Annotated in this window: 51 protein-coding genes (1 of these 51 running past the window's edge); 15 read left to right on the forward strand and 36 right to left on the reverse strand. The window is 31.6% G+C overall.

Features of this window, described 5'->3' with window-relative positions; genetic code table 11:
- Window positions 1-121 precede the first annotated feature (121 nt).
- The 4 genes from rseP to mutY all read right to left on the reverse strand — a co-directional run bounded on the left by rseP (window position 122) and on the right by mutY (window position 3,638).
- Window positions 122-1,435 (reverse strand): RIP metalloprotease RseP, encoded by a 1,314-nt coding sequence (gene rseP / locus RSC72_RS00005; RefSeq protein WP_332543546.1) that lies wholly within the window; start codon window positions 1,433-1,435, stop codon window positions 122-124.
- A 75-nt stretch (window positions 1,436-1,510) separates the two neighbouring features.
- Window positions 1,511-2,119, reverse strand: coding sequence for a gliding motility lipoprotein GldD (gene gldD, locus RSC72_RS00010; protein WP_332543547.1), 609 nt, complete (start codon window positions 2,117-2,119; stop codon window positions 1,511-1,513).
- A gap of 14 nt (window positions 2,120-2,133) precedes the next feature.
- Window positions 2,134-2,583, reverse strand: a complete 450-nt coding sequence (locus RSC72_RS00015) for a single-stranded DNA-binding protein (protein ID WP_332543548.1) — start codon at window positions 2,581-2,583, stop codon at window positions 2,134-2,136.
- A gap of 35 nt (window positions 2,584-2,618) precedes the next feature.
- Complete coding sequence (gene mutY, locus RSC72_RS00020; RefSeq protein ID WP_332543549.1) at window positions 2,619-3,638, reverse strand: A/G-specific adenine glycosylase; 1,020 nt, start codon at window positions 3,636-3,638, stop codon at window positions 2,619-2,621.
- A gap of 104 nt (window positions 3,639-3,742) precedes the next feature.
- Between mutY and RSC72_RS00025 the strand changes: the two genes are divergently transcribed.
- On the forward strand, window positions 3,743-4,039 hold the full coding sequence (locus RSC72_RS00025) for an HU family DNA-binding protein (RefSeq protein ID WP_092909071.1): 297 nt from the start codon (window positions 3,743-3,745) through the stop codon (window positions 4,037-4,039).
- A gap of 212 nt (window positions 4,040-4,251) precedes the next feature.
- On the forward strand, window positions 4,252-5,823 hold the full coding sequence (locus tag RSC72_RS00030) for an Rne/Rng family ribonuclease (RefSeq protein WP_332543550.1): 1,572 nt from the start codon (window positions 4,252-4,254) through the stop codon (window positions 5,821-5,823).
- Between the two features lie 189 nt (window positions 5,824-6,012).
- Here the strand turns inward: RSC72_RS00030 and RSC72_RS00035 are convergent, their stop codons facing one another.
- Window positions 6,013-6,855 (reverse strand): siderophore-interacting protein, encoded by an 843-nt coding sequence (locus RSC72_RS00035; protein ID WP_332543551.1) that lies wholly within the window; start codon window positions 6,853-6,855, stop codon window positions 6,013-6,015.
- Window positions 6,856-7,023: 168 nt separating this feature from the next.
- On the opposite strand from RSC72_RS00035, the gene RSC72_RS00040 reads away from it, so the two are divergent.
- The gene (locus RSC72_RS00040; protein WP_332543552.1) at window positions 7,024-7,779 is read left to right on the forward strand and encodes a tyrosine-protein phosphatase; all 756 of its coding nucleotides are present in this window, start codon (window positions 7,024-7,026) and stop codon (window positions 7,777-7,779) included.
- 36 nt (window positions 7,780-7,815) lie between these two features.
- Here the strand turns inward: RSC72_RS00040 and RSC72_RS00045 are convergent, their stop codons facing one another.
- The 3 genes from RSC72_RS00045 to RSC72_RS00055 all read right to left on the reverse strand — a co-directional run bounded on the left by RSC72_RS00045 (window position 7,816) and on the right by RSC72_RS00055 (window position 13,142).
- Window positions 7,816-9,753, reverse strand: coding sequence for a heavy metal translocating P-type ATPase (locus RSC72_RS00045; protein WP_332543553.1), 1,938 nt, complete (start codon window positions 9,751-9,753; stop codon window positions 7,816-7,818).
- Between the two features lie 58 nt (window positions 9,754-9,811).
- Complete coding sequence (locus tag RSC72_RS00050; RefSeq protein WP_332543554.1) at window positions 9,812-10,228, reverse strand: Fur family transcriptional regulator; 417 nt, start codon at window positions 10,226-10,228, stop codon at window positions 9,812-9,814.
- A 115-nt stretch (window positions 10,229-10,343) separates the two neighbouring features.
- Complete coding sequence (locus RSC72_RS00055; RefSeq protein ID WP_332543555.1) at window positions 10,344-13,142, reverse strand: GH92 family glycosyl hydrolase; 2,799 nt, start codon at window positions 13,140-13,142, stop codon at window positions 10,344-10,346.
- 89 nt (window positions 13,143-13,231) lie between these two features.
- Here RSC72_RS00055 and RSC72_RS00060 point away from each other — a divergent pair, with 89 nt between their 5' ends.
- From RSC72_RS00060 to RSC72_RS00070, 3 genes are read left to right on the forward strand one after another with little or no spacing between them, the layout of a single operon-like run.
- On the forward strand, window positions 13,232-14,227 hold the full coding sequence (locus tag RSC72_RS00060; RefSeq protein ID WP_332543556.1) for an isoaspartyl peptidase/L-asparaginase family protein: 996 nt from the start codon (window positions 13,232-13,234) through the stop codon (window positions 14,225-14,227).
- Window positions 14,224-14,901, forward strand: a complete 678-nt coding sequence (locus RSC72_RS00065) for a copper homeostasis protein CutC (RefSeq protein ID WP_332543557.1) — start codon at window positions 14,224-14,226, stop codon at window positions 14,899-14,901. Before RSC72_RS00060 ends, RSC72_RS00065 begins: the two co-directional genes overlap by 4 nt.
- Before the next feature lie 18 nt (window positions 14,902-14,919).
- Entirely contained in the window at window positions 14,920-16,044 is a 1,125-nt protein-coding gene (locus tag RSC72_RS00070) for a DNA polymerase III subunit (RefSeq protein ID WP_332543558.1), read from the forward strand.
- A gap of 55 nt (window positions 16,045-16,099) precedes the next feature.
- On the opposite strand, the gene RSC72_RS00075 is transcribed toward RSC72_RS00070, so the two are convergent.
- On the reverse strand, window positions 16,100-16,345 hold the full coding sequence (locus tag RSC72_RS00075; protein ID WP_332566025.1) for a hypothetical protein: 246 nt from the start codon (window positions 16,343-16,345) through the stop codon (window positions 16,100-16,102).
- 332 nt (window positions 16,346-16,677) lie between these two features.
- Between RSC72_RS00075 and serS the strand changes: the two genes are divergently transcribed.
- Window positions 16,678-17,946 carry a serine--tRNA ligase gene (gene serS / locus RSC72_RS00080; protein ID WP_332543560.1) on the forward strand — a complete coding sequence of 423 codons (1,269 nt, stop codon included), beginning with the start codon at window positions 16,678-16,680 and terminating at the stop codon, window positions 17,944-17,946.
- A 71-nt stretch (window positions 17,947-18,017) separates the two neighbouring features.
- On the opposite strand, the gene rfbD is transcribed toward serS, so the two are convergent.
- From rfbD to RSC72_RS00120, 8 genes are all read right to left on the reverse strand, one after another.
- Complete coding sequence (gene rfbD, locus RSC72_RS00085) at window positions 18,018-18,872, reverse strand: dTDP-4-dehydrorhamnose reductase (RefSeq protein WP_332543561.1); 855 nt, start codon at window positions 18,870-18,872, stop codon at window positions 18,018-18,020.
- A gap of 56 nt (window positions 18,873-18,928) precedes the next feature.
- Window positions 18,929-19,444 (reverse strand): OmpH family outer membrane protein, encoded by a 516-nt coding sequence (locus tag RSC72_RS00090; protein WP_332543562.1) that lies wholly within the window; start codon window positions 19,442-19,444, stop codon window positions 18,929-18,931.
- Window positions 19,445-19,477: 33 nt separating this feature from the next.
- Window positions 19,478-20,068 (reverse strand): OmpH family outer membrane protein, encoded by a 591-nt coding sequence (locus RSC72_RS00095; protein ID WP_332543563.1) that lies wholly within the window; start codon window positions 20,066-20,068, stop codon window positions 19,478-19,480.
- Window positions 20,069-20,125: 57 nt separating this feature from the next.
- Window positions 20,126-22,648, reverse strand: a complete 2,523-nt coding sequence (gene bamA / locus RSC72_RS00100) for an outer membrane protein assembly factor BamA (protein ID WP_332543564.1) — start codon at window positions 22,646-22,648, stop codon at window positions 20,126-20,128.
- A 20-nt stretch (window positions 22,649-22,668) separates the two neighbouring features.
- Window positions 22,669-23,412, reverse strand: coding sequence for an isoprenyl transferase (locus RSC72_RS00105; RefSeq protein WP_332543610.1), 744 nt, complete (start codon window positions 23,410-23,412; stop codon window positions 22,669-22,671).
- A 10-nt stretch (window positions 23,413-23,422) separates the two neighbouring features.
- Complete coding sequence (porG, locus tag RSC72_RS00110) at window positions 23,423-24,196, reverse strand: type IX secretion system protein PorG (protein ID WP_332543565.1); 774 nt, start codon at window positions 24,194-24,196, stop codon at window positions 23,423-23,425.
- 118 nt (window positions 24,197-24,314) lie between these two features.
- Window positions 24,315-25,199, reverse strand: a complete 885-nt coding sequence (locus tag RSC72_RS00115) for an NAD kinase (protein ID WP_332543566.1) — start codon at window positions 25,197-25,199, stop codon at window positions 24,315-24,317.
- Complete coding sequence (locus tag RSC72_RS00120; protein WP_332543567.1) at window positions 25,199-25,855, reverse strand: CBS domain-containing protein; 657 nt, start codon at window positions 25,853-25,855, stop codon at window positions 25,199-25,201. Before RSC72_RS00120 ends, RSC72_RS00115 begins: the two co-directional genes overlap by 1 nt.
- A 264-nt stretch (window positions 25,856-26,119) precedes the next feature.
- Between RSC72_RS00120 and RSC72_RS00125 the strand changes: the two genes are divergently transcribed.
- The 3 genes from RSC72_RS00125 to RSC72_RS00135 are packed head-to-tail and all read left to right on the forward strand — an operon-like array spanning window position 26,120 to window position 29,026.
- Window positions 26,120-27,037 (forward strand): mevalonate kinase family protein, encoded by a 918-nt coding sequence (locus RSC72_RS00125; protein WP_332543568.1) that lies wholly within the window; start codon window positions 26,120-26,122, stop codon window positions 27,035-27,037.
- Between the two features lie 26 nt (window positions 27,038-27,063).
- Window positions 27,064-27,987 (forward strand): geranylgeranylglycerol-phosphate geranylgeranyltransferase, encoded by a 924-nt coding sequence (locus tag RSC72_RS00130; protein WP_332543569.1) that lies wholly within the window; start codon window positions 27,064-27,066, stop codon window positions 27,985-27,987.
- A 10-nt stretch (window positions 27,988-27,997) separates the two neighbouring features.
- A complete protein-coding gene (locus tag RSC72_RS00135) occupies window positions 27,998-29,026 on the forward strand; it encodes a pseudouridine synthase (RefSeq protein WP_332543570.1) in 1,029 nt (342 codons plus the stop codon).
- A gap of 61 nt (window positions 29,027-29,087) precedes the next feature.
- Here the strand turns inward: RSC72_RS00135 and RSC72_RS00140 are convergent, their stop codons facing one another.
- The 4 genes from RSC72_RS00140 to rluF form a co-directional block, all read right to left on the reverse strand.
- Window positions 29,088-29,810 carry a GLPGLI family protein gene (locus RSC72_RS00140; RefSeq protein ID WP_332566054.1) on the reverse strand — a complete coding sequence of 241 codons (723 nt, stop codon included), beginning with the start codon at window positions 29,808-29,810 and terminating at the stop codon, window positions 29,088-29,090.
- 71 nt (window positions 29,811-29,881) lie between these two features.
- Window positions 29,882-32,326 (reverse strand): alpha/beta hydrolase family protein, encoded by a 2,445-nt coding sequence (locus RSC72_RS00145; RefSeq protein WP_332543572.1) that lies wholly within the window; start codon window positions 32,324-32,326, stop codon window positions 29,882-29,884.
- A gap of 131 nt (window positions 32,327-32,457) precedes the next feature.
- Window positions 32,458-34,392, reverse strand: a complete 1,935-nt coding sequence (locus RSC72_RS00150; RefSeq protein WP_332543573.1) for a hypothetical protein — start codon at window positions 34,390-34,392, stop codon at window positions 32,458-32,460.
- A 107-nt stretch (window positions 34,393-34,499) separates the two neighbouring features.
- Entirely contained in the window at window positions 34,500-35,411 is a 912-nt protein-coding gene (gene rluF / locus RSC72_RS00155; protein WP_332543574.1) for a 23S rRNA pseudouridine(2604) synthase RluF, read from the reverse strand.
- A gap of 112 nt (window positions 35,412-35,523) precedes the next feature.
- Between rluF and RSC72_RS00160 the strand changes: the two genes are divergently transcribed.
- Together RSC72_RS00160 and RSC72_RS00165 are read left to right on the forward strand one after the other, a co-directional pair.
- A complete protein-coding gene (locus tag RSC72_RS00160; protein WP_332543575.1) occupies window positions 35,524-35,871 on the forward strand; it encodes an arsenate reductase family protein in 348 nt (115 codons plus the stop codon).
- Window positions 35,872-35,880: 9 nt separating this feature from the next.
- The gene (locus RSC72_RS00165; protein ID WP_332543576.1) at window positions 35,881-38,019 is read left to right on the forward strand and encodes a S9 family peptidase; all 2,139 of its coding nucleotides are present in this window, start codon (window positions 35,881-35,883) and stop codon (window positions 38,017-38,019) included.
- 41 nt (window positions 38,020-38,060) lie between these two features.
- Here the strand turns inward: RSC72_RS00165 and RSC72_RS00170 are convergent, their stop codons facing one another.
- From RSC72_RS00170 to RSC72_RS00210, 9 genes are all read right to left on the reverse strand, one after another.
- Window positions 38,061-38,702: a hypothetical protein gene (locus RSC72_RS00170; protein ID WP_332566055.1), complete on the reverse strand. Its 642-nt coding sequence runs from the start codon at window positions 38,700-38,702 to the stop codon at window positions 38,061-38,063.
- A gap of 26 nt (window positions 38,703-38,728) precedes the next feature.
- Entirely contained in the window at window positions 38,729-40,927 is a 2,199-nt protein-coding gene (locus RSC72_RS00175; RefSeq protein ID WP_332543578.1) for a M1 family metallopeptidase, read from the reverse strand.
- Between the two features lie 149 nt (window positions 40,928-41,076).
- Window positions 41,077-41,688, reverse strand: coding sequence for a DUF4254 domain-containing protein (locus RSC72_RS00180; RefSeq protein WP_332543579.1), 612 nt, complete (start codon window positions 41,686-41,688; stop codon window positions 41,077-41,079).
- 83 nt (window positions 41,689-41,771) lie between these two features.
- On the reverse strand, window positions 41,772-41,957 hold the full coding sequence (gene tatA / locus RSC72_RS00185) for a twin-arginine translocase TatA/TatE family subunit (protein WP_332543580.1): 186 nt from the start codon (window positions 41,955-41,957) through the stop codon (window positions 41,772-41,774).
- A 37-nt stretch (window positions 41,958-41,994) separates the two neighbouring features.
- Window positions 41,995-43,662, reverse strand: coding sequence for a murein hydrolase activator EnvC family protein (locus RSC72_RS00190; protein WP_332543581.1), 1,668 nt, complete (start codon window positions 43,660-43,662; stop codon window positions 41,995-41,997).
- Window positions 43,662-44,465, reverse strand: a complete 804-nt coding sequence (locus tag RSC72_RS00195; protein WP_332543582.1) for a DUF4292 domain-containing protein — start codon at window positions 44,463-44,465, stop codon at window positions 43,662-43,664. Before RSC72_RS00195 ends, RSC72_RS00190 begins: the two co-directional genes overlap by 1 nt.
- Window positions 44,466-44,469: 4 nt before the next feature.
- A complete protein-coding gene (locus tag RSC72_RS00200) occupies window positions 44,470-45,492 on the reverse strand; it encodes a sugar phosphate nucleotidyltransferase (RefSeq protein WP_332543583.1) in 1,023 nt (340 codons plus the stop codon).
- A gap of 77 nt (window positions 45,493-45,569) precedes the next feature.
- Window positions 45,570-46,001 carry a dUTP diphosphatase gene (gene dut, locus RSC72_RS00205; RefSeq protein WP_332543584.1) on the reverse strand — a complete coding sequence of 144 codons (432 nt, stop codon included), beginning with the start codon at window positions 45,999-46,001 and terminating at the stop codon, window positions 45,570-45,572.
- A gap of 4 nt (window positions 46,002-46,005) precedes the next feature.
- Window positions 46,006-47,424 carry a lipopolysaccharide biosynthesis protein gene (locus RSC72_RS00210; RefSeq protein WP_332543585.1) on the reverse strand — a complete coding sequence of 473 codons (1,419 nt, stop codon included), beginning with the start codon at window positions 47,422-47,424 and terminating at the stop codon, window positions 46,006-46,008.
- 94 nt (window positions 47,425-47,518) lie between these two features.
- Between RSC72_RS00210 and RSC72_RS00215 the strand changes: the two genes are divergently transcribed.
- On the forward strand, window positions 47,519-48,520 hold the full coding sequence (locus RSC72_RS00215; RefSeq protein ID WP_332543586.1) for an NAD(P)H-dependent glycerol-3-phosphate dehydrogenase: 1,002 nt from the start codon (window positions 47,519-47,521) through the stop codon (window positions 48,518-48,520).
- Between the two features lies 1 nt (window position 48,521).
- Complete coding sequence (locus tag RSC72_RS00220; RefSeq protein WP_332543587.1) at window positions 48,522-48,938, forward strand: hypothetical protein; 417 nt, start codon at window positions 48,522-48,524, stop codon at window positions 48,936-48,938.
- Between the two features lie 78 nt (window positions 48,939-49,016).
- On the opposite strand, the gene RSC72_RS00225 is transcribed toward RSC72_RS00220, so the two are convergent.
- Genes RSC72_RS00225 through RSC72_RS00245 form a run of 5 tightly spaced genes read right to left on the reverse strand, consistent with a single transcriptional unit; the run spans window position 49,017 to window position 54,705 of the window.
- Window positions 49,017-49,925: a hypothetical protein gene (locus RSC72_RS00225; RefSeq protein ID WP_332543588.1), complete on the reverse strand. Its 909-nt coding sequence runs from the start codon at window positions 49,923-49,925 to the stop codon at window positions 49,017-49,019.
- Between the two features lie 29 nt (window positions 49,926-49,954).
- Window positions 49,955-50,428, reverse strand: a complete 474-nt coding sequence (gene rnhA, locus RSC72_RS00230) for a ribonuclease HI (RefSeq protein WP_332543589.1) — start codon at window positions 50,426-50,428, stop codon at window positions 49,955-49,957.
- Between the two features lie 2 nt (window positions 50,429-50,430).
- The gene (locus RSC72_RS00235; protein ID WP_332543590.1) at window positions 50,431-52,281 is read right to left on the reverse strand and encodes a M1 family metallopeptidase; all 1,851 of its coding nucleotides are present in this window, start codon (window positions 52,279-52,281) and stop codon (window positions 50,431-50,433) included.
- Window positions 52,278-53,024 carry a lysophospholipid acyltransferase family protein gene (locus RSC72_RS00240; protein ID WP_332543591.1) on the reverse strand — a complete coding sequence of 249 codons (747 nt, stop codon included), beginning with the start codon at window positions 53,022-53,024 and terminating at the stop codon, window positions 52,278-52,280. The genes RSC72_RS00235 and RSC72_RS00240 overlap by 4 nt, the downstream gene beginning before the upstream one ends.
- Before the next feature lie 55 nt (window positions 53,025-53,079).
- On the reverse strand, window positions 53,080-54,705 hold the full coding sequence (locus tag RSC72_RS00245) for an alpha/beta fold hydrolase (RefSeq protein WP_332543592.1): 1,626 nt from the start codon (window positions 54,703-54,705) through the stop codon (window positions 53,080-53,082).
- A 165-nt stretch (window positions 54,706-54,870) separates the two neighbouring features.
- Here RSC72_RS00245 and pgi point away from each other — a divergent pair, with 165 nt between their 5' ends.
- Window positions 54,871-56,523 (forward strand): glucose-6-phosphate isomerase, encoded by a 1,653-nt coding sequence (pgi, locus tag RSC72_RS00250; protein WP_332543593.1) that lies wholly within the window; start codon window positions 54,871-54,873, stop codon window positions 56,521-56,523.
- Between the two features lie 70 nt (window positions 56,524-56,593).
- Here pgi and RSC72_RS00255 read toward each other — a convergent pair whose 3' ends face one another.
- Window positions 56,594-57,671 carry the 3' portion of a thiamine pyrophosphate-dependent enzyme gene (locus RSC72_RS00255; RefSeq protein ID WP_332566481.1) on the reverse strand. The gene runs 656 nt beyond the window's last position, so the window shows 1,078 of its 1,734 coding nt (coding positions 657-1,734); the start codon falls outside the window, past its right edge; it ends in the stop codon at window positions 56,594-56,596.

The raw sequence follows: 57,671 nt of genomic DNA on the forward strand, positions 1-57,671 counted from the left end.
CCAAGGACCCTCTGATTAACAGTCAGATGCTCTAACCAACTGAGCTAAGGAGGAATGTTGCTTAATTGTGGGTGCAAATATAAAAGTATTTTTTACACCCACAAAAAATATTTTAAAATTTTTATCCAAAAATCATATTAATGATATCATTTCCGAAGATAAACACCATCAAACCAAGTATTATCACAATACCTACCATTTGTGCTTTTTCTAAAACTTTATCACTTGGTTTCTTACCTGTAACCATTTCATAGATTGCAAAAACAGCATGTCCACCATCTAAACCTGGAATTGGTAATAAGTTAATAAATGCTAACCAAGCAGAAATCATTGCTGTAAATGACCAGAAAAACAACCAGTTCCATTCTGTTGGCATTTGTTTTACCATACCAATAGGTCCAGCAACTTGCTTACGTCCATCTTTTACTTTGAATAATGTTCCGATTCCACGAACTTGCGTTACAATTGCATCAAATGGTTTTGTGATTCCCATTGCAACACTTTCTCCTATTGTATAATCTTTGTGCTCAACTAATGTATTCAAATAAGCAGATCTATCACTTATAAAACCTAATGTACCGTCTTTACTTACAGTTGCCATTAACTCTACAGGTTCTCCATTTCTGATAACACTTAATGATGTGCTTTTACCTTTATATTCTTTAATTTTATTTGTATAATTTGAAAATAATGGTGTTGTAAAACCGTCTACAGCTACTATTTTATCTCCTTTTAATAATCCAGCTTTTTGAGCTGGGCTATTTTCTACAATAGAGTCAACTACAAATGTTGCTTGAGGTTTGAAAAAACCTGATTTATAAGCTAATATTTGTGTTCTGAAATTCTCGTTAATTGGTAAAGAAACTTCTTTTCCATCACGTTTCACTTCTAAAGAGTTTCCTCCTAACAAAGCTTCTTTATTAATTTCTTGTAACGATTTATATTTAATTCCGTTAACACCAACAGGAATATCTCCATTTTTTAAACCCAAAGAAGTTTGAGTAGAATCAACTTCGATACCATATTGCATTTTATCAACATTAACATAAGTTTCGCCTTGTGAAGCAAAAATAGCCGTATAAATAATCATTGCTAAAACGATATTAACAATAATACCTCCTAACATGATGATTAATCGTTGCCAAGCTGGCTTAGTTCTAAATTCCCATGGTTTTGGTTCTTGTTTCATTTGATCAAGATCCATACTTTCGTCAATCATTCCCGAAAGTTTCACATAACCACCAAGTGGCAACCATCCTATTCCATAAACAGTATCTCCGATTTGTTTTTTCCAAATCGCAAATTTCACGTCAAAGAAACAAAAGAAACGCTCTACACGAACGCCAAACCATCTTGCTGTAACATAATGTCCAAGCTCGTGCAACATAACTAATAGCATCAAACTAAGCATTAATGTACCTATTTGTATCAACATATTATTTTAAATTTAATTGATGTTTTTATTTTTTAAACGATTACAAAATTAATTGTTTTTATTTATCAGCCACTTTTATTTTTTCCATTCTAATGTTTCAAGCAGTTTTTTCACATCCTTTTTGATATAATCTACTGCTGGCGCAAGCGAATCTGGCTTTGGTTGAGTTTTAAAATAAACTGAACCTGTAATAAAATTTTTGCTACTATCTGTCGCATGAAACTGCATATTAATGGCAGACTCTCCTCCTAATTCATACAATGTTCCAAAAACACGTTTCTTCGGAAATGAAAATTCTTGAGGCGAAATAAAACTTGCCTTAACGGTCTGGTCCTGAACAAAACGTTCACTTTCTTTGATTTTGATAATCAAATCTTGTGGTGAATTAATAGGAAAATATGTCAAATAAATTGTAGCTTTCATCTTGGGATAAGAAACAACATACCAATTTGGCTGTTTACCTTTTACTATTTTCCCAAAATTAGAATACTGAAAAGTATAAGGTGCATTTTCTGTAAACTGCACGTAGGTTTGTGTTGGATATTCTAATCTAATTTCCCCCAAAGGCTTTGCAACGTCTTCATTCTTGTTGCAAGACACAAAAAAAATAGCACTACTACATAATGCTATTATAGTTTTAAAATTAATTGTATAACGTAAAACGTTAAGTTTTGTAAAAATCATTTATTTTTTTATTTCTAAAAAGGCAAATCGTCTTCTCCATCTTCTAAAAATGGCGGTTCAACAACTGCTGTATTCTGAGATTGATTCGTCTTATTCTGATCATTTTGCGTGTTTTGACGATGTTCATTCTCAACTTTTGGTGTTAAAAATTCAATAGAATTAGCTACAATTTCTGTTGTGTAACGCGTTTGTCCATTATCATCCCATTTTCTTGTTTTGATACGACCTTCTATAAAAACTTTATCTCCTTTTTTTAAATAACGATCACATAATTCCGCTAATTTATTTCGCGTCACAATGTTATGCCATTCCGTTTCTGTAATTCGTTCTCCTGTCCTCGAAATATACGATTCGGTTGTTGCGATAGGAAATCGTCCAATACTATTTTGTTCGTCAAAGTGATGCAATTTCACATCATCACCCAAATTACCAATTAAAAGTACTTTATTCGTTGTTCCATTCATAGTTTAGGTTGTTTAGTGGCTTGTAAGATACAAAGTTAATCCAAATAATATTTATTTATAAATTTTTCTATTGGTTTTGGAAGTGGATATTGATCAAGATCATTTAAAGCAATCATTTCAAAATCTACATCCTGTATAAAATGGTTTATATCTTTTAAAGATACATTTAATTTCCAATATTTTATAAATAAATTTTGATGTGAAAGAATGTGTTTTTCTTCAGAAATAAAACTTAATTTATTTTCTAAACCTTCTTCTAAAACCCAACCTTTATCTAACAAATCTGTTTCGGTTTCTATTTTCGGAAAAGTGTACAAATTTTTCCAAACATCATTTCCTATTCGCTTAGACAAAGCTATTTTATCATCATTTTCAATAACAATAAAATGCAAAAAACGATTTGAAACTTTTGTCTTTTTCAATTTAACAGGCAGCTCAAGTACTTTATTCAATCTCAATGCTTCACATGATTCATTTAACGGACAAATATCACACTTTGGTAACTTTGGTGTACAAATTGTTGCGCCCAAATCCATCACTGCTTGATTAAAATCTCCAGGTCTTTTCTGATCAATAATTTCTAATCCTAAATCCCAAAAAATCTTCTTTGTTTTAGGCGAACTTATATCATCTTCAATATTAAAATAACGCGCAAAAACACGAAACATATTTCCGTCTACTGCTGGTACAGCTTCTTTATATACAATTGATGCAATTGCTGCTGCTGTATAATCACCAACTCCTTTTAGTTTTTTTAGCTCGATAAAATTAGATGGAAAAACACCATTTAACTCTGTAGCAATGTATTGCGCAGTGAAATGTAAATTTCTAGCACGAGAATAGTATCCTAGTCCTTGCCAGAGTTTTAGCACTTTTTGTTCATTAGCTTTTGCTAAATCGAAAATAGTATCAAATTCTTGTATGAAATTATTGTAAAATTTCATACCTTGGTCAACCCTTGTTTGTTGGAGTATTATTTCTGACAACCAAATTCGAAATGGGTCATTTGTATCACGCCAAGGTAAATCTCTTTTATTCTTGTCAAAATATGACAAAATCAGATAGTTGAAGTTCATAAAAACTGAAAAAATCTTTTTTTTGTTAAGATACAATCGTATATTTGCACCCGCTTTCAAATTTAAGAATAATAAGAGGAATTATGACAAAGGCAGAAATAGTAAATAACATTTCAAGTAAATTAGGACTTGAAAAGAGCGATACTCAAAGAGTGGTAGAATCGTTTATGGAGGAGGTGATTAAATCATTAGTAGAGGGAGAAAATGTATACTTAAGAGGATTTGGATCTTTTACTATTAAAACCAGAGCAGAGAAAACTGGTAGAAATATTACAAAAGGAACTTCTATCATCATTCCAGCTCATAACGTTCCAACATTCAAACCAGCTAAGACTTTCATCGAAGATGTAAAGACTAGCGAAGCTAACGTAATCAAATAACAATAAAATAATTGTATCATGCCAAGCGGAAAAAAACGTAAAAGACATAAGGTAGCGACGCACAAACGTAAAAAACGTCGTCGTCTTAACAGACACAAAAAGAAAAAATAATTAATAGCTCAGCTATTAATAGTTTAATCTTTTTACAAGATAGCACTTTTCAAAACTTTTTTGGAAAGTGCTTTTATCATTTTTAAAAACATAATTTTTTGATGAGTAAAGAATTAGTAATTTCAGCCTTAGCTGATCAAGTACGCATCGCAGTTTTAGATGAAGGACGCCTGATGGAATTTCATCAAGATACTGCAAATGATGGCTTTGCAGTTGGTGACATTTACTTGGGAAAAATCAAAAAATTAGCTCCTAGTTTGAATGCAACCTTTGTTGACATTGGTTATTCTAAAGATGCATTTTTACATTATCATGACTTAGGTCCACAAATACGTTCTTCTAATGCTTACAACAAAATTGTAGGAAATGGAACGTATAAAACCGAAAAATTGAAAAACTTCCGTATGGAAGCACCAATTGATAAAGATGGTCAAATTAACGAAATCTTTGCGCCTGGTGATTCTGTATTAGTTCAAATAACAAAAGAACCAATCCATACGAAAGGACCAAGAATTACATCAGAAATTTCTATTGCTGGTCGTTATTTAGTTTTAGTTCCGTTCTCGGAACGTGTTTCGATTTCACAAAAAATCAAACAAAAACCTGAACGCGATCGTCTAATTAAAATTTTAGATGGATTAACGCCAGAAGGCTTTGGAGTAATCATCAGAACTGTAGCAGAAGACAAAAATGCTGAAGAATTACAAGCAGATTTATCGTATTTATTGAATAAATGGGTACAAATCTTCAAAAATCTTCAGAAAAAGAAAGCGCCAGCTAAAATTCTTAGCGAAATGGACAGAGCTTCTTCTATTTTGAGAGATACTTTTAACGACGATTTTGTTAAAATATCTGTTGATGATAACGAATTAGCAGACGAAATGCGCGAATATTTGGAAGTTATTGCACCAGATAAAATTAATTTGGTAAAAGAATATGACGATCCATTTGTTCCTATTTTCGAGAAGTTTAATGTCGAGAGACAGATAAAACAGGCTTTTGGTAAAACGGTGACTATTCCACAATCTAAAGGTGCTTACCTTGTGATTGAACATACTGAAGCGTTACATGTAATTGATGTAAATTCGGGAAATATTTCTCGAAATTCTAAAAATCAAGAAGATTCAGCTTTTGCCGTAAACAAAATTGCTGCTTCTGAGATTGCACGTCAGTTACGTTTACGTGATATGGGAGGAATTGTTGTGGTCGATTTTATAGACATGACAGATGCAGAACATAAGAAAGAATTGTTTGAACATCTGCGAGCTGAAATGGCGAAAGACAAAGCAAAACACAAGATTTTGCCTCCAAGTAAATTTGGATTAATTCAGATTACAAGACAACGAGTTCGCCCTGAGGTGAATTTTATTACGACTGAAGAAAATCCGAACCAAGAATCGAATGAAGTTGAAGCACCTATCGTTACAATTGATAAAATTGAACAAGTGCTCTTGAATATCCTTGAAAGAAAAGATAAAGACTTGAAAAAAATGTCTTTACATGTCCATCCTTTTATCGCTTCGTATTTGAAGTATGGATTGCCAAGCATTCAGATGAAATGGTTTATTAAACATAAAAAGTGGATCAAAATTGTACCAAGAGATGCGTATAAATTTTTACAATTTAATTTCTTAGACAAAGATCATAACACACTTTACAACGAATCAAATTAACAAAAAACCTGCTTTTATAAAGCAGGTTTTTTGTATTATATACGTGTATTTTAATTAAAAACTCGTCAATTCGAGTAATTTTTAGAAACAGAGTAAATAAAAATTATCAAAATACACAAGGGATTAAAGACAATAAAAAAGCTTCACCAAAATGATGAAGCCTTTGCTATATATTCTATAAATATTTGATTAAAAAACTCTAACCAATAATTCTTGTTCTATTTTATCGTGACAATTTTCTAATGCATTTTTCTCTGCTTTACCAGCTTTCCAATGCGATGTACAATAAAATTCGTCTTTTTTCCATTCTAAATCATCTTTAAAAAATGATTTTATTTCTTTTACAGATTTAGATTCTCCCGCAATGTATGCAAAGCGTTTTCCTTCTTTTCGTTTTGGTAAATTTTGCTTTTTAACTAATGTATGCAAAGCTGTTCCGTTACCAACTTCAGGATTTATAATCCATTTAAATTCCAAATTTGCTTTGGTTTCTATCGTATGAATATCGTTTTCTGTTGGGACTTCTAAACAAACAATTCCTTTTGTATTGGCTGATAAAGACTCAATAATTGTAGAAATCGCAGGTAAACCTGTCAAATCTGCTGCTAATAAAATAAAATCTGTTTTGGGTGCTAAATCTTTCTTTTTTGATTTCATCGAAACGCCAATTCTATCGCCAATTTTAGCTTCATTTGCCCAACGCGAACCAGGACCATTCAATCCATGATTTGCAATATCTATAACAACTTGATTGTTTGCTACATCAATATTTCGCAACGTATAAGTACGAGAAACTGGCTTGAATTTATCTGATGGTGAAACCCATTTTTTATTCATCTCGTCATATTCAGCATAGTGTATATCACGAATTCCAAGTGGTGGAAACAATAATTTACATGTTCCTCCTAAGGTTGTATCCTCAAAAAAAGAAACATCATTATTTTCCAGATAAACGCGTATAAGATGTGGTGTTACAAATTCTTTCTTTCTCAAGATAAATTTTTCTTTCGCGATTTTAACTTTTTCTCCCATCGGATTTATTTAGATTTATTCTAATTCTATGCGAAGATAAATTAAATTTAGATTGAATTAAAATAATGTTATGTTAAAGTGAAAACTTATACTTTTTTTAACACCATAATACCGAATATAACTTGTAACTTTTAGGTGTTGAAATTATCAACCTAAAAATGACGAGAAATGGAAAATACTTTAAACGCAATCGCTCTAAATGAAAGAACTCTTTCTCTCGACGGCGGATTTAATTTTAGAGATTTAGGCGGAATAATTAACAAAGAAGAACAAGTTTTAGGAAAAGGATTGTTAATCAGATCAGATGATTTGGCAAATTTGACTGATAATGATTTAGAACTTTTGAATGATTATCCGATACGAACAATTATAGATTTGAGAACAACTTACGAGCGTTCTAAAAATCCAGATCATATTCCGAATAGTTGTAATCATGAGGTTCATTTGGATATTTCTTCTGGACATTTTGAGAATTTGGTAAAACAATTCAGACAAGGAATCTCGAATCCGAGAGAGTTTATGTGCAATATTTACGAGGATTTTGTTTTAGATAAAACGTGTCAAACACAATACAAGAAATTTTTTGATATTATACAACACAAAAACAGAACACCAATTTTATTTCATTGTACAGCAGGAAAAGATAGAACTGGTTTTGCTACAGCTATGATTTTAGCTGCATTGAAAGTAGATTTTGAACAAATTTTGGAAGATTATTTAGCTTCTAATATTTATTTGGAACAAAAATATGCTCATATCCTGAAAATTAATCCTGATTATAAATACTTAATCGAGGTTTATCCAGAATATTTAGAAAAGTCTTTTGATACAATCGAAAAGAATTTCGGAACAATAGAATACTATTTATCAAATATATTAGGCGTTGATCTCCAATTAATGGAGGATTTATATTTAGAAAAATAAAAGTGACCAATTGGTCACTTTTGTTTTATAATAAGGTTAGAATTTCATTCGTTGAATTCTTATTGCATTAAGTATCGCCAACATTGCCACACCAACATCTGCAAAAACGGCTTCCCACATATTTGCAATTCCTTCTGCACCAAGTAATAATACAATTGCTTTGACTGACATTGCTAAAATAATGTTCTGAATGACAATTTTCTTTGTTTCGCGACCAATTTTTATCGCAGTTGCAATTTTAGACGGTTGATCTGTTTGTATCACAACATCTGCAGTTTCTATCGCAGCATCACTTCCCAAACCTCCCATTGCAATTCCGACATCAGAAAGAGCTAAAACAGGTGCGTCATTAATTCCATCTCCAACGAAAGCAATAATTTGATTTGTATTTTGTTTCAGAAATTCTACTTTTTCTACTTTTCCTTCTGGTAATAATTCTCCGAAAGCTTCATCAACATTGACTTCTTTTGCTACTTTTTGAGTGATTGTATTTTTATCTCCACTCAACATTATCGTTTTTGTAACACCTAAAGCTTTCATATTTTGTATGGCAACTTTTGCATCTTCTTTTATTTTATCTGCAATTGTAATGTATCCAGCATATTTATTATCAACAGAAACTACCACAATACTTTCTACAATATCACGGATTTCTTGTGGATATTGAATAGAAAAATGATCCAATAACTTTGTGTTTCCAGCTAAAACAGTCTTTCCATCAACGTTACCTTTCAATCCTTTTCCAGAAATTTCTACGACATCAATCGCTTTAAAATCTGAAGAATGATAAGCCACAATTGCTTTCGCAATAGGATGTGTAGATGGTTTTTCCAAAGCTGAAACCAGATTAAGAAATTCATTTTGATTGAGATTCGTTTCAATTTTTTGCACTTCAAAAACACCTTCTGTCATTGTTCCTGTTTTGTCCATAACAACTGTATTTACTTTAGCCAATAAGTCTAAAAAGTTAGATCCTTTCACTAAAATTCCGTTGCGAGAAGCTGCTCCAATTCCACCAAAATAACCCAATGGAACAGAAATTACCAACGCACAAGGACAAGAAACTACCAAGAAAACTAAACCGCGATAAAGCCAATCTCTGAAAATATAATTGTCAACAAAAAAATATGGAATAACCACAAGCGCCAAAGCCAAAAAGAAAACAATTGGCGTATAAATTTTTGCGAATTTTCGGATAAATAATTCAGTCGGAGCTTTACGTGAAGCCGCATCTTGAACCATTTGAAGAATTTTCGCAATAGAACTATCTTCAAACTTTTTAGTTGTTTTAAGCTCAATTACATTCTCTAAATTTAACATTCCAGCCAAAATAGTTTCACCAGTTTTATAAGTAGATGGTTTACTTTCGCCTGTTAATGCAGACGTATTACAACTTCCTTTATCCGTAATTAAAATTCCATCTAACGGAATTTTTTCTCCAACTTTTATTTGTATTGTTTCTCCAATTGCAACTTCTTGCGGTTTTATTGTTTCGAAAACACCATTTCGTAAAACATGCGCCGTATCTGGACGAACATCTAACAATGCTTTTATATTTCCCTTTGCACGATTTACAGCAGCTTCCTGAAACATTTCACCAATTGTATAAAACAACATTACAGCAACACCTTCGGGATATTCGCCGATAATAAAAGCACCCAAAGTTGCAATTCCCATCAACGAAAATTCATTGAAAAAATCAAATTTCTTGGCTAATTCTAACGCTTCTTTCCAAACAGGAAAAGCAACTAAAATATATGAAATCGAAAACCAAACTAATCGAATCGTTTCATTTTCTACAAACCAAGAAGGTTTTAGAATATATTGAATGAAAATTCCTGAAAAGAATATGAATAAACTAATTCCTAAAAACAGTTTACTCGTGTTGTGTTCATGATTATGATCCTGATCATCATGACTATGTGTATGTTTTTCGTGATCGTCATGTGACGTACTACAGCAAGCTTTAGACATAATTTGAATATTTATAAGACAAAATTATGACGCTTTAACTGCAATCTGGTTGCAAAGTTTAGGATTTACATTGATCGCAAATTCCTTTTAAGATAAAAGATGATTGTTCTGCAATAAAATTTTTGGGAAGATGTATTTCTGGCAAATGAATATTGCGCAAACAGAAGGTTTGATTGCAATTTGTACAATGAAAATGAGCATGCGTAAACTCAGGCGTACATTTACAATTTGATTCGCACAAAGCATATTTTATAGAGCCCGATCCGTCCTCAATAGAATGAATGAGTTTACTTTCTTCAAAAGTTTTAAGCGTACGATAAATTGTTACACGATCGGCTTTATCCATCTCGATTTCCAAATCAGCCAAACTCAACGCAACATCTGTATTCATTAATTTATCTAAAATCAATAAACGCATTGCGGTTGGATTTATCGCTCTACTTTTTAATCTTTTTGTTAAAACTTCGGTTTGCATTTTCTTCGAATTCTGAAATTAAAGTTACGATAAAATGATGAGTTTGAGTTATAGAATTCTTCTTTTAAGTTATAAAAAAATCCATTTGAAATAAATCAAATGGATTTTTAGAATTTTATTTTATTATTATTTCATCTACAAAAATATAGGATTTTCCTTGAAAAGGTTCTGCTAAATGACCTTTTGGAAAAGCACCATAATTGTAAATTTTCACTTTAATATATTGTATTTTTTGTGTTTGAAACTGTACTTTCCAATGATCTGTAAAAATTGAATCATTGAATGGATTGGCATCTTTTTCGATTACTCCTGCCAATTTAAAAACTTCTTTATTTGTAGAAGTATAAATTTCCATTTTTGTTGGCATCATAATCCACGAGCGAGAATCTTGTAAAAAATGTGCATCAACTTCTGAAATTGATTTCGCTTTTCCTAAATCTATAACTGCTTCAAAATCTTGATCGAAATAGCCTTGCCAATCTCCTTTTTTCCAATTTTCTGTTCCGAAAATTCCATCTAACAAACCATCAGGTCCACCTGCATGATATTGCGGCGTATAAGTGGAATGCAACGTGATTGCGTAATCGTTTGGTTTCTTTGTAAAAGTTCCCGAAATCGTTTTACTTTTCTTCTCACCATTTATCACATAAGCCTTTATTGTAGAAGTTTCTTTGATCGAAATTGGATTTTTGAAGGTTTGTTCTTTCTTTCCATTTATTGAATAATAAATTTTATCGTTTGGATTTTGAGAAGTCAAAACAACGGTCATTTTATCTTTAAAAGCTCGTTCAGAATTCTTGAAAACTGGAACAGTTACAATTTTTTCTTCTTCAGAAATAGGCTTTATTTCTCGGTCTTTCAAAAATTCAAATCCTAAAAATTGATTATCCTTGTAATTATCTTTTGTAATGATACGCTTTGTTCCATCTTCTAAATTTACCGTAATTTCATCAAAATATGGTTCAACAGTCGTCCAAATTCCTGAACCTGGCGTTACACTATAAATTCCCATCGAGGCCAAAACATACCACGCGCTCATCTGTCCGCAATCTTCATTTCCGATTAAACCATCTGGCGAATTTTTATAAAAATCATTTAAAATTTTATGAATTAATTCTTTCGTTTTCTCAGGTTTGTCAATATAATTATACAAAAATGCAACATGATGACTTGGCTCATTTCCTTGCGCATATTGCCCAATTAATCCCGTTACATCAACTTGTTCGCGACCTGTCATTTCTGAAGTTGAATTAAATAATTGATCTAATTTAGCTTCAAAACTAGCTTTTCCTCCATAAAAATCAATCATTCCATTAATATCTTGCGGAACAAAAAACGTGTATTGCCAACCATTCGCTTCTGTGTAATTATTGTTCACTTCACGTGGTTCAAAAGGAGAATCCCAAGCGCCATTTTTCTTTGGTTGAATAAATTTTGTACTTTGATTAAATAAATTCTTCCATGATTGAGAACGCTCAATAAAATATTTATAATCATCTTGTTTATTCAAAATCAATGCCATTTGAGCAATGCACCAATCATCATAAGCATATTCTAATGTTTTCGAAACTGACTCGTGTTCATCATCTATCGCTATAAAACCATTTTCTTTGTACGCTTTTAATCCTAAATGATCTAACATTGCTGAGTGTTTTGCAGCCTCAAAAGCTAACTCATAATCAAAACCTTTTAGTCCTTTTACCATCGCATCTGCAATCACAGAAACTGAGTGATAACCTATCATACAATCGGTTTCATTACTCGCTAATTCCCAAACTGGCAAACGCCCACCTTGCTCATATTGCTTGATAAATGTGTTAATAAAATCGACCGTTCTTCGTTTTTCAATCAGTGTATACAATGGATGCGCCGCTCTAAAAGTATCCCAAAGTGAGAATACCGAATAATAATCGAAGTTATTTGCTAAATGAATTTGATCGTCACGTCCACGAAAATTTCCATTCACATCTTGCGCAATATTTGGCTGCATCATTGTGTGATAAAGCGCTGTGTAGAAAATTGTCAACTTTTCTTTATCGGTAGATTTTACTTCAATTTTTGATAACTCTTTGTTCCAGGCTTTTTCAGCTTCCGCTTTCGTTTTAGCAAAATCAAAACTTGGTAATTCTTTTGAATTAACATCAGTTCCTTCAAAACTAGTCGTTGACAAAGTAACATTGACAAGAATTTTTTCTCCTTTTTTTACTTTTTTTCCAAAAGCTAAAGCAATTTCATTACCATTAAATTCTTTTGATTTGATTGAACCATTTTTTGTAGACGTTATTTTCAACGGAACATTGAATTGTATTTTTGCAAAAATCTTTTGATTCGTAGCCCAAGCTTCCGAATTTCTGTAGACATAAACCGTTTTGTCGTCTACAACTTTCACAATTCCATCTAATAACTTATCACGATGATTAAGATCTAAAATAATAGTTGCATCACCAGCTTTATTAAAAGTGTATTCGTGTAAACCAACTCTTGTTGTAGATGTTAATTGCACATTAATATTATCTTTTTCTAATAAAACCTGATAATATCCAGCAGAAGCTTTTTCATTATTATGAGAAAATTTTGAACCATATTCTTTTTGATCAAAACTATTATTGCTCATTGTTGGCATTAACATAATATCTCCATAATCAGAAACTCCAGTTCCATTAAGATGTGTATGAGAGAAACCATAAATAAATTCGTCCGAATAATGATAACCACCACATCCATCCCAACTTCCATCGACACGCGTATCAGGAGAAAGTTGAACCATTCCGTAAGGCAAAGTCGCTCCAGGAAAAGAATGCCCATGTCCACCAGTACCAATAAACGGATTTACATATTTAGCAAAATCTTTGGTTTGAGCATGAATGAAAATCGAAGAAATAATCATCCAAATAGTAAATATAGTTGATTTCATACGTATTTTAAGTTTCTATTTATCAGATAACTGATATACAATAATATGAATTATATTTGTTATCAACACAATTCGAAATCGACAACAATATGAGTAATAGGAGAAATTTTATTAAAAATTTGGGTGCTTTAAGTTTGCTTTTAGGAACATCTAAATTAGATTTGAACGCACAAAATTCTAAAAAAAGTAGAGCTACAAAAGTGAATAAACCAATTGTTTTATCAACATGGGATTTTGGAATTGAAGCCAATAAAGGGGCTTGGGAAGTTTTGAATAATAATGGAACTGCTCTTGATGCTGTAGAAAAAGGAGTTAGAATTGTAGAGGCTGATCCGAATGAACGAAGCGTAGGCTACGGTGGTCGCCCAGATCGCGACGGAATTGTAACATTAGATGCTTGTATTATGGACGATAAGGCAAATATTGGTTCTGTTGCTTCTTTAGAAAACATTAAACACCCTATTTCCGTTGCTCGAAAAGTGATGGAAGATACTCCACATGTGATGCTAGTTGGAGATGGAGCATTACAATTTGCTTTGGAAAAAGGATTTAAAAAAGAAAATTTATTGACTGATATTTCCGAAAAAGAATGGAAAGAATGGTTAAAAGATACTAATTATCAATTACCAATCAACATCGAGAATCATGATACAATCGGAATGATTGCTTTAGATGCGCATGGAAATCTTTCAGGAGCCTGTACTACGAGCGGAATGGCGTATAAAATGCATGGTCGTGTAGGCGATTCGCCAATTATTGGTGCTGGTTTGTATGTTGATAACGAAATTGGTGCTGTTACAGCGACTGGTCACGGCGAAGAAGTGATTCGTATTGCTGGAAGTCATTTGGTTGTAGAATTAATGCGTCAAGGATATTCTCCCGAAAATGCCTGTAAAGAAGCTGTTAATCGAATTATTAAATTAACACAATCTCGTAAAAAAGACCTTAAAAATATACAAGTTGGTTTTATCGCTATCAATAAACAAGGCGAATATGGTTCGTATTGTATTCATCCAGGCTTTAACTTTGCTGTTTACGATCAAACAGGAAATCGTTTGATTAACGGAAAATCTATTACAAAATGAAAAAATTAGAAATCGCTTGTTTCAATCTTGAATCTGCATTGGTTGCATCAAAATCTGAAGCAGATAGAATAGAATTATGTGCCGATGTTTCTGCTGGCGGAATTACACCTACTTTGATTGATATAAAAGCATTAAGAAAAGAAACTGAAAAAGAAATTATGATCATGATTCGCCCTCGTGGTGGAGATTTTTGTTATTCTGATGAAGAATTTGAACAAATGAAATCAGAAATTATCTTGATTAAAAATTTCAGAGTTGATGGATTTGTTTTCGGAATTTTGAATAAAGAAAATGAAATAGATTTTGAACGAAATCAAGAACTAATCGAGCTCGCAAAACCTTTTCCTTGTAGCCTTCATCGTGCTTTCGATAGAACTTCTGATCTTGAAAATTCATTAGAAACAGTCATTAAATTAGGTTTCAAAACCATTTTAACTTCTGGTTTGGCTAATAATGTAAATGATGGAAAACAAACACTGAAAACTCTTGTTAAAAAAGCTAAAAACCGCATTACAATAATGCCTGGAGGTGGTTTACGTTCTACAAATATTCAAGAAATTGATTCGTTTACAAACGCTACTTATTTTCATTCATCCGCACTTATTGATAATTCTGGAATTGCTAATCTAGAAGAAATCAATCTATTAAAAACTTTGATTAATTCAGAAAAATAAAAATAGTAACTTTGGCTTATGCTTTGGGAAAACGTAATTGGTCAAGAAGAGGTTAAAACCAAACTTCAACAATCTATAAAAGATGGTAGAATTAGTCATGCACAATTGTTTGCTGGACCAGAAGGTTCGGGAGCTTTAGCTTTGGCTATTGCTTATGCTCGTGAGGTTTTATGTGGTATTGACAATAATCAATGTAATTTGAAAGTTGATAAACTACAACATCCAGATTTGCATTTTGCATTTCCTTATTCGGCAACAGATTCGGTAAAAAAACCACTTGCGAAGTATCTATTAAATGATTGGAGAAGTTTTGTAGACGAAAGTGTCTACGGAAATTTAACCGATTGGATGTCACATTTGGGAATTGAAAAAAAACAAGGCGTAATTCCCGTTGACGAATCTGATGAAATCGTAAAAACATTGGCTTTAAATAGTTATGAAGGCGGATATAAAATTATGATTATTTGGCAACCAGAAAAAATGACAACTTCTGCTGCCAATAAATTATTAAAAATTTTAGAAGAACCACCTCAAAAGACATTGTTTTTATTGGTAACTGAACGCGAAGATTTGTTGTTACAAACCATTATTTCACGCTGTCAATTGGTCAAAATTCCACGATTATCTCAGAGTTCTATCAAAGACTATTTGATTAATCATAAAAATATTAATCCAGAAAAGGCACAACATATTGCATTTTTATCACAAGGAAATTTACGCGAAGCAATTCATCAACTAAATGATGACGAACATTTGTTTGATAAATATTTTGTGACTTGGGTTCGTAAAGCCTTTATGGCAGCTAAAACCCCAACAGTGCTGAAAGATTTGATTGATTGGTCAAACCAAATTGCAAGTTGGTCGAGAAGCGAACAAAAAGATTTCTTGAATTATTGTTCAGAGATTTTTCGTCAAGCATTACTTAAAACTTATCAAACAAATGATTTAGTTTTTTTAGAAATTAATGCAGAAGGATTTAAATGGCAAGGTTTTGCACCTTTTATACATGGTGAGAATATCCAAGATATATTAAACGAAATTAACGAAGCGGCTTATCATATAGAGCGAAATGGAAATTCTAAAATAATTCTTTTAGACCTTTCTATTAAATTAACGCGCTATTTACATCGCAAAACGGCATAAAAAAACCACTCATCTTATGAGTGGTTCCTTTATATGATTTGAATGTTATTTCAAATTATTTTGCTGGAGCTGCTGCTGGAGCTTCAGTTGTAGCTGGAGCTACTGCTGTAACTGCTGAATCAACTTTAGTAACTGCTGAATCAACTTTAGCTGCTGCTGAATCTACTACTGCTGCTGCTGAATCGATTTGAGCTGTTGCTGAATCAACTACTGCTGCTGCTTCTTCTGCTTTTTTCTCTCCACAAGATACTGCTCCTAATGATAAAGCTGCTACTGCAACTACTGCGAAAAATTTTTTCATTGTTTTATTGTTTTAATTATTAATAATTTTCGATTAATTTTCTTTACCAAAGATATTTCGAAATCAAAGTTTTAGCGTGTAAAATAAATGTAATATGATTGTAATTCAATTTTCGTTTTAAATAAAATGTAAAAAACTCAAAGTCAACTATTTATTTATTATTTTACAATTTTGTGTTTTTATTTGTAAAATAAAATAAGTAGATTTTTTATTTATTTTAGTCAAATTAATACTTAAGAATCTATAAAATGTTAGCATTTTTTGTAGTTAATCATTTAAACATTCAACAAAAAAATTAATTATTTATACATTTGTATAAAATTAATTAAGATATGCTAGTAGTTTCTTACATTCAAGAAAACAAAGATCGTGTAATTGAAGGACTTAAAAAACGTAACTTCAAAAACTTAAATCTTGTTGATGAAGTTTTAACTGTTGATGAACTTCGTCGTAAAACTCAATTTGAATTGGATAATATATTAGCTGAATCCAACAAATTAGCAAAAGAAATTGGTAATTTGTTTAAAGATGGAAGATCGGAAGAGGCTAATGAATTAAAAAATAAAACTGTTGATTTAAAAACACAATCAAAAGAGTTACAAGATTTATTATCTGTTTACGAAAACTCCGTTAAAGAGATTTTATATCAAATTCCTAATGTACCGAATGAAAGCGTAAAAGCTGGTAAAGATGCGGAAGACAATGAAATTGTTTTTGAATATGGTGATGCTATTGCCAAACCAAACAATATGCCTCATTGGGATCTTGCTAAAAAATTCGATATTATTGATTTTGAATTAGGTGTTAAAATTACTGGTGCTGGTTTTCCTGTATATAAAGGAAAAGGTGCTCGTTTGCAACGTGCCTTAATTCAATTTTTCTTAGATACAAACGCAGATGCTGGTTATACAGAAATTGTACCTCCATTCGTTGTAAATGAGGCTTCTGGATATGGAACTGGACAATTACCAGATAAAGAAGGACAGATGTATTATATTGGAGAAGATGATTTGTATCTAATCCCAACATCTGAAATTCCTGTAACAAATATTTACCGCGATGTGTTGGTAAAAGCTGAGGAATTACCAATTACATTGACAGCATATTCTCCATGTTTCCGTCGCGAAGCTGGTTCTTATGGAAAGGACGTAAGAGGTTTGAACCGTTTGCACCAATTTGAAAAAGTAGAAATTGTACGCATCGAAAAGCCAGAAAATTCTTATGCTGCATTGGACTCAATGGTAGAACATGTAAAAGGATTGTTGGAAGCGTTAGAATTACCTTACCGTATTTTGAGACTTTGTGGTGGAGATACAGGTTTTGCTTCTGCAATAACGTATGATTTTGAAGTTTTTTCGGAAGCACAAGAAAAATGGTTAGAAGTTTCTTCTGTTTCTAATTTTGAAACATTTCAAACAAATCGTTTAAAATTACGTTACAAAGACGAAAATGGAACGCAATTAGCACACAGTTTAAATGGTTCTGCTTTGGCTTTACCACGAATTTTAGCTTCTATTTTAGAGAATCATCAGCTTGCTGATGGAACAGTAAAAATACCAAAAGCTTTACAGCCTTATACTCGTTTTGAGATTTTAGATTAATAAATAATCTTACATATAAAAGAAAAGCTCGAGAAATTCTCGAGCTTTTTATTTGGTTTAAAATTTAGATTTTATACTAAATGTTTTAATTCTTGCTTTAAACTTTCTTCCCAATTCGGAACATCAACTTGATATATTTCTTTGATTTTTGTTTTATCTAATAAACTATATGCTGGTCGTTTTGCTTTTGTTGGATAAGCAGAAGAATCTACAGAATTAATCTCTATTGAAGAACCTGAAAATTCTTTAATTTTTTGTGCAAATTCAAACCAAGAGCATTCTCCTTCGTTAGAATAATTAAAAATTCCAAACGTTAGTTCATCCTTCGAAATAATATCTAAAATTGCTTTTGCCAAATCTAATGCATTTGTTGGCGAACCAATTTGATCAGATACCACAGACAACGAATCTTTCTCATTAAACAATCTAAGCATTGTTTTAACGAAGTTATTTGCAAATCTTGAGTATACCCAAGCTGTACGTAAAATAATTGTTTGGGAATTGTTATTTAAAGCAAACTCCTCTCCTTGCAATTTTGTTTCACCATAAACACCAATCGGATTTGTTTGATCTGTTTCCAAGCGAGGTTTAGCCTCTGTTCCATCAAAAACATAGTCTGTTGAAACATGTATAAAAGGAATATTTTTTTCTGCTGTAATTTTAGCTAAATATTCCACAGCTTTTGCATTCACTAAAAATGCTTTTTCTTGATCATCTTCTGCTTTATCAACTGCTGTGTAAGCTGCACAATTTACAACAAAATCAAAATTCTTATCTTCAAAATAAGTCTTTATCAATTCTAGATTTGTAATATCCAACTGATCTTGTGTTGCAAAAAAGCATTCAATTTCTTTATAATTTTTAGATTGTTCTAAAACAGATTGTCCTAGTTGTCCATTTGCTCCGGTGATTAATATTTTCTTCATAGATATAAAAAAAGCCACTAAAATAGTGGCTTAAAGATATTAATAAAAATGGATTATTATAATCCTAATTCTTTTTTAACGTCGTTAAATAAATCGTAACCTCCGTTTTTGTAAACTAATACACCTGCAGGTAAAACATATTTAATTCCTTTTTTAGCAGCAACAGAATTGATTGCTTCCATTACTCTTTTTTCGATAGGCTCCATTAAAGCTTTTTCTTTTGCAGCCATTTCTTCTTGTGCAGCTTTAGCGTAACTTTCGTATTTTTTTTGTAATTCTTGCTCTTTTTCTTGGTATTTATTAGCAGCAATTAACTTTTGTGCTTCTTCTTGAGATTTACCAGCTAAGTCTTTTTGAGCAGTTTCCATAAATGTTTTGTACTCTCCTTGTAATGCTGCAATCTTATCTTGGTGTTTTTTACCAAGTACTTCTAAATCAGCTTCAGCTTTTTTGTAAGCTGGCATTGCATCAATCACGGCTTGTGTATCAATATGAGCTAATTCTTGTGCGAAAGTTAAAACGCTACCAAAAACCATCATTGTAAATACAGCTATCAATCTAATTTGTTTCATTTTCTAGTTTGTTTATTAAATTATTTTCTTGTTTTATTTCTTATTCTTAGACGTTGACGTCCCTTTTGTATTGCTATTGCTATTCTTATTTGTATTATTTCGTTGTTCTTTTAACTCTGGTTTTAGAGTTTGTAAAACTTCACGACTAATATCAAATTTTGGATCTGTATAAATCATTATCAAATCGCTTCCTTTATCAAATACAAAACTATATCCTCTTTTATCTGCAACTTCTTTTGTTGCATTGTAAATCTGGTCTTGTAATGGCTTTACCATTGATCTTCGTAAATTTACTAAATCTCCAGTTGGCCCATAACGTTTGTCTTGTAAAGATTTTACAGCTTGAACCTCTTCCGCAAGCTTTTTTTCTTGCTCTTTTACTTGTTCGGCTGTTAACAAAATCTTTTCAGCTTCAAATTCGGCTTGTAATTTAGCTAAATTTTCTTGTTTTTGCTGAATTTCTTTTTGCCAAGACTCTGTTTGCGATTTTAATCTACTTTGCGATGATGTATATTCTGGTAAATTTTCTAAAATATACTGTGAATCGACGTAACAAAATTTTTGGGCAAATGTAAAACTTGCTAATCCAAGAAACAATGCTATAAAACTAATCCATTTTTTCATATTCTTATTGTGTTAATTCTAAAATTATGCCAAAACGTTTGGTAAATTATAAAACGATTAGAATTGTTGTCCGATAATAAAGTGAGTTTGCCAACCAGAACGTTCTGTTTGATTAAATCCTTTATCAAGTCCATATCCAAAATCAAATCCTAATAATCCGAATGCTGGCATAAAAATACGTACACCTGCACCAACCGAACGTTTTAACTCAAACGGTTTAAACTCGCTTGTATTGTTCCAAACATTACCACCTTCTGCAAAAGTTAACGCATAAATTTTAGCTGTTTGGCTCATTGTGATTGGGTAACGTAATTCTAACGTATATTTATTATAGATTGTTCCTCCACCTTCTGGTGTAAGATCTCCATTTTGTCCACCTGAATTTGACGAATCTTCGTAACCTCTTAATGAGATAATTTCGCGTCCATCCATACGGTTATTATTTAGTCCTGTTCCACCTAAATAAAAACGCTCAAAAGGGATTGTTCCTACTTTGCGATTATATGTTCCTAAAACTCCAAATTCTCCTCCAGCTTTTAAAACTAACTTCCCTGTTAATTCTTTATAAAAATATGCTTTTGCTTTGAATTTGTAATATTCTAACCATTTAAACTTCTCTACATCAGTGATATTTGAATAGTCTTTATTATTTATCGACGAATATGGAAAAGTCGTTGTAAAAGCTAAACTAATTTCTGATCCTGATTGTGGGAAAATTGGATCTGGACCTGCAGAATTACGTGTTAAACCAATTGTATAGTTTAAGTTGTTTGATGAACCATTTTCATATCTTAAATTACCTATTGACATTTCATAATTATTAAAATTATAACGTTGATAAGCAATAGAATGTGATAATCTGAAATAATCATCTGGCCAAGTTAATAACTTTGTTAAACCAACTGATCCTCCTATGATATCTAATGTAGATTTTACTCCACTTGTATATCTTTGTTCATATTGAGAATAATAAATAGATGTTGATAAAGCTGTTGGGCGTTTACCACCTATCCATGGTTCTGTAAAAGAGAAACTATAATTTTTATATCCATTACCTGCTTGTGCGCGTAAAGATAAAGACTGTCCGTCTCCCATTGGCACAGGCTTCCATGCTTTTTTATTGAATAAATTTTTGATAGAAAAGTTACCAAAAGTTAATCCCAATGTACCAATAAAAGTACCTGCTCCATATCCTCCTTGTAATTCTACTTGAGAAGATGATTTTGGTGCAACTTTCCATTCTACATCAACTGTATTGTTTTCTGAGTTTGGCTGAATATCTGGTACAATTTGCGTTGGCTCTAAGTAACCTAAACCAGCTAACTCCATCATTGTACGTCTAATGTCTGATTTAGAAAATAAATCGCCTGGTTTTGTACGTAACTCACGGTATAAGATATGATCGTGAGCTTCTGTATTACCATTAATGATTACTTTGTTTAAAGTTGCCTGTACTCCTTCATAAATTTTGATATCTAAATCAATTGTATCATTTTTTACACTTTTTTCGACAGGAATTGCTCTTGCAAACAAATAACCTCTATCCATATAAAGAGTAGAAATATCATCATCTTTTTCCGAACCAGAAACCTTTTTATTGATACCTACAGCATCATAACGATCACCTGTTTTATATGAAAAAATACGTTGTAATTGCTCTGAAGTAAATATTGAGTTACCAGAAAAAGTTACATTACCTAAGTAATATGGTTTTCCTTCATCTATTTTAACTTTTACGATAAGGTTTTTATCGTCTACTTTTTGAATTTCTTGTGAAACAATTTTCGCATCTCTAAAACCTACAGACTTGTATTCTTCTACTACTGTTTTTAAATCCTCTTGATACTTTTCAGGAATCATCTTAGATGACTTGAAAACATTTATAGATTTACGTTTTGTATTTTTAAAGCCTTTTTTACGTAAACGTGCCGCAGTTAAATTTGTATTTCCCTCAAAAACAATGTCTTTAATTTTTACACGTTCTCCTTTCGATACATTTAAAGTAAGATTCTCTTCCTCTTCTTTACCAGCTACTGGTTGACGTTCTACAGCAATTGTAGAGTTCGGAAAACCTTTACCTGTGTAATAATCTTTGATTTTATTACGCGTAGTATTGATTAAACTTTGTGTAATTTTTACACCTGGGTTTAATTTATTTTGTTTGATTAAATCTTCGCGTTGCGATTTTTTAACCCCATTAATTTTGATTTCACCTAAACTTGGAACAGATGTTACAGCTAATTCTAAAGTAACTTGGTCACCTTCTATTTTAGCTACATACAAATCAATATCCGAAAATAAATTTGATCTCCATAATTTTTTTACTGCATTGTTTACTTTTGTTCCTGGCAATTCTATTTCTTCGCCAATCGCAAAACCTGCATAACGGATAATTTGGTTTTTAGAGAATTTGGTATCTCCTGTTACAAGAACATCTTTTAGTTTAAATGTTTTTGCATTTGCATAATCTATAACAAAATTATCTTGTTGAGTTGAATCAATGTTTTTAGTAGAGTCGACTACTTGCGCGTGTGCCATATAAGCACCTAGCATGCACATTGTCCAAAAAATTTTCTTCATAATCCTCTGTTTCAGTTCGATTAGTTCGTTAATTGCTCGCTTATTTTACCAAATCTGCGTTCGCGGTTTTGATAATTTAAAATGGCTTTATAAAATTCTTCTTCATTAAAATCAGGCCAAAGAACTTCTGTAAAATATAATTCTGCATAGGCAATTTGCCATAACAAAAAATTACTGATACGTGTTTCTCCGCTCGTTCTAATCATTAGATCTACCATAGGTAAATCGTGAGTATATAGGTTTTTGTGAACTAATTCTTCATTAAAATCTTGATCAGTTATTTCACCTTCTTTATACTGATGTGCAATTGTTTTTATTGCACTTAATAATTCTTCTTTAGAACCATAACTTAATGCCAAGGTTAATACACATCCTGTATTATCTTTGGTTAATTCCATTGCTTCTGTTAAGTCTTTGTTGGCTTTACGAGGTAATTTTGACATATCGCCAATTACATTTAATCGAATACCATTTTTATGAAGTTCTTTTATTTCATTTTTGATAGCAGAACTCAATAAAGTCATTAAAACTGTAACTTCAAGCTTTGGACGATTCCAATTTTCTGTAGAAAAAGCATAAAGTGTAAGATATTGTATTCCTAATTTTCGGCAAGTTTCTATAGAAGAGCGTACTGCTCCTAAAGCGCTTTTGTGGCCAAAAGTTCTTTCTTTTCCATTCTTCTTTGCCCATCTCCCGTTACCATCCATAATGATGGCTACGTGATTAGGTAAATTATCCTTATCTATTTGGTTTTCTAAACTAATCTCCATTTTTTTAATCGCAATAACATGCAGGTCGACCAAAACTATATGTTAAGGTTAATCCTGATATAACATACCAATCTTTATTAGACATGTTTCCAAATTGTCTTTTATCAAATTCTGATTGAGGTAAAGTTCCATCTGCAATTGCATTGTTAAAATTGTCTGTAAACTTTCCTGTATTATAATCTAAATAATCTGAACCTGTATAACGTATACCTGTCTCAAATGATAAAATCCAACTATAATTAAATCTAAATTTATACCCAACCCCAAAAGGAATCGATAAATTTGTATTGTATTTTGTTTTTTCTATAATCTGACTTTCTGTCTCATTATAATCGTATTCTTTTCCTTTTGATGAAAAAGCGCCTACTCCAAAAAATAAATAAGGAGATTGTGCAGATTCTTGATCATCATTGATACTAAAGAAATTATACTCGAACATTAAAGATCCTTCTACAATAGTATTTCTGAAATTTTTATTTCTATCTATTTTATATTGCTCTTTTGAACGGTGATCGCTAGCGCCTACTTTAGAATAAGATATATTCGCTCTAAACCCCATATATGGATTTATATTAAAACGATATAAACCTCCTATAGAAATCGGCAAAAAAATCTTCCCAGTTGGTTCTGTTTTTGTTGGAAACGGATTGATATAACTAGCCTTACCTATATCTCCAATCACATTTGCTCCACCTGCAAAAACTCCGAGTTCGTGTCTTTGCGCAAAAATCATTTGCGAAGTACACAGTATAAAAACGAACAAAAATAATCTTCTCATGTATTCTGTTATTTTTTCGGCTTTTGCTATTAGATATCTATTAAATTCGAACAAATATAAACAAAAGTCAATTCAACGTAACTGATTTAACAAAAATTAAGAAGTTTTATTGTAAATTTTAATTTCTTTTATCAGATCCCCAAAGCATTTTTTCCCTCAAAGTTGTGAAATAAGTCGCGTCAACAGCCTCAACAATTAATATTTTGAAGTCAGCTTTTGTTATTGTCAACTCTACGTCAGTTGTTAAAGGAAAGTTACGAGAATCTAATGATAAGAAATACTCGTTGGCACGGCTTCGTATTTTTAAGTCAATTTTCGCATCTTCTGACACAACTAATGGACGTACATTTAGATTATGTGGCGCAACTGGTGTAATTACAAAATTTTGATTGGATGGATGTACAATTGGTCCGCCGCAACTTAATGAATAACCTGTAGATCCTGTTGGTGTTGAAATAATCAACCCATCTGACCAAAAAGAATTAAGAAATTCGTTATCCAAATATGTATCAACAGTAATCATACTTGTTGTTTCACGGCGTACAACTGTTACTTCATTAATGGCAAAATTATTCTCTATTTCTACTCCATCACTACGTTTTACAGTTAACAAAGTACGTGGAATAATAGTAAAATCATCACTAAAAAAACTATCCATTTGCTCCAACAATACACTCTTATTAATTGTTGCAAGAAAACCTAAACGTCCGGTATTTACACCGATAATAGGAATCATCGAGTCCTGAATAAATGTTGTTGCAGAAAGTATTGTTCCATCTCCACCGAAACTGAACATAAATTTTACTGATTTGTCTAAATCTTCGTAAGATGAGTATGTTTCGATATGATCTAACTTAATGTCAGTCGAATCTTTTAAAATTTCTAAAAAATTCTTTTCTACACAATAAGAAATCTCTTTTTGAGCTAAATAATTAAGAAAAGGTGTGATAATATCAACTAAAGACGTACTTGTTTTTTGTCCAAAAAGTGCAACTTTTATCATTAGGTATTCATATATTTTAATAATTGTGCATAACGACTTTGTAGTAGTTCTTGTTTTTCGTCGTTATAAAATTTCTGAATCACTTGGTATCCATAGCGTTCAAATGTTTCGCCAATCGTCAATAAATTTGACGAACTAAATTTCAACAAAACATACGCGCTATCTTCTTTATAACCAACAATTAATATTCCTAATATTTTACCATTATTCGCTTCTATAATATTAGAAATTGCAGTTATCGATAAATCTTTTTCTGCAATAGAAACCAACATAGAAACACCTTCTGCAGATACAAAAGGAAAATTTGCAAATGTATTTATAATATCATTTTCTGTTATCGAACCTATGTATTTAGAATGCTCGTTGATAATTGGAAGTATATTCGCTTGATTCGTGTACATCATCTGAATAGCATCTAAAAGGGTACTAGAATCGGTAAGAAAAAAATTCTCTAAATAAGACGTATAATCAACAGTCTTATTTTCAAAAGATAACTCTATCAAATCTTCTTCAGAAATATTTCCTATAAAATCTAAACCTTTAAACATAGGCAAATGCGTCAGTTTATTCTCTTGCACAACTTCTAAAAGCTGATTGGGAGAATAACCAAACTTCCCAGGTTTTATCTCATTCGAAATATATTCAGTAATATACATGTCGCAAATTTATATATTTTAATGTACTCTTTCCTATTTTTTAATCTTGATTTAAGATTTATTTTAACAATTAAACGATTTTAACTCGCTTCATTTCAAAAGAATTGGCAAATAATATTCCAAAATAGTGGTTTAACAGAAAAAATAATTACTCATGTAAACTACAACAAATTTGATTTACAATTTATTAAAGTAATTCTCTTCAATAATTTTTATAAAGAATGGCTTAAATTTTGTAGATTTGTACAACCAATTTATCATTGAATGAAAAACCCATTATTTTATGCTAAAATCTTACTTTTTGGCGAATATGGAATTATTGAAAACTCGAAAGGCTTAACAATTCCGTATAATTTTTATCAAGGTGCATTAAAGTTTGAACCGTCTGAAATTGCGGAACAATCAAATGCTCACCTAAAAAATTATGCTAAATTTCTTGAAGAGAATTTTGCTGATACATTTGATACAAAATCTTTTTCAGAAGATGTTGCAAATGGTATGTATTTCGATTCTAATATTCCACAAGGATATGGCGTAGGGAGCTCTGGTGCTTTGGTTGCCGCTATTTATGATAAATATGCATTCAATAAAATTGATATCAATCAACATCTTAATAAAGAAAAAATAAGTGAACTAAAAGTCTTATTTGGACAATTAGAATCTTATTTTCACGGAAAAAGCTCGGGAATTGACCCTTTAATTTGTTATATGAATATTCCACTTCTGATCCAATCAAAAGATGATATTTCGACAATTGGTTTACCTGAAGCAGATACAAACGGAAAAGGTGCTGTTTTCTTAATAAATTCTGGAACTCCTGGAGAAACTGCTCCGATGATTCATATTTTCTTCGAGAAAATGAAAAAAGAAGGTTTCCGTAAAACATTGAAAGAAGAATTTATCAAATACAACAATGCGTGTATCGAGAATTTTGTAAAAGGTGAATACAATCCATTTTTTGCAAATCTTCAGAAATTATCAGCTTGGGGCTATGAGCATTTCAGACCAATGATTCCACAAAAATTGGTTAACGCTTGGAAAACGGGAATTGATACAGATACATATTATCTTAAACTTTGTGGTTCTGGCGGAGGCGGTTATGTACTTGGTTTTACTCAAGATTATGACAAAGCAAAAAGTTACTTAAAAGACTTTCAGACCGAAGTAATTTACAAATTCTAAAACAATTTATTTTAATAATATAAACGATGAACGCACAGAAAATAATCCTAAAAATTATTGCATTATTTTCTGTTGTTCGTGGTTATAATTTGGTTGTGCTTATTTTGGCGCAATATCTTGCTGCACTTTTTATTTTTGCGCCCGAAGTTAGCCATCGTCAATTGTTGACAAATCCACGATTAGACGGAATTATTTTATGTTCGATACTTTGTGTGGCGGCTGGTTATATTATCAATAATTTTTATGATTTAGAAAAAGACGAACTCAAGCGTCCTTTACAAGTTTATCTTCAAAAACAGGTTTCGCAAGGATTTAAGTTAACTGTTTATATACTATTAAATGCTTCTGCATTGATTATCGCAGGATTAATTTCGCTAAAAGTTTTTATTTTTTTCCTTGTTTATCAATTTTTAGTTTGGTTTTATAGCCACAAAATCAATCGATTTGCATTGATAAAAAACTTTTATTTAGTTATCATTCGCGTCATGCCATTTTTCGCATTATTGGTTTATTTTGACAATTTCACATTCAATCTGGCTTTACATGCTGTTTTTGTAACTATTTTATTTTTGATTACAGATATTGTGAAAGATTTAACGTCACAAAAAGCAGATTTAATTTACGGTTACGATTCTATTCCAATCAAATATGGTATTGATTTTACAAAAGTACTTATCGCAGGTTTACTATTAATTGATATTATCATCGGTTTTATCATCATTTACAAGAATGATGTTGGTGCGATGAAATACTTTTTTATTGGAGCAGATTTTTGTTTTATCATCATTTTTCTAATGATTTGGAAGTTAAAAACTTCTCAAGAATATAAGATTTTACATTATTTTTTTAAGGGAATGATTGTCGCAGGTGTATTTAGTATCGTGTTAATCGAAATAAATCCCTTAACTTTGCAAACTATTGCGCAAAATTTTAATCAGCGCATAAAATAATCAAATTCAAATGAATAACAGACGAAATCAATCCAACGACAGAAATTCCCAAGGCGGGAACAATCGTGGTAAAGGAGGAAGCAATTCATCTTCTTCATCATCAAGAGCAGGCGGAGGGAAAGGAAAACCGTCATTTGGAGGTAGTAAACCAAGTTTTGGTGCGAAAAAAACTGAAGGTGGAAAACCATCTTTCGGCGGAAGCAAACCAAGTTTTGGAGGAGCTAAACCTTCTGAAGATGGTAAAAAAAGTTTTGGACCAAAAAAACCGTTTAACAAATTTGGAGAAAAACCATTTGTTAAAAGACTGAAAAAAGCACCAGTTGACGACGGGACTATTCGTTTAAATAAATATGTAGCGAATGCAGGGATTGCATCCAGAAGAGAGGCCGACGAGTTGATCAAAACTGGAATTGTTACAGTGAATGGTCAAGTTATTTCGGAAATGGGTTACAAAGTACAACCTGATGATGAAGTGCGTTTCGATGGGAAAAAAATCTCTTCGCAAAAAAATGTTTATTTCTTATTGAATAAACCAAAAGGATTTATTACAACTTCTAAAGACGAAAAAGATCGTCAAACTGTAATGGATTTAGTAAAAACAGCAACAACTGCGCGTATTTTTCCAGTTGGTCGCTTAGATAGACAAACAACAGGTGTTTTATTGTTTACGAATGATGGATACTTAACTAAAAAGTTAACGCATCCAAGTCATGATATGAAAAAAATCTACCACGTTACCTTAGACAAAAAATTAACAGCTAATGATATGGCTGATATTAAGAAAGGTGTTCGTTTAATTCCTGAAGGAATTGCTATTGTAGATGATATTTCTTTTATCGAAGGACGTCCAAAAACTGAAATAGGTATTGAATTACATATTGGTTGGAACCGTGTTGTTCGTCGTATTTTCGAAACAAAAGGTTATTCTGTAGAGGCTTTAGATAGAGTTTCTTTTGCTGGTTTAACTAAAAAATCTTTAGGTCGTGGAGAATACCGCGCTTTAACAGAGCTTGAAGTTAACTTCTTGAAGATGTTATAATACCTCATCAAAAATAATAATAAAAACCACTTCGTAAGAAGTGGTTTTTTTAGTTTTAATCCTATCCTTTATCAACTTTGTTGCTATAAGCTTCCATCATTTTTCTATTCGCTTCTTTTACGAAATCGTCTTTTTCTTTTTGTGTCATCTTTTCTCCTTTTGAAGGAATTTTTATCGTTTCGGTTTTTGACGCTTCTTTTATATTGATTGCTCTAAAAGTTGTTTCATAACTTTCATCTTTTAAGTTTGTTACAGCTTTCAATTCTAAAATTAAACCAGGTAAACCATTGAAAAAGATCGGTCCTCCTTTTGGTTGTAACGTAGATGCGAACCAAGCTTCTATCTTAGAATCTTTATATTCTGTAGTTGCTTTTTTTACTTTAATTCCTAAAATTTCTTTTGAATCTCTACTAATTTTCCAAGTATATTGTGGTAAATTATCTACAATCAAAATATTTTTATTTGCATAATTTCCTTCTATTTTATATTGTGCAGATTTATAATCAATGTAAATATTATCATCAATTGTGCTCATTGATGTTGAAGATTTATTTTGACTATTATCAATACGCTCAATTTCTTTAAAAAAGGATTGTTTCTCATCAAAAAGCAATTGATAATACTTTGGTGTTGAATTATTTTTATCTAATTCTGCTTTATAAACTGGATCTTTCTCATCAAAAAAGATTTTATCATATGTTTCGTATTCAACTTTCCATAAGCTTTGCGCAAATAAAACTTGTGAAAAAGTAATCATAATTAAGAATAAAACTTTGATTTTCATTGTATATAAGTTATAATTAAATATAACAAAAAAAGCGATTCAAAACTGAATCGCTTTTAGCTTATTGAAATTTACTTCTTTTCAGAATCTTTTCCTTTATTTTTTACATATTTCTCTAACCATTGATCTTGCTCCCACAATGTGTGCAAAATAGATTCTTTGGCAGCGTAACCATGCGATTCTTGTGGTAAAAGAACTAATCGAGTGATTGCTCCTAAACCTTTCAAAGCGTTAAAATAACGCTCAGATTGCATAGGAAAAGTTCCTGTATTGTTATCCGCTTCTCCGTGAATTAGCAACAAAGGTGTTTTCATTTTATTCGCATTTTGGAAAGGTGCCATTGTGTTGTAAACATCTGGTGCTTCCCAATAATTACGTTGTTCTGACTGAAATCCGAACGGCGTTAATGTACGATTATATGCTCCTGAACGTGCAATACCAGCTGCAAAAAGATTAGAGTGCGTTAATAAATTCGCCGTCATGAAAGCTCCATAAGAATGTCCACCAACCGCAACGCGTGTTCTGTCAATATAACCCAATTTGTCTACTGCATCTATTGCTGCTTTTGCATTCGCAACCAATTGAGGCACGTATGTATCATTTGGTTCTTGTTTTCCTTCTCCGATAATTGGAAAAGCTGCGTCATCCATAATAGCATAACCTTTCAGCGCCCAAAAAATTGGACCTCCGTAAGATGGCGAAACAAATTGATTTTCAGAAGTTGTTACCTGTCCTGCAGTTGCTGCGTCTTTAAACTCGCGCGGATAAGCCCACATTAGCATTGGTAATTTTTCTTTTTTCGATTTGTTATAATTTGGTGGTAAATATAATGTTGCAGATAATTCTACACCATCTTCACGTTTATATTTGATTAATTCTTTCGAAACTGAATTCATTGCTTCAAAAGGATTTTTATTGAAAGTTACTTGCTTTGGCTTCCCTCCTTTCTGAAAAATATTACGAACATATAAATTCGGATATTCTGTTTTTGATTGAATTCGTTCTAAAATAATTCCTTTCTTCGGATCAATCACATTCATGATTTGCTCATACTTATCCGATTTTTGAGCTCTCCATAAACGAGAAGTTTTTAATGTTTTCAAATCTAATTCGTCCACAAAAGGTAAAATTCCTTCTGCAGAAGCTCCTTGTCCTTGTAACATCACTTTATCTTTGTTTATTGCTAAAACTGGCCATCCAAACTCATTTGTATCTGTTACAAATTGTCCTGGATCTCCGTAAGCATCTTGCTCATTACGACTAAAGAAACGTTGCGCTTCTTGATTTGGATTAGATGGATTGAATAAATAAAAACTTGTATTACGTGTATTGTACCAATCGTCTACAGCAATTGCTACATTATTATTTCCCCAATAAATTCCTCCAAAACGATCTTTTACTTTTACCAATTCTTGCTTTTGTCCACTAAATGGAGCTTGTAATTGATAAAGTGCATCACGATATTCTGCTGGTTTATTTGCATCTCCTCCGTCAAGAGCTTCTACCCAATATAAAGTTGCTGCTGCGTCCCAACGCCACGCTAAATTACGTTTTCCTGTAACAGTTGATGAAAAACCTTTTGGAACAACTTCTTGTAATTCTTTCTTATTGATATTTTGAACCAATTTTCCTCCATTATCATAAATATCCGCTGAAGCAGGGAAACTTCCGTATGTTACAATGTAAGAAAATGGTGTTTTAATTTGATTAACCAATACGAACTTTCCGTCTGGCGAATTCGAAATACTTGTGTACATAGAAGCTGGTAACCATTTGGTTTTTGCTCCTGTTGCTGCATCAATTTTATATAATTCTGAACGTACTAATTGCTCAAAATTGAATTCATCATTTTTATTCTTTAATAAATCTTGGTACGTTCTATTTTGTGCTTCTTTACCATCACTCACAGAAACTACTGGTCCTGTAGGCAAAGCTTTTTCTGTATTGATTAAAGGTTTTCTATCTGATGGAAGAACTTTCACAATCAATGTTTTGTTATCTGACATCCAACTAAATGGGCGTCCAAGATTTGCATTTAATTGATCTTCATAAACTTTTGTAGCTTTCAACGTTTTCACATCAACTATCCACAATTCTACTCCTTTTTCTGTTGTATTTGTTAAGGCAAATTTAGAATCGTCATTGTTCCAAGATTGATTAGAAAAACGTCCTTCTGTAGGTAAACCTGCAATTGTTTTTTCTTGTCCTGTTTTTAAATCTAAATAGGTGATTTTTTCATTAAAAACCTCTCTAGAATTGATGTTTGTAACTGGATTAATACGTAATCCTGCCAAACGTAATTCTTTCTCTGATAATTCTGCAATAGATTTGTAACGAGATTTATACGATAAAAAAGCATTTTCTCCTTTACCATCAACCGATGTTCCTGGAGGAAGTGGAGCTATCGCTAAGTCTAAAATTTCTTTTGTAGGTTGTTGATACGTTAAACTCTCTTGTGCTTTAATCGAACTGAATGATAAAGACAAAAAAAGTAATGATAATACAATTTTCTTCATGTGATTTTATGATTTCAATTTGATAAAGATATTGATTCTTGAATAGATTAAAATGATAAAAATCTCATTTGTAAAAAATGAAAATAAAAAAGACGAATCTTAGATTCGTCTTTTTATATTCTTGGATAATTTTATTTGTAAATTTTTAAATCCTTGTCAGATGCATAATAAATATTGTCTGTTACAGCATCTATTTCATAAATTGGTTTGTTTGAATCTAAATTAATTTTAGCAACCTCAACTCCATCTTTTTTACGAATTTTTACTAACTCCGGTCCAGTTTCTCCTTTAGAAAGAATGAACGCATAATTATTACTTTGTTTCAGACCATTAAAACGTTTATTAACAACTGATAATAAATTTTTATTAATAATATCAGAATAACCATCTAAATTATCTGCCTTATTTAGCATTCTATTTTTAGCCTCTTCTGAAACAAGATTACTTCTTTTCTCATTTCCGTCTTTGTCTTTGTAAACAACTTCTGCTGTCGCAATACTTTTGTTTATTCCACTTTTTAATCCAAGATAAGAAGTTCCTATTATACCTCCTGTTTTCAATAACCTTCTCGCTGTTTCTCCTGGTTCTTTATATGATTTTTGGTAAATAGTATTTCCTTCATTATCTAATCCAATGACGTCATTTTGTCCTACTATAACAACTCCCCAATCATAAGATTCTAAACTTTGGATTGTTTTATCATTCTCTACATCAATTTTTCCTTTTGGTTTAGGACTATCTTCGTTATTTGCATTGAATGTATAAATACGTTTGTTATTATAAACTAAAAATTTATCGTCTTTTGCATCGTAAACTAATGGACGTTTTTTATCAAACTCTATGTTCTTTTTCCAGATTTTTTTCCCAGAAGTATAATCAACCATATTACCATAAGTATCCGTTAAATAAAATACTCTGTTATTTGCTACAGATCCTAAATAGTGTACTTTATCTTCTGAATCATCTGCAATTTCTACAAATTTCTTCCATTTATTTTGACCGTCTTTATCAATCAAATTCATTTCGTTATCTGCAATATATAGATAATCTTTATCTACAGAAATTACTTGTTTGATGTCTTTTCCTTTGGCATCTTTTTTCCATAATTTATTTCCTGTAGCGTAATCGTAAAAGTTAAATCCTGATTGATGAGCAATCAAAATTTTATCTTCATGATCTTCCAAATATGAAATGTATTTTGTTGAGATATCATCTTTCCATAATTTATTCCCCGTTGAAGCGTCTAAAATATTAAGTTTTTGTTTTGAAGATAGAATTCCTCCCGAATTTAGAACAGTAATGATTTTATCTCCATTTCCACTTGTGTAGAAGTTATTAATCGGATAATCTGTTTTCCATTTAATCTCTCCATTATCAGCATTCAACGAAAAAAGTAAATTTTTGATACCAGCATAGATCGTTCCATTGCTTAGAAGAACTTTGTTTTCTGCTAAACTAACATCATTTTTTAATAAGCTTCCAAGGAAATTACCAAACTCTTTTGCAAGACTGTCTACATTACCTACTGTGCTTACCCAATTATTCTTTTTAGAAGATAAATCGTAATTAATAAAATCAATGTTTTTATCTTTTTGTCCTAAAATTAAAAACTGCTTTTTAGAAGGAATATATGACGTAGTATAAATGACATAACCAGCCTCTGCTGCATTAAATACAACATCTCCATTGGTTCCATTTACGATAATACTATTGTTATCAAATTTAACTTGAATGAAAGGTGAATTCGGAATAAATTCTAAATCAGTATTAGATGAAAAAGCTTTAGAAAACTCATTATTTTGTAAAGACTCGTATGTTTTTGCAACTTTACTAAGAGTTGTTGCATTGTTTACTTTATTTACATCTAAAGTCCAATCTATTTTATTAGATTCTGGATTTATACTAGAAATTCCATCTTTTGTTTTTACCAAAACATTACCTGTTAAGGGTTCTACTTTTACATCTTGAATAGAATTTTTGAAAGAAACTACGTCCTGTGCAGACACAGCTGTGTAAGAAAAGCATATAAGAGATGCTAATCCTATTGTGTAAAAAGGGCTTTTCATTTTAATTGTTTAGGTTTAAAATTATTGCGCTAAGATATTATTTTATTTTAGACTTTAATCAAAAACTATTTTATTAAAATTATTTTAACCCTCTCATTATTCATAACTTATCTTCCTTTACCGCCTTTTGTTTTGTTCGGATTACTTTTTCCAACTCTTGCTTTAGAACTACTTGATTTTGATTTAGGTTTTGATTTTTTAATCGTTTTTCCTTTAGCATCTTTAAAATCTGGTGAAATCTGAATAGCTTTCTTACTCGAGGACTTCTTTGATTTAGCTGCTTGTTTCTTCTCTTCGTTTTGTTCTGAGTCTTTTGTCAAACGATTCAATTCTGCTAACTCTTCTTGTGTTAAATCACGGTGTTGCCCAACTCCAACATTCAATGTCAAGTTCATAATACGAACACGTTCTAGTTTTTTTACAGAATAGCCAAAATATTCGCACATACGACGAATTTGTCTATTAAGACCTTGTATCAAGGTAAGTTTAAAAACATTTGTACTAATTTTTTCTATCTTACATTTTCTTGTCACAACATTAAGAATAGGCACTCCATTTGCCATTCTTGTACAAAATTCGTCGGTAATTGGTTTATCAACCGTTACTATATATTCTTTCTCATGATTATTACCAGCACGCAAAATTTTGTTCACGATATCACCATCACTTGTTAGTAAAATCAAACCTTGAGAATCTTTATCTAATCGTCCAATAGGAAAAATACGTTCACCAAAAGAAAGAAAATCAATAATATTATCCGGATCTGCAGAATCTGTAGTACATGTTACTCCAACCGGTTTATTTAGCATAATATATGCTGCATTTTCTTTTGCTTTTGGCTCAATCAAAATTCCATTTACAGTAACAACATCGTTAGGTTGCACTTGTCTTCCGACCTTTGCTACTCTACCGTTTATCATTACAACGCGCTTTTCTATATATTGATCTGCTTCTCTTCTCGAACAAAAGCCACTTTCACTAATGTATTTATTTAATCGTATAAAATTAGATTCCTCCATATAATGCAAAGATAGTTTTTTATCGAGTTGAAATATCTATTCACAATCTACTTTATCATTCGGAAAACGATGAAACTTATTTATATTTACAAAACCTTACAAATTAATGATAATGAAAGAAGTATTTTTTTTGAAAACATGCGATACATGTAAACGAATTTTAAAAGAATTTGATTTTACTGATTTCAATTTGCACGAAATAAAATCGACTGCAATTACAGAAGATGAATTAATTGAAATGAAAAATTTAGCTGGGAGCTACGAAGCTTTATTTTCTCGACGTGCGCAGAATTATAAAAAATTAGGATTGAAAGATGTTGAACTTTCTGAAGATGACATCAAAAATTATATTTTATCTGATTATACTTTTCTGAAAAGACCAGTTGTAATTGACGGTGATAAAATATTTGTTGGTAACGAAAAGAAAAACTTAGAAGCCCTTGGGCAACATTTGAAATAGAAATCACACATGAAAAAAACAATTTTATTCAGTACACTTTTACTGAGCGCCTCTTTATTGGCTCAGAAAAAGAACATCACAATGGAGGATGCTGTACTTGGATTATCGACGAATTTACGCATCGAGAATCTGAGTCAAGTACAATGGATTCCAAATCAGAACGCATTTACGCAAAATGTAAAAACGTCTTATGGAGAAGCTTTAATCAAGAAAGAAGTTCCTTCTCTTAAAACTGATACAATTTTACGAAGTACTCAATTTGAAAACAAAAGAATTCCTTCTCTTACTTGGATTAATGATAAACAAGCTTATTTTTCTACAAAAACTGGCTACAAAACGATTTCAACTGCTGGACAACAAGCAGATTGGATGACATTACCAAAAAAAGCAGAAAATGTAGAATTTGACGCAACGAATAATCAAGTTGGATATGTAATTGATAACAATTTATTTTTTGTTGATAAAACAGGAAAAACACATCAAATTACAAAAGATGGAAAATATGAAATTGTAAATGGAAAATCGGTTCATCAAAATGAATTCGGAATTCACAAAGGAATTTTTATTTCGCCAAAAGGTAATTTAGTAGCGTTTTATAGAATGGATCAAACTGTTGTAACAGATTATCCAATTATCGATTGGTCTGTACAACCTGCGGTGAACAAAAACATCAAATATCCATTTGCTGGAACTAAAAATCACACCGTTACTTTAGGAGTTTATAATCCATCAACTCAAAAAACGACATTCTTAGAAACGCATCCAGAAGTTGATCATTATTTAACTTCGGTTACGTGGTCACCAGATGAAAAACATATTTATATCGCTTTACTTTCTCGTAATCAAAAACATTTAGAATTGAATCAATATGATGCAGTTTCGGGTAAATTGATCAAAACGTTGTTCAAAGAAGATGATGCAAAATATGTAGAACCTCAAAACGAATTACATTTTATTCCAGGAAAAACAAACGAGTTTGTTTGGTGGTCGCAACGTGATGGTTTTATGCATTTGTACCGTTTTAATACAGATGGAAAATTGTTAAACCAAATCACAAAAGGAGATTGGATTGTAACAGATCTTGTTGGTGAAAATGTAAAAAAGAAAGAATTTTTGGTAATGACAACAAAAGATTCTCCAAAAGATCGTCATTTATATGCGGTAAATTGGGAGAATGGAAAATTACGCAAAATAACTTCTGATGTGGGAACGCACAATGTTTCGGTTTCATCAAACGGAGAATATGCAATTGATAATTGGAGTAATGATAACACGCCTCGTAAAATTGATGTGTTAGATGCAAACGGAAAATTCAAACAAAATATCTTAACAGCAAATAATCCATTAGCAAATTACAACACAGCAAAAGTAGAAAATGTTACGCTAAAAGCTGATGATGGAACAGATTTGTATGGGAAATTAATTTATCCTACAAACTTCGATCAATCGAAAAAATATCCAGTTATCGTTTATTTATACAATGGTCCTCATGCGCAATTAATCACAAATCGTTTTCCTGCTTCAGGAAATCTTTGGTACGATCATTTAGCAGAAAAAGGTTATGTTGTCTTTACAATGGACGGACGCGGATCGGCGAATAGAGGTCTTAAATTTGAGCAAGCAATTCATGGAAATGTAGCGACTACAGAAATGAATGACCAAATGAAAGGTGTTGATTTCTTAAAAACTTTGCCTTTTGTAGACGCAGAGCGTATGGGAATTCACGGTTGGTCTTATGGTGGATTTATGACAACATCTTTTATGTTGCGTAAGCCAGATGTTTTTAAAGTTGGAGTTGCTGGAGGTCCAGTTTTAGATTGGAAACAATACGAAGCAATGTATACAGAGCGTTACATGGAATCGCCACAAGATAATCCTGAAGGTTTCAAAAACACAAATTTAATTAACCGTACAAAAGATTTGAAAGGTAAATTATTAATGATTCACGGAGCGCAAGATAATGTGGTAGTTTGGCAACATTCTATAGATTTTATTCGCGAAGCTGTGAAAAATGGCGTGCAAATGGATTACTTTGTTTATCCTGGACATGAGCACAATGTTCGTGGAAAAGACCGTGTACATTTGATGCAAAAAATTACAGATTACTTCGATTTATATCTTAAACCAGAAGCTACATCTCAAAAATAATATTCAATAAAAAACCACTTCTTATGAAGTGGTTTTTTGTATTAATCACCTGAAATTCTGTACCAATTTTTTTCAAGTTTCTTATTTTGAGTAGGATCTTCTTTTATTTTTTTTTCAAACTCTGATGAAACATCTTCTGATTCTGTAAATACAATTCTTGCAGCAGGTGAAATAAAAATAGGTCTTGTGATAAAAAATTCTACTGTATAAAAATTTTTATTATCTTTTTCTATAACTATCTCATTACCAGAATTTGAAACAATAGGGTATTTATAAGGCAATCTATATAGCGAGTTATTTTGGTATACATTTGTCTTTATTTTCCCTAACTTAATATCTTCAATAATTTTAACTCTTTTATCATATAGTAATATCCAATCAAATCGTTCAATTAAATTTTGTGGTATATAATTAAACTTAAAAATTGTCAAAAATAAAATCGTTAATACAAACAAGAATTTAAAAATTCTTTTCTTAAAGTCTAATCGTTTTCTACTCTGAAAAAGTTTTACACCATTTCTAATTAATAAAATAAAAAAGAGAATGGCTACAAAAAATAAAATAATGAAAGATGCTAAATCCCAAATCTCATAAAAAATCAATAATTCTAATAATACCCAAGTTAAAAGTATCAAAAAATATATGAAATAATTATTCGGATATAAAACGCTATTTTCATTCATTTTTCAATGTATTAAAATTTAAATTTTTACTTCTTCGTAAAATCTATTTTTTGACCTGCTTCTTCTATTGAGAATGATTTTTTATCTTTAGAAAAAGTCAAATCTATACCGCCTTGTTCATTTGTAAATTTATTTTCTCCTTGATAATCTAACGGAATAGTTTGTCCACCAAAAACCAAGTTCAATTTATCATTTTCTGCTTTCATTACAAATTCAGCATTTATTTGTTTACTTGTAAAAGTACCTGCATAATCTTTTGGATTAATTTTTTCAATAGCTCTTGCATCTGCCATATTGAACGTATTATTCTTAAGATCAATATCTGGTAAAGCTCCTTTTGGATCTAATTTAACTGTAGCAACTTCTTTGTTAGATGGTACTTTGAATGTCCATTCTGTATTACGTTTCCAAACTTCGATTGGTAATTTTACTTCTTGTGAAGTTCCATCTTTAAAATTGATTTGAACCGTAGTTGGCATTGGCAATTGCCCTAAATTCTCAACTTTAATAATTACACCTTTTTTGTAATCTCCATCTACATATTTTACGCTATTTATTGCTTGATCTATTGTCCATTTATTCAAAAACCAACCTCTCCAAAACCATGATAATTCCTCACCCGAAACATTTTCCATCGTACGGAAAAAATCTTCTGGTGTTGGATGTTTAAAAGCCCAATATTTAATGTATTGACGTAGTGCTTTATCAAATTTTTCTTCACCTAAAATTGTTTCACGAAGAACTGTCATTCCTGCACCTGGTTTATAATACAACAATGCTCCGATATTACGCTCGCGCATATTGTCTGGTTGCGTTGTTACTGGCTCTAATCCATCTCCGAATAAATATCCACTCATTCTTTGCAAAGATTGTTTCTTGTAATATTCGCCGTTATTAAATTCTTTTGTCGAAATATCATTGATAAATGTATTAAAACCTTCGTCCATCCAACCATTTACACGTTCATTAGAACCAACAATCATCGGGAACCAAATATGTCCAAATTCGTGATCTGTAACACCCCAAAGTCCTTCTCCCTTAGAATTCATGTGGCAAAAAACAATTCCTGGATATTCCATTCCACCTTCATTTCCTGCAACATTTACAGCTGCTGGATAAGGATATTCTGACCATTGTTTAGAATAATGTTCGATAGATGCTTTTGTATATTCTGTCGATCTTCCCCAAGCCGCTTGTCCGTCACTTTCTACTGGATAGGCAGAAATTGCTAATGATTTTTTACCACTTGGTAAATCAATTCTCGCTGCATCTAAAATAAAAGCTGTAGATGATGCCCAAGCAAAATCGCGCGTATTTTGCATTTTAAATTTCCACGTTTTTGTTCCTTTAGCCGTTTTATCTGCATTATTTACCTCATCTGCTGAACGAATAACAACTGTTTTCTCGCTATTTTTTGCTTGATCCCATTTCTTAATTTGATCTTTAGTATAAACTTCTGTTTGATTCAATAATTCACCCGAACCAACCACATAATGACTTGCTGGAACCGTAATATTTGCCGTTACATCACCATATTCCAGATAAAATTCTCCAGCGCCTAAATACGGTAACGTATTCCATCCCATAATATCGTCATAAACTGCCATGCGAGGAAACCATTGCGCCATTGTATAAATCTTTCCATTTTTAGTCGGCTCAACTCCCATTCTATCCGCACCATATTGTGGTGAAACAAAAGAATATTCTACTTTTATTTTAACTTTTCCTCCACGAGATTTCAATTCATTTGCCAAATCAATTTGCATACGCGTATCCGAAATTGTGTAATGCGCATCTTTTCCATCAATCTGAACAGATTTTATCGTGTAACCTCCTTCAAATTGTGATGTAGAATCGCCATAACGACTACCAGACATTGGCAATAATGAGCTTCCACGAGAATCTTTTTTGAATAAATTTTGATCTAATTGTAACCACAAAAATTCTAAATTATCAAAACTATTGTTGGTATATGTAATTTCTGAAGTTCCTGAAATTTCGTTTTTTTCTTCGTTTAGACTTACGTTTAGATTATAATCTGCACGATTTTGCCAATAATTATGACCTGGTTTTCCACTTGCAGAACGAGTTTCTGTTGCATTATTTTGATAGAAAAATGGTTTGAAAGCTTCTTGATAATCATACTTTGGTTTTTCTTGTGCCAAAACACTTATCGAAAATAAGCTTAATCCTAAAAGAATTGGTTTTAAATAATTTTTTCTCATGTGTGATATTTTACAATAAAGATAAAAATACCTTATATTCTTTACAATACAAGATGACTTATAGTAATTGTTCTAAAATATTTCATTTTTGGGCATAAAAAAATCCATTTAAAATAAATTAAATGGATTTTTTAGATTTAGTATAAATCTTATTTTTTGTTTGCATAAAGTACAGGATTTAAATCCTCATCGTTATACATTTTCATTTGTTTATAAACTTTCATGTATTTATCTCCGTTCTCAAAATCTGTTAACAGTTCTTCAATTGCTATTGATAAATCTTGATGTTGTTGATTTAATACGTCTAATTTTACTTGACAAGCAGCTTTGTGCTCTGGTGTTGCATCTGTACGCTCTGCTTCTTGTTTCATGTGATAAACTTTTAGCGACAAAATCGAAAAACGATCCATTGCCCAAGCAGGAGATTCTGTATTGTATTTAGCATCTGCTTTTACTTCAACATGATCATATTGTTGTAAAAACCAGCTATCCACGTACTCTACCATATCAGTACGTTCTTGGTTAGATTTATCAATCCAACGCTTTAAACTTAATGCTTCAACAGGATCAATTTGTGGATCACGAATAATGTCTTCTAAATGCCATTGAACTGTATCAATCCAGTTTTTTTTGTATAATAAATGTGCGATTAAATCGTCTTCACTATACGGATTTTCGATTTGACGATTAACATCATCAAATTGGTGATAATCATTAATACTTTGATTAAAAATTGACCAAGCTTTATCTGTAAATTTCATTTTCAGAATTAGTATTTAAAATAAAAGCATCGTAATTAAAAGTTGTTCAACTACAATGCTCAATTATTGAATTAAAATATAATTTAATTTTCTTTCTTTTCAGAAGTTGTATCTCCTTCTGTTGGTTTAGTATCATCTTTAGATGCTTTCTTAAATTCGTTTAAACCCGAACCTAATCCACGCATTAATTCTGGAATCTTTTTACCCCCGAACAATAGCAATACAAATAAAAGAATTACTATCCACTCTTTACCACCTAACATTCCCATATTGAATTGATTTTAATGCAAATATATAATTAATTTCTTACATTCCTGCAACCCAAAGTGCAGGATTTTGTTTCGTTGTTCCACTCCAAACTTGGAAATTCATCACTGTTTCTCCATCACCATTTGTGTAGATAATTCCTAAAGATTGACCTCGTTTTACGACATCGCCTTTTGAGACACTTACACTAGATAAATTTGTATAAACAGAGAAGTACGAACCATGTTTTACCAAGACAGACTTTCCGTTACCAGAAATAACCATTACTTGTTGAACAACTCCTTCGTAAACAGCACGTGCATTTGCACCTTTGTATGATGAAATATCTACTCCACTATTTTGAGTTGTAATATTTGATAAAACTGGATGTGAATTAGCTCCAAATCTACTTACTACAGTTCCTTTATCTACTGGCCAAGGCAAACGCCCTTTGTTTGATACAAATTCTCCTGATATTCCGTCAGAATCTGGACGCTCTGGCAAAGTTTCTGATGGTTTTACAGCATCTACTTTTACCACACGTTCTTTTTCTGGTACTTTTACCACAACTTTTTGCTCAGCTTCTATTCTTGCTTTACGCTCAGCCTCCGCTTTTGCAGCAGCAATTTTACGAGAATCTTCTTCTTTTTGCGCTTTAAGACGAGCATCTTCTTCAGCTTTACGTTGTGCAATAATACGTTGACGTTCTGCTTCTGCTTCTCTCTCTAATTGTTCAAATTTATTCACCTCTGTTTTTGCCGTAGACACAAAACTTCCAGATGGATGATGTGTTAAATACGATTGGTATGCTTGCTTTGTATGAGCCGAACGAGCAATATTCCATGCTTTTGCATCATTTTCTATTCGTAAGACAGCCGTTTTAGCAGATTTCACATAATCTCCTTTCGGATTATCTTTCAAATATTCGTTATATGATGCGATTGTATTTCCACGTTTTGCTTCGTTCCAATCTTTTAAATCTTTTTCAGCACGAATCTTGGCTTGACGAATTTCTTCTTCAATAATAGATTTTATTTGCGCATCAATTTGGCGTTGTTGTCCTTCTTTTGCATTAATCTCTGCAGCAATTACACCTTCATTTTTACGAAATTCTTCTACAGCCTTTTCTTTCGTTAAACGTTCTTTTTCAAGGTTTTGAGAAAATAGAACTTGTTGAGAAAGAACTTTCTCTTTATCGTCTTTTGCTTTTTCTTTCTTCGATTTTTTCTGTTGAATATCAGTTTGTTTTCCTATAATTTCATCAGCTTGACCTGTTTTGTATGCCGAATATTTTTCTAAATATTTGACACGACGATATGCTTCTCCTAAACTATTAGACGAAAGCACAAAAAGCAATTTATTTTCTACTGATTTATTCTTATATGCACGAACTAAAACATTTTTATATTCCTTTTTTAGCTCGACCAACTCACGTGAAAGTTTATTAATCTCCAATTGAGTTAAATAAATTTCATCATCAAGAAAGTGTTTCTCTTTAGATAAATTACCTACTAATTTTGTCTGAACTTGAATTTTTTTCGTCAAATTTTGGACATAATCAACATTTAACTTGGAGTTTTGTTTATTCACTTCAAGTTGCTTATTCAGATTTATAATCTCTTTTTTTAACTGTGCATTTTGCTTTTGTAAGTTCGCTTTATTGTACGGAACTTGCCCAAAAACAGCCAATGACAGTGTAAAAAGTATGGTTGATAAAATAAACTTCATTATTTTATTTCTTTTTTCTTATACCCATCTGGAATAGAGAATGGTGTATTCGTTTCTTGAAACGTAAAACTATTATATTCCAAATCTATTTGTCTCGTTTTTTTCTCTTTTATAATAATTTTAACATTTTTCGGAAATTCTTCCTCTCCTGCCTTTACCCAATTACTATAAGCTAAATCAACTTCCATTTTACGTTTTGGATCTTTAAGATGTGCTTCTTTTAGACGAAAAGCATTGTCAAAAACGTAAATTTGGATGTATTCTCCTTCTTTTGGAGTTGTTGTAATTGCTTGATTTTTATTATAAACAATTGTATACTCATTATTAATAAATGTTGCAGTATAATCTGTCGAATTAAAATCTACAAATACCTTTCCTAACAATAAGTTTTGTAATTTTTGATAATCGATAAAATCAACTTTTAACAATTTATTTGCAATCGTAAAATCGCCTTCATAATATGTACCACCAAGTTTCTCAAAAGCTGCGAAACCATTTGGTGTAATTAGTGCGCGAGCACCTGTAAAACCAAACTTTGTAGCATTAACCCATATCTTTTGCCCATTTTTTACTGCAATTGTGGCATTTGCATCACCCGCAATTTCTTCTAAATCGGCTGTCACTTTAGCTTTGATCGTTAAATCTTTGAAAGTCGATTTTTTAGCCAATGTTTGTTGAATAATTTTTGCTGAAGCCGAAACAACTTCCGTTTTTTTATCATTCTCTACTTTTGCTACTTTTTGCGTATTACATGCTGTTGCAATAAGTCCTAAACAAAAGATATACGTTAATTTTTTTATCATAGTTTTATGCTTCGTGCGATTTGAAATCTAACTCAGAATAATCTCCTAAACTAATGCTACGAGAAACACCATAATATTTGGCGTGATTTCCTATCATTGTATCAGTAAGATTTGCATTAATGATAGTTGAATTTTCTTGAATCAAACTATTATCAATATTAGAGTTTTCAACAACTGTACCGTTTCCTAATGAAACAAATGGTCCGATTTTAGAGTTTTTAATCACAACATTTTCTCCAATAAAACATGGCTCGATGATTAAAGAATTTTCTATTGTTGCCGAATCAGAAACTCCAGCAAAATCTTCTTTATCTAAATTAAGAACACGAGTATTGGTATCAACTGTTACAGCTTTATTTCCGCAATCCATCCATTCGTCAACTTTCCCAAGTTTGAATTTATCTCCTGCAGCACGCATATTTTCTAATGCATCTGTTAATTGATATTCACCACCTTTTTGAATATCGTTTTCTATCAAATATTTTATTTCTTTGTATAATTTCTGTCCATCACGGAAAAAGTAAATTCCGATAATAGCTAAGTCAGAAACAAATTCTTTTGGTTTCTCAACAAAATCTGTAATAATTTCATTTTCGTCCAATTTTACAACGCCAAAAGCAGAAGGATTATCTACTTGTTTTACCCAAACAACTCCATCAGACTCCATATCTAACTTGAAATCTGCACGAAATAATGTGTCTGCATATGCAACAACAGTTGGTCCGTCTAAGGCTTCTTTTGCCATCCAAATAGAATGCGCTGTACCGAGTGGCTCTAATTGATGTCTGATTGTTCCTTTAGCGCCTAATTTTTCTGCAATTGAGATTAAATCTTTTTCTACCTCATCGCCAAAATCTCCAATTACAAAGACAATTTCTTCGATAGGTTCTGAACTAACTTTCGCAATATCTTCTACCAAACGATGTACAATTGGTTTTCCTGCGATAGGAATTAAAGGTTTTGGTGTAGTTAATGTATGTGGGCGCAAACGTGATCCACGTCCTGCCATTGGGATAATAATTTTCATTTTTGAGTTAAATATATCTTTAGTTAGATTGTTAATTGTTAATGAAATTCTTCGACAAGCTCAGAATGTCTTTTTTATTATTTTCCTGTACTTCCGAAACCACCAGCTCCGCGTTCAGTATCATTTAATGCTTGAGATTCTTCCCATTCTACGGTTTCATGCTTTGCAATAACCAATTGCGCAATACGATCGCCGTCATTTATTGTACACGCTTCGTTAGAAACATTCGCTAAAATAACACCAATTTCTCCACGATAATCTGCGTCTATTGTTCCTGGAGAATTAAGACAAGTTAAGCCAAATTTTAATGCATTTCCACTTCTTGGGCGAACTTGTGCTTCATAACCTGCTGGCAATTCAATACTCAATCCTGTTGGGATTAATCTTCTTTCCAAAGGTTTTAATTCGATTGGAGCATCAATGTTAGCTGTCAAATCCATACCAGCAGATAAAGCTGTTTTATATTCTGGTAAAGCGTGTTTTGAGATATTGATAACTTTTACTTTCATCGTTTTATTTTCTTAATTTTTTTAATGTATTCCTTTCAGCAAATGCAATAAATGCAATATAAATAATCAAAATAAGATTACCAATAATCAAATTAGAACCGAGAACAAAATAATTTGTCCAAGCTAATACGATTGCAATTCCCATGTAAAATACAATTTTGTTGACTTTGTATGGAATTGGATATACTTTCTGCCCCCAAATGTACGAAATCACCATCATTACACCATACGCAATTAAAGTTGTCCATGCAGAAACCATAAATCCATATTTTGGCAATAAAATTAGATTTAGAATTACGGTTATTGCTCCACCAACTAAGGAAATTACCGTTCCGATATTTGTTCTATCAGTCACTTTATACCATGTAGATAAGTTGTAATAAATTCCGAAGAATAGATTAGCGATTAAAATAATTGGCACAATATCTAATGCATTCCAAAAAGAAGAATTTGGAATAAATATTTTCTTAATCCAATCTAAATTTGCTAAAATCGCAAGAATAACTACGTTACAAATAATACTAAAAAAGAATAAAATATTCGCGTAAGTCTGTTTTGCATCGCCTTTTTTGGCTGCTTTAAAGAAAAATGGTTCTATTCCCATTCGGTAAGCGGTTACAAAAAGCGTCATTAAAGTTGCAATTTTATAACATGCAGCGTAAGAACCTGCAGAAGCTTCGTCAATTAAATTTCGTTGAACTAATTTGTCAAAATTTTCATTCAAAATATATCCCAAACCTGCAATCATAATCGGATAGCCGTATAAGAACATGGTTTTGAATAAAGGTTTATCAAACTTGAATTGAATATGACGAATCACGCCTAACAAAAGAAAAACGCCTAAAATACTCGCAATTAAATTGGAAATAAATGGATAAGAAATTGTGTTATCAAAGCCTAAATCGACCATAAAATCAGTAGATACGTAATACAACAAAGCTATTGTTAAAACAGCTTGAAAAACATTCTGAAAAACACGAATTGCTGAGTATAAAATCGGTCGGTTCTTGAAACGTAGAACTGCAAAAGGAATCACACAAATTGTATCGAAAAAAGCAATCCAACCAAACCATAATAAATATTCGGGATGATCGCTATAATTTGAAAAATCTGCCAAAGGTTGTAGAAACAAATACAACAAAATCATCATCGCAGATGAAGTAAGCGTCATAAACCAAAAAGATGTATTCAGAACTTTTTGATACAATCCTTCTTCTGTTGCATAGCGGAAAAATGCTGTTTCGAATCCGAAAGTTAAAATAACATTCAAAAAAGAAACCGCAGCATATAGCTGTCCGAAAATAGAAAAATCTGTATTTGACGTTTTACCAATAATAAATGGATTTAACGCAAACATGATTAATCGCGGCAAAATTGAGCCAATACCATAAATAATGGTCTCACTAAATAGTTTTTTGTACAAGGCCGTTAAAATTTTTACAAAATTGAGCTTCTTTTACTAAAATACAAAATAGGTAAGCAACAAATTAATAACTTTGTAAGTCAATAAATATACTATGATAGAGTTATCTAATCGTAAAGTTGGATTAATAGGGAATGGAAGCTGGGCTACTGCAATTGCAAAAATGTTGAGCAAAAATCTCGAAACCTTCAATTGGTGGGTAAAAGATGAATATGTAAAAGGTTATTTGGAGCGAAATAAACACAATCCAAATTATTTGACTGATGTCGAATTTAATTCAGATCGATTAAAAATTTCAACTGACATCAACGAAGTTGTCATGAATTCTGACATCATATTTTTGGTTGTACCTTCTATTTATGTCGAAAACTGCCTTAGTAAATTAACTGTTCCATTAACAGATAAATTTGTCGTGACATCCATCAAAGGAATTATTCCTGACCATTACCAATTGGTAGGACAATATTTATTTGACAATTTTGATCTTAAAGAAGAACAACTAGGTATTGTTAGTGGACCTTGTCACGCAGAAGAGGTTGCATTAGAGCGTTTATCGTATCTAACAATTGCGGCACAAGAAGAAAGTAAAGCACAAATTATTGCTGATTTTTTATCTTGTGATTTTATCAAAACAAAATTATCTAACGATATTTATGGAACAGAGTTTGGAGCTGTTCTAAAAAACATTTACGCAATTGCTGCTGGTATTGCACATGGTTTGGGTTATGGAGATAACTTCCAAGCTGTCTTGATGAGTAATGCAATTCGCGAAATGAATCATATCTTGAAAACAGCAAGTCCAATGAAACGTAAAATTAACGATTCTGCATATTTGGGCGATTTATTGGTTACAGGTTATTCTTTTTTCTCTCGAAACAGAATGTTCGGAAATATGATTGGAAAAGGATACACCGTAAAATCTGCTATTTTGGAGATGAATATGGTTGCAGAAGGTTATTACGCAACAAAAGGTGTCGCAATTATGAACGAAGAGTACATGATTAATGCTCCAATTATCAATGCTGTACACAAAATTTTGTATGAAGATAAAAATGCAAAAAAAACCTTCGAAAAATTATCTAAAAAATTAGATTAAGATGATTAAACAAGATTTTATTTCAAAATATATTCAAGAATTGAATAAAACTTTAGCTCGAATTATTTCGCTAGAAGTTGGAAATTCTGATGATGGCTTCTTGATTATTTTCAATCAAATGTTACAATCTTACTATAAAGTTGATGATAATAATTTGGCAATTTTACTAGAAGAAAATGAAGAACGTGATCAATTTTTGTTGGCAGATGAATTGAAAAAGAAAAACATCTTGACGTTTATGAAAGCAATTCGTGTTTATTTGAATCAAGGTAATAATGATAAAGCTAAAGCGTCTTACGCTGTTTTAAAAAGAATAGAAAGTATCAATTCGGGTATTTTTCAATTCCCAACAGAAGAAGATAATTTAATTGCAAAAGAACGAAAAGTTGTCGAAGAAAAAATGAAAAATATAGGATAAAAAGAATCCTACTTCATATTTTAAAAGCATAAAAAAAACTCCTGAAAATTTTTCAGGAGTTTTTCATTTTGTAGAATATTATTTCTTCATTCTTTTATCTGCTTCATCCAGCCAAGGCTTATAATCACAGTGTTTTTTTATGGTTTCATAAATCGCGGTACTATTCGGATCATTCGGATTCAATTCATAAATCAACGTATTTAGAAAACCATTTTTGATAGAAGGACTTTTTATTTTTTTAAGTAATGCATCAGCCGAAAAACCTTGGTATAAATCTTCTTGTAAATGCGTTAATACAATATTGCGATAGCTTTGGTATGTTTTGTAATCATCATCATTATCCAAATCAATTTTGTTTAATTCATCCAAAAAATCAACTGGTAACTGCTGCGAAGTAGGATTGTAGTACGCATACGTGTCCTTGTACATGTACAACAAATTAATAAAATCGTAATTCAGATTTTGTTCCTCTGTTTTGATAAACGAAGAATTAACATCTAATTTTTGAAGATTTTTGAAAACGTTATCGTGAAATGTTTTAATTTTTGATCTAAAATCAATTGGAGAAAGTTGAAAAAGCGCTGTATTATTGGTTAGAAATTGATCTGTTTTAAAACTTTTCTGAACCAGATAATTATTTCGATTTTCACCTTTTCCAGAAAATTTAAATTGATTTTCGATTTGATTCAAATCTGCATTCAACACCAAGCTATCACCAGGAATCAAATAAATTGTAAATTCTTCTCGGTCTATCGAAAGCTTTTTATAACCTTCATCAACTAATTGAATTGTATCCGAAAAATTTCCATCAAAATCTAACGCAAAAGCTTTTTCACGATTATTCAATAATACATAAATGCTATCTGTTTGCGCATTCGCAATTCGTCCACCAAAGTAGATGCTTTCGCTTTTTTTTGAGCTTGGCGAACAACTGTAAATTGTAATTAAAATTAGTGGGAGAAATCTCCACCATTTATTCGTTTTCATTATTTTTTCTCCTTCACAAAATTAGAGAATTATTCTTCATTTTTATGAATTTCAAAGTAAGAATCTATCTTAAAATTTGCAGGATCATTTGCCGCTTTTACAGCCAATTTATCCGCTTCTTCATTCCAATGATGACCTGCGTGACCTTTTATCCACTGAAATTTTACACGATGAATCTTATAAACCTCCAAAAATCTTCGCCACAAATCTTCGTTTTTCTTTCCTTTGAAATTCTTTTGTAACCAACCAAAAACCCAACGTTTTTCCACAGCATCTACCACATATTTGGAATCCGTGATAATGGTAATTTCGGTATTTGTAAACTTTAGCGTTTCCAAAGCTGTAATTACTGCCAACAATTCCATGCGATTATTGGTTGTTAATCGAAAACCTTGCGAAATTTCTTTTTTAACTTTTTTCTCAGTTTCCAACAAGATACAACCAAATCCTCCTGGACCTGGATTTCCTAATGATGAGCCGTCTGTGTATGCAACAATTGCCATTTTTATGGTTTGTAATTTAACATTGTATCAATTGTTTGACGCGCTACAAAATGATAATTTGGACGTGCATCTTTGTAAATATTCTTTGCTAAATCGAGTTGATTTGTTTCTTTCAGCGCTAAATAAAGTGGTTCTAAAAATTTACGACGACCAACATTTACCAAAAATTCTTTCGCATTTGTGTTGACTTTATCATAATGCAATAAAAATGATTTTTCGAACCAAGCACATTCAATTTCTGGATTTTTAGAATTTGTAAAATCATAAATAGAATCTAAATAAGCTAAATCATCTTTTGTATATTTTGTCTGATCAATTTGACGAATAAAATGAACCCATTCATTCGTAGATTTTGTAGAAATAGCCACTTTTTTCGGAGCAACTTTATTTCTTCCGTTTGTAATATCTTGTTTTAATTGCGCTTCAGCTAAATCAAATAATTTTGATGTTGGTTTTTTGAAATCTTTTGGCCAACCAGTTGTATAAATCCATTCTTTTACAAAAGAATCATCTCCGTTTGTCAAATTAGCTTTCAAATAATCAATGAATTTTTCTGTGGTAATAGTTTGAAAAGCATGCGAAGAAAAATATTGATTCAAAAATTTATCAAACTTTTCTCGACCATATTTATCTTCTAACATTTTCAAAAATAAATAACCTTTGTCGTAAGGAACATCAGAAAAAGCATCATCAGGATTTGCACCTTTCATATCAACTTTTAGTGAAGTATATTTTGCTGGAATATTTTTCATCGAAGTTTCCAAATCTTGAAAACCAATTACCGAAATCATATCCGCATAATCTTTTCCTTCTAATTCTTCCATAATTCGACGCTCAAAATAAACCGTAAATCCTTCGTTTACCCAGAAATCATCCCAAGTAGAATTCGTTACCAAATTTCCCGACCAAGAATGTGCCAATTCGTGCGCAATAAGATTCGTCATAGAACGATCACCGACAATCGCCGTTGGCGTAGCAAACGTTAAACGTGGATTTTCCATTCCTCCAAAAGGAAAAGAAGGTGGTAAAACCAACACATCAAACTGTTCCCACGGATATTTTCCGTACAATTTTTCCGCAGCCGTTACCATATTTCCCATTTCGGCAAATTCCCATGCAGCAGCTTTTAACAAACCTGGTTCTGCATAAACTCCTGTTCTGTTATCGATTGGTTGATATTTTACATCGCCAACAGCCAAAGCAATTAAATAAGGTGCGATAGCTTGTGGCATTTTGAACGTATAAATTCCGTCCGCAGATTTTTCTTTTGGATTGATTGCACTCATCAAAGCCATTAAATCTTTTGGCGTTTTTACTTTTGCATCATACGTTATACGAATGCTTGGTGTGTCTTGAATTGGGATCCAAGAACGTGTCAAAATCGCTTGACCTTGTGTCAATAAAAAAGGTTGTTTTTTATCGTGTGTTTGTTGTGGATTAAGCCATTGTAGTGCATTTGCATCTGGAGAAGTTTTATAAAAAACCTTTACAATTGTATCATTTGGCGTAACATCAATAATTAATGCTTGACCTTTTATTGAGTCTTTTTCGCCTAATTTATAAGTAGTTTTTTGTCCATTTGCTAATAAAACAGAATCAATTGTTAACTTTTCTGTATCTAAAATAAGTTGTTTTGCTTTATTATTTGCAAATGTATAAGCCGCCGAACCTTTGATTTGTTGTGTCGCAAAATCAGTCTCGATATCTAAACTTAAATGTTTAATTCGTGCTTTATCTAAATCTGCAAAAGTCTGGTTGTCTTTTGCTTCAATTTCTGTGGTAGATGAGATTTGTTTATTGCAACTTACCGCTGTTAAAGCAGTTCCTAAAGCGATATAAACTAAATTTTTCATTGTTCTAAATCTTTTAAAATCGTATTGAAAGCGGCTTCTTTTAAAGCGGCTTTATCTTTTTTTATTTCCAAATCTTTCGTTTCGAAAGTGGCTAATAATCTAACTTTAATTTTCCCTGGATAACCTCTAAACCAACTGAACGGAAACATTTTGTTCAAACCATGAATTGCAATCACAGCCAAGGGTGTTTTCGTTTCGATCGCAATATTAAATGCGCCATCTTTGAAAGGATCCAGATAAATTTTGAATTCTTTTTCGTTGGTAACACCACCTTCTGGAAAAATAAAAATGCTGAGATTTTTGTCTAATTTCTTCTTCGCTTCGGGATAAACTTGTGCTTTACTTCGCGCACTTGTACGGTCAACGGGAATACAAATTCGTTCGAATATTCGACCAAAGATAGGAATTTTAAGCAATTCTGCCTTGCCTACAAATACAATAGAATGATGCTTTAGGATTGTTAACATCAGCATAATATCCATTACTGATGAATGATTGGCTATAAAAATGTAGTTTTCTTTTGGATCAAGAGGAACCATTTTTTCATAATCAATTCTGAAACCTGTTCCATACAACACAAATTTCCCCCAATACCTAATAAACGGATAAATGTAAGGAAATGTTTTATCGAAATTTGCCAATGGTAGAACGATAAAAACACCTATTGTTAAAACATAAATTGCAGCGATTAGAATCATCCAAATGCGCCAAATAAGGACAAAAAAACCTGTAATGTATTTCATTGAGTTGGTTTAGTGGAGTAAAGATAGGGAGAATCTGAAAACTAAACCTATGTTCCTAATCTTTCAAAAACTTCAAAATAGCTTCATTCAATACTTTTGGTTGTTCAAAAGGAACATAATGTGTAGAATTTGGAATGATCAATAATTCAGCATTTTTAATATTTTGTTGAATTTCTTTTGTGTGTTCCTCTTTCACTTCATCTTTTTCACCTGCAATAACTAACACTGAATTTTGAATTTTATTTAATTCTGATTTTGTAATATTTGGCTCATTTAACATCAATTCTATTAAACGTAAATTGGTCATTTCTGAAGGTTTATTTGCTAAATTTTTAAAGTTTTCAATCAATTCATCTTTTACTCCATTTGGATTAAGAACAGCGCCAATCGTTACTATTTTATTGATTAATTCTGGATGTTGCGCATTGAAAATTAAAGCTGTATTTCCACCATCACTCCAACCAACAAGATTGACTTTTTTTAGATTAAGTTTCTGAATCACTTGAAATAAATCATTCGAAAAAACTTCATACGTATAAGGCGTTTTTGTCAAATCAGTACTTCTTCCTTGCCCGCGCGTATCAAGAACAATTACTCGATAATGTTTTGCAAAAAATGGAATTTGTTGATAAAAATCCTCTATACTTCCATTGTTTCCATGCAAAAATATCAAGGGTTCGCCTTCTCCGTATTCTTCAAAATAGATTTTTGCATCAGTTATATCAAGATATTTTCCAGACTTATTTTTCCCGTAAATCGATTTTTTAGCTTTCTCTTTATGTTGATAATATGCAATTAGTTCTTGCGTTTTTGTATCAATTTCTTCTGGTTTTTCTTTATTTATATCGAGTTTTTCCTTCGAATACAAAACTTCTAAATTAGAAATAAAAACTCCCGCAGACGCTTCCCAATTTCCTTGACTTTGGTAACGAAATAGTAAATCTTTAGCTGTCGATTTTTTAGCCGAAACACCAAATACAAAATCTTCATTTTCTAACTTTTTATAATCAACCAATTGCACTGTTACAGCAATTTGTTCTACATTTTTGAAACGAAATTTATAGGGCGTCAAATCAATTTTTTGCCACGCTGTTGTTGTCGTTTTATAAATAATATTTTCGTCTAAAAGTGATTCAGATGACAAACCATTTTTAACAGAGTAAATATTAATTTTCAATGTTATTTCTTCGAATTTAGAACTTGGAATAATGTAAAAATTATAAGCGTTGAGTTTTGTTTTCGGATAAATATCAAAAATATTTCCTTGCTCTATCGTTGGTACATTTTCATTGAACATTTTAGAGAAAGTAAGCATTGGACGAGTTTTTTGACCAATAATTTTCTCTTTCATTTGTTCCGTTTTCACAAGAACTTCATTCAGATTGATTGATTTTTCATGTAAAATTATCGTTGAATTTTGTTGTAAATCTTTTACCGAAAGTATTTTTTCATCATAACCAGCAGCTTCAAAAACAATCTCATTTTGAGTATTATTTTCAGGAATTTCGATAGAAAAATTACCATTTTCATCCGTAATTGCTCCAATTTCAGAATTTTTTATCCCAATAGAGCAATATGGAATTGCCAAATTATTACTGTCTTTTACATTTCCTTTTAACTGTATTTGTGCATGTATAGAAAGACCAATAATAAGAGCTGTGATGATAAAATAATTGCGCATAGCTTTCCTGTTTTTTTTATAAGATGCAATGTTTTACAAAAAGTTACATCAATTTTTTGATAATTATTTTTGGAATTTTTATTTCCTATAACGTTATCGTAAAAATATTGACTTTGAGATGAATTTGAAATGATTAAATTTGTTAAAGGAAAGAATACTATAATTATGGCTTTAAATACTACAAACCCAACAACTACAAAGGCTTGGAATGCGTTACAACAACATTTTCAGACAATAGAAAATACATCAATCAAAGAATTATTTGCGAAAAATCAGAAAAGATTTGAACAGTTTTCTATTCAATATCCATCACTTTTGGTCGATTATTCAAAAAATAGAATCAATGCAGAAACCATTCAACTTTTGGTCGATTTAGCGAAAGAAATGAATGTTGATGCTGCAATACAAAAAATGTTTGACGGTGATATTATTAATGTTACTGAAAAACGTGCCGTTTTACACACAGCTTTACGCAATCGCTCTAATGAAGAGGTTTTGGTTGATGGTAAAGATGTAATGCCTCAAATAAATGAAGTTTTAGAACAAATGAAAATTTTTTCTAAAAAAGTAATTTCAGGCGAGTGGAAAGGTTTTTCTGGTAAAGAAATTACAGACGTTGTCAATATCGGAATTGGAGGTTCTGATCTTGGACCTGTGATGGTTACAGAAGCTTTGAAACATTATAAAACACGACTAAATGTACATTTCGTTTCGAATATTGATGGAACACATTTAGCGGAAACTTTTAAAGTAATTAATCCAGAAACGACTCTATTCATCGTTGCTTCAAAGACTTTTACAACGCAAGAAACGATGACAAATGCTTTTTCTGCGAAAGAGTGGTTTTTGAATTCTGATGCGACAGATGCCGATGTTGCAAAACACTTTGTGGCGTTGTCTACAAATGCAAATGGCGTTGCAGATTTCGGAATTGATACAGCAAATATGTTCCAGTTTTGGGATTGGGTTGGTGGTCGTTATTCACTTTGGAGCGCAATTGGTTTGAGTATTTCTTTGGCAGTAGGTTTTGATAATTTTGAAGAATTATTAGAAGGTGCACACGAAATGGATGTACATTTCAAAACGGAAACTTTAGATCAAAATATTCCAGTTGTTTTGGCTCTTTTAGGAATTTGGTACAACAATTTTTTTGGAGCTGATTCGGTTGCTTTATTGCCTTACGAACAATATTTATCTCGATTTGCAGCATATTTTCAACAAGGAGATATGGAAAGTAATGGGAAATATGTTGGACGCGATGGAAAAAAAGTTGATTATGAAACTGGACCTATTATTTGGGGAGAACCAGGAACAAATGGTCAGCATGCTTTTTATCAATTAATTCATCAAGGAACAAAATTAATTCCAGCAGATTTTATTGCAGGAGCAAATTCTGTAAATGTTTTAGGCGATCATCACGCAAAATTATTATCAAATTTCTTTGCTCAAACAGAGGCTTTAGCTTTTGGTAAAGATGAAGAAACGGTTGTTGCAGAATTAAAAAATTCGGGGAAATCTCAAGAAGAAATTGATTTCTTAACAGCATTTAAAATATTTGAAGGAAATCGTCCAACAAATTCAATTTTATACGAAGTCTTAACACCAAAAGTTTTAGGAAATTTAATTACAATGTACGAACACAAAATTTTTGTACAAGGTGTTATTTGGAATATCTTTTCTTTTGATCAATGGGGAGTTGAGTTAGGAAAACAATTGGCAAATGTTATTTTACCAGAGTTAGAAAATGATGAGCAAGTTACTTCTCATGACGCTTCTACAAACGGTTTGATTAACGCTTACAAATTTTGGAGAAAGTAATTTAATCCTTTATATAAATGAAAATAGCCTCGTAATTGCGAGGCTATTTTTGTATTTAAAATAGTCGAAACTACAACTCTTTCAAATGTTTATAATTAGATTTAACAACATCTATTACTTCTTCTATTTTACAACCAAGCATTAATTTTGTCATCGATTTTGTCATACCAATCATTTGATCAAAATCAATTTTTGGAGGCATTGCCAAAGAGTTTGGATTGGTAAAAATATTGACTAAATATGGGCCTTTATGAGCCAAAGAACGTCCAATTGCATCTGCTAAATCTTCAGGATTATGAACATTTTCACTTTCCATTCCCATCGCTTTTCCTACCATCGCAAAATCAGGATTTATCATCGCAGTTTCGTTATCTGGTAAACCAGAAACTTGCATTTCTAATTTTACCATTCCTAATGATCGATTATTGAAAACGAAAATTTTAATTGGTAAATTATATTGTGTAATTGTTGCCAAATCTCCCAATAACATAGATATTCCACCATCTCCACACATCGCAATTACTTGTCGTTCTGGATAAGCCAATTGTGCGCCAATTGCCTGTGGCATTGCATTTGCCATGGTTCCGTGATTAAAAGAACCCAACATTTTTCGTTCTCCAGTTCCGGTAATATAGCGTGCGCCCCAAACGCAAGTCATACCTGTATCTACAGTGAAAATCGTATTTTTATCAGCTAATTCATCTAATAAATAAGCTGCATATTCTGGCTGAATTGCATTTTCTTTTCCCTTGTCATGCACATAAGTCATCTTATTTTCGAGTACTTTTTTGTACAAATCTAATTGACTTTCTAAGAAATCACGGTCATCTTTTTTGTTTAATAATGGAATTAAAGCTTCTACTGTTTCTTTAGAATTTCCAACCAAACCAAGGTCTAATTTGGCTCTACGACCTAATTTAGAACCATCTGAATCAATCTGAATTATTTTTTTATTTGTCGGAATAAAATCTTTGTAAGGAAAATCTGTTCCAATTAAAACCAACAAATCTGCTTTGTGCATCGCGTGATAAGCAGACGGTTGTCCCAAAAGTCCTGTCATACCCACTTCGTTAGGATTATTGGGCTGAATGCTCATTTTTCCTTTGAAAGAATAACCAACAGGCGCATTTAATTTTTGAGAAAGTTCT

It is taken from the genome of Algoriella sp. (genome assembly GCF_036647415.1).
Classification (GTDB): domain Bacteria; phylum Bacteroidota; class Bacteroidia; order Flavobacteriales; family Weeksellaceae; genus Empedobacter.

Coding starts and splice junctions, on each gene's coding strand:
- rnhA (WP_332543589.1), bottom strand. CDS start 50,428: ATGGCAATTGTTGCATACACAGACGGCTCATCATTAGGAAATCCAGGT.
- RSC72_RS00050 (WP_332543554.1), bottom strand. CDS start 10,228: ATGCAAACCGAAGTTTTAACAAAAAGATTAAAAAGTAGAGCGATAAAT.
- RSC72_RS00200 (WP_332543583.1), bottom strand. CDS start 45,492: ATGAAAATTATTATCCCAATGGCAGGACGTGGATCACGTTTGCGCCCA.
- RSC72_RS00195 (WP_332543582.1), bottom strand. CDS start 44,465: ATGATAAAAAAATTAACGTATATCTTTTGTTTAGGACTTATTGCAACA.
- RSC72_RS00030 (WP_332543550.1), top strand. CDS start 4,252: ATGAGTAAAGAATTAGTAATTTCAGCCTTAGCTGATCAAGTACGCATC.
- RSC72_RS00125 (WP_332543568.1), top strand. CDS start 26,120: ATGAAAAACCCATTATTTTATGCTAAAATCTTACTTTTTGGCGAATAT.
- rluF (WP_332543574.1), bottom strand. CDS start 35,411: ATGGAGGAATCTAATTTTATACGATTAAATAAATACATTAGTGAAAGT.
- RSC72_RS00055 (WP_332543555.1), bottom strand. CDS start 13,142: ATGAAATCAACTATATTTACTATTTGGATGATTATTTCTTCGATTTTC.
- rseP (WP_332543546.1), bottom strand. CDS start 1,435: ATGTTGATACAAATAGGTACATTAATGCTTAGTTTGATGCTATTAGTT.
- RSC72_RS00075 (WP_332566025.1), bottom strand. CDS start 16,345: ATGAAAAAATTTTTCGCAGTAGTTGCAGTAGCAGCTTTATCATTAGGA.
- RSC72_RS00225 (WP_332543588.1), bottom strand. CDS start 49,925: ATGAAAACGAATAAATGGTGGAGATTTCTCCCACTAATTTTAATTACA.
- porG (WP_332543565.1), bottom strand. CDS start 24,196: ATGAGAAGATTATTTTTGTTCGTTTTTATACTGTGTACTTCGCAAATG.
- RSC72_RS00115 (WP_332543566.1), bottom strand. CDS start 25,199: ATGATAAAAGTTGCACTTTTTGGACAAAAAACAAGTACGTCTTTAGTT.
- RSC72_RS00015 (WP_332543548.1), bottom strand. CDS start 2,583: ATGAATGGAACAACGAATAAAGTACTTTTAATTGGTAATTTGGGTGAT.
- rfbD (WP_332543561.1), bottom strand. CDS start 18,872: ATGAAGAAAATATTAATCACCGGAGCAAATGGACAACTAGGACAATCT.
- serS (WP_332543560.1), top strand. CDS start 16,678: ATGCTAGTAGTTTCTTACATTCAAGAAAACAAAGATCGTGTAATTGAA.
- RSC72_RS00120 (WP_332543567.1), bottom strand. CDS start 25,855: ATGTATATTACTGAATATATTTCGAATGAGATAAAACCTGGGAAGTTT.
- RSC72_RS00180 (WP_332543579.1), bottom strand. CDS start 41,688: ATGAAATTTACAGATAAAGCTTGGTCAATTTTTAATCAAAGTATTAAT.
- RSC72_RS00095 (WP_332543563.1), bottom strand. CDS start 20,068: ATGAAAAAATGGATTAGTTTTATAGCATTGTTTCTTGGATTAGCAAGT.
- RSC72_RS00235 (WP_332543590.1), bottom strand. CDS start 52,281: ATGAAAAATTTAGTTTATATCGCTTTAGGAACTGCTTTAACAGCGGTA.
- RSC72_RS00165 (WP_332543576.1), top strand. CDS start 35,881: ATGAAAAAAACAATTTTATTCAGTACACTTTTACTGAGCGCCTCTTTA.
- RSC72_RS00090 (WP_332543562.1), bottom strand. CDS start 19,444: ATGAAACAAATTAGATTGATAGCTGTATTTACAATGATGGTTTTTGGT.
- RSC72_RS00040 (WP_332543552.1), top strand. CDS start 7,024: ATGGAAAATACTTTAAACGCAATCGCTCTAAATGAAAGAACTCTTTCT.
- RSC72_RS00220 (WP_332543587.1), top strand. CDS start 48,522: ATGATTAAACAAGATTTTATTTCAAAATATATTCAAGAATTGAATAAA.
- bamA (WP_332543564.1), bottom strand. CDS start 22,648: ATGAAGAAAATTTTTTGGACAATGTGCATGCTAGGTGCTTATATGGCA.
- tatA (WP_332543580.1), bottom strand. CDS start 41,957: ATGGGAATGTTAGGTGGTAAAGAGTGGATAGTAATTCTTTTATTTGTA.
- RSC72_RS00070 (WP_332543558.1), top strand. CDS start 14,920: ATGCTTTGGGAAAACGTAATTGGTCAAGAAGAGGTTAAAACCAAACTT.
- pgi (WP_332543593.1), top strand. CDS start 54,871: ATGGCTTTAAATACTACAAACCCAACAACTACAAAGGCTTGGAATGCG.
- RSC72_RS00240 (WP_332543591.1), bottom strand. CDS start 53,024: ATGAAATACATTACAGGTTTTTTTGTCCTTATTTGGCGCATTTGGATG.
- RSC72_RS00045 (WP_332543553.1), bottom strand. CDS start 9,753: ATGTCTAAAGCTTGCTGTAGTACGTCACATGACGATCACGAAAAACAT.
- RSC72_RS00245 (WP_332543592.1), bottom strand. CDS start 54,705: ATGCGCAATTATTTTATCATCACAGCTCTTATTATTGGTCTTTCTATA.
- RSC72_RS00060 (WP_332543556.1), top strand. CDS start 13,232: ATGAGTAATAGGAGAAATTTTATTAAAAATTTGGGTGCTTTAAGTTTG.
- RSC72_RS00065 (WP_332543557.1), top strand. CDS start 14,224: ATGAAAAAATTAGAAATCGCTTGTTTCAATCTTGAATCTGCATTGGTT.
- RSC72_RS00215 (WP_332543586.1), top strand. CDS start 47,519: ATGATAGAGTTATCTAATCGTAAAGTTGGATTAATAGGGAATGGAAGC.
- RSC72_RS00135 (WP_332543570.1), top strand. CDS start 27,998: ATGAATAACAGACGAAATCAATCCAACGACAGAAATTCCCAAGGCGGG.
- RSC72_RS00160 (WP_332543575.1), top strand. CDS start 35,524: ATGAAAGAAGTATTTTTTTTGAAAACATGCGATACATGTAAACGAATT.
- gldD (WP_332543547.1), bottom strand. CDS start 2,119: ATGATTTTTACAAAACTTAACGTTTTACGTTATACAATTAATTTTAAA.
- RSC72_RS00175 (WP_332543578.1), bottom strand. CDS start 40,927: ATGAGAAAAAATTATTTAAAACCAATTCTTTTAGGATTAAGCTTATTT.
- RSC72_RS00150 (WP_332543573.1), bottom strand. CDS start 34,392: ATGAAAAGCCCTTTTTACACAATAGGATTAGCATCTCTTATATGCTTT.
- RSC72_RS00190 (WP_332543581.1), bottom strand. CDS start 43,662: ATGAAGTTTATTTTATCAACCATACTTTTTACACTGTCATTGGCTGTT.
- RSC72_RS00140 (WP_332566054.1), bottom strand. CDS start 29,810: ATGAAAATCAAAGTTTTATTCTTAATTATGATTACTTTTTCACAAGTT.
- RSC72_RS00035 (WP_332543551.1), bottom strand. CDS start 6,855: ATGGGAGAAAAAGTTAAAATCGCGAAAGAAAAATTTATCTTGAGAAAG.
- RSC72_RS00170 (WP_332566055.1), bottom strand. CDS start 38,702: ATGAATGAAAATAGCGTTTTATATCCGAATAATTATTTCATATATTTT.
- RSC72_RS00130 (WP_332543569.1), top strand. CDS start 27,064: ATGAACGCACAGAAAATAATCCTAAAAATTATTGCATTATTTTCTGTT.
- RSC72_RS00025 (WP_092909071.1), top strand. CDS start 3,743: ATGACAAAGGCAGAAATAGTAAATAACATTTCAAGTAAATTAGGACTT.
- dut (WP_332543584.1), bottom strand. CDS start 46,001: ATGAAAGTAAAAGTTATCAATATCTCAAAACACGCTTTACCAGAATAT.
- RSC72_RS00145 (WP_332543572.1), bottom strand. CDS start 32,326: ATGAAGAAAATTGTATTATCATTACTTTTTTTGTCTTTATCATTCAGT.